Origin of the sequence: Streptomyces smaragdinus (genome assembly GCF_009604385.1) — a bacterium.
GTDB lineage: Bacteria > Actinomycetota > Actinomycetes > Streptomycetales > Streptomycetaceae > Streptomyces > Streptomyces smaragdinus.
Genome location: NZ_WEGJ01000008.1, coordinates 1 through 56,650 on the forward strand (window position 1 = coordinate 1; position 56,650 = coordinate 56,650).

At 71.3% G+C, this 56,650-nt stretch carries 54 protein-coding genes; 26 read left to right on the plus strand and 28 right to left on the minus strand.

The features are described from left to right. Together SRB5_RS13850 and SRB5_RS13855 are read right to left on the minus strand one after the other, a co-directional pair. The coding region (locus SRB5_RS13850; RefSeq protein ID WP_153452257.1) for a response regulator at window positions 1-372 on the minus strand (372 nt) is incomplete at its 3' end. Next, complete coding sequence (locus SRB5_RS13855; protein ID WP_153452258.1) at window positions 369-1,541, minus strand: sensor histidine kinase; 1,173 nt, start codon at window positions 1,539-1,541, stop codon at window positions 369-371. The genes SRB5_RS13850 and SRB5_RS13855, both read right to left, overlap by 4 nt. 167 nt (window positions 1,542-1,708) lie before the next feature. On the opposite strand from SRB5_RS13855, the gene SRB5_RS13860 reads away from it, so the two are divergent. From SRB5_RS13860 to SRB5_RS13875, 4 genes are all read left to right on the plus strand, one after another. Then, window positions 1,709-2,650 (plus strand): ABC transporter ATP-binding protein, encoded by a 942-nt coding sequence (locus tag SRB5_RS13860; protein ID WP_153452259.1) that lies wholly within the window; start codon window positions 1,709-1,711, stop codon window positions 2,648-2,650. Window positions 2,651-2,691: 41 nt separating this feature from the next. Then, a complete protein-coding gene (locus SRB5_RS13865; protein ID WP_153452260.1) occupies window positions 2,692-4,287 on the plus strand; it encodes an ABC transporter permease subunit in 1,596 nt (531 codons plus the stop codon). After that, on the plus strand, window positions 4,284-5,081 hold the full coding sequence (locus tag SRB5_RS13870) for an ABC transporter permease subunit (RefSeq protein WP_153452261.1): 798 nt from the start codon (window positions 4,284-4,286) through the stop codon (window positions 5,079-5,081). The genes SRB5_RS13865 and SRB5_RS13870 overlap by 4 nt, the downstream gene beginning before the upstream one ends. 203 nt (window positions 5,082-5,284) lie before the next feature. Continuing rightward, window positions 5,285-6,250, plus strand: coding sequence for a helix-turn-helix transcriptional regulator (locus SRB5_RS13875; RefSeq protein WP_153452262.1), 966 nt, complete (start codon window positions 5,285-5,287; stop codon window positions 6,248-6,250). 24 nt (window positions 6,251-6,274) lie between these two features. Here SRB5_RS13875 and SRB5_RS13880 read toward each other — a convergent pair whose 3' ends face one another. From SRB5_RS13880 to SRB5_RS13895, 4 genes are read right to left on the minus strand one after another with little or no spacing between them, the layout of a single operon-like run. Then, window positions 6,275-6,871, minus strand: coding sequence for a class I SAM-dependent methyltransferase (locus SRB5_RS13880; protein WP_153452263.1), 597 nt, complete (start codon window positions 6,869-6,871; stop codon window positions 6,275-6,277). Continuing rightward, window positions 6,855-7,511, minus strand: coding sequence for an HAD family hydrolase (locus SRB5_RS13885; RefSeq protein ID WP_153452264.1), 657 nt, complete (start codon window positions 7,509-7,511; stop codon window positions 6,855-6,857). The genes SRB5_RS13880 and SRB5_RS13885 overlap by 17 nt, the downstream gene beginning before the upstream one ends. A gap of 22 nt (window positions 7,512-7,533) precedes the next feature. Further along, a complete protein-coding gene (locus SRB5_RS13890; RefSeq protein ID WP_194292926.1) occupies window positions 7,534-8,037 on the minus strand; it encodes a GNAT family N-acetyltransferase in 504 nt (167 codons plus the stop codon). Between the two features lie 48 nt (window positions 8,038-8,085). Next, window positions 8,086-8,877, minus strand: a complete 792-nt coding sequence (locus SRB5_RS13895; RefSeq protein WP_323377878.1) for a GNAT family N-acetyltransferase — start codon at window positions 8,875-8,877, stop codon at window positions 8,086-8,088. 86 nt (window positions 8,878-8,963) lie between these two features. On the opposite strand from SRB5_RS13895, the gene SRB5_RS13900 reads away from it, so the two are divergent. Next, window positions 8,964-9,368, plus strand: a complete 405-nt coding sequence (locus SRB5_RS13900) for a MerR family transcriptional regulator (protein ID WP_153452267.1) — start codon at window positions 8,964-8,966, stop codon at window positions 9,366-9,368. Beyond that, a complete protein-coding gene (gene trxA / locus SRB5_RS13905; RefSeq protein ID WP_153452268.1) occupies window positions 9,365-9,691 on the plus strand; it encodes a thioredoxin in 327 nt (108 codons plus the stop codon). Before SRB5_RS13900 ends, trxA (SRB5_RS13905) begins: the two co-directional genes overlap by 4 nt. Here the strand turns inward: trxA (SRB5_RS13905) and SRB5_RS13910 are convergent. After that, the gene (locus SRB5_RS13910) at window positions 9,688-10,350 is read right to left on the minus strand and encodes a M15 family metallopeptidase (RefSeq protein WP_153452269.1); all 663 of its coding nucleotides are present in this window, start codon (window positions 10,348-10,350) and stop codon (window positions 9,688-9,690) included. The genes trxA (SRB5_RS13905) and SRB5_RS13910 overlap by 4 nt on opposite strands. Before the next feature lie 131 nt (window positions 10,351-10,481). On the opposite strand from SRB5_RS13910, the gene SRB5_RS13915 reads away from it, so the two are divergent. Then, window positions 10,482-11,369 (plus strand): restriction endonuclease, encoded by an 888-nt coding sequence (locus tag SRB5_RS13915; protein WP_153452270.1) that lies wholly within the window; start codon window positions 10,482-10,484, stop codon window positions 11,367-11,369. Window positions 11,370-11,377: 8 nt separating this feature from the next. Here SRB5_RS13915 and dnaB read toward each other — a convergent pair whose 3' ends face one another. Next, window positions 11,378-12,835: a replicative DNA helicase gene (gene dnaB / locus SRB5_RS13920; protein ID WP_153452271.1), complete on the minus strand. Its 1,458-nt coding sequence runs from the start codon at window positions 12,833-12,835 to the stop codon at window positions 11,378-11,380. Window positions 12,836-13,294: 459 nt separating this feature from the next. On the opposite strand from dnaB, the gene SRB5_RS13925 reads away from it, so the two are divergent. Continuing rightward, on the plus strand, window positions 13,295-14,653 hold the full coding sequence (locus tag SRB5_RS13925; RefSeq protein WP_153452272.1) for an MATE family efflux transporter: 1,359 nt from the start codon (window positions 13,295-13,297) through the stop codon (window positions 14,651-14,653). Here SRB5_RS13925 and SRB5_RS13930 read toward each other — a convergent pair. The 8 genes from SRB5_RS13930 to rpsF all read right to left on the minus strand — a co-directional run bounded on the left by SRB5_RS13930 (window position 14,604) and on the right by rpsF (window position 20,594). Next, window positions 14,604-15,623 (minus strand): nitroreductase family protein, encoded by a 1,020-nt coding sequence (locus SRB5_RS13930; RefSeq protein WP_153452273.1) that lies wholly within the window; start codon window positions 15,621-15,623, stop codon window positions 14,604-14,606. The two genes, SRB5_RS13925 and SRB5_RS13930, sit on opposite strands and share 50 nt — an antisense overlap. After that, window positions 15,620-16,705 carry a GNAT family N-acetyltransferase gene (locus SRB5_RS13935; protein ID WP_153452274.1) on the minus strand — a complete coding sequence of 362 codons (1,086 nt, stop codon included), beginning with the start codon at window positions 16,703-16,705 and terminating at the stop codon, window positions 15,620-15,622. The genes SRB5_RS13930 and SRB5_RS13935 overlap by 4 nt, the downstream gene beginning before the upstream one ends. After that, the gene (locus SRB5_RS13940) at window positions 16,702-17,157 is read right to left on the minus strand and encodes a DUF4188 domain-containing protein (protein ID WP_153452275.1); all 456 of its coding nucleotides are present in this window, start codon (window positions 17,155-17,157) and stop codon (window positions 16,702-16,704) included. The genes SRB5_RS13935 and SRB5_RS13940 overlap by 4 nt, the downstream gene beginning before the upstream one ends. Continuing rightward, entirely contained in the window at window positions 17,157-18,695 is a 1,539-nt protein-coding gene (locus tag SRB5_RS13945; protein WP_153452276.1) for a phenylacetate--CoA ligase family protein, read from the minus strand. The genes SRB5_RS13940 and SRB5_RS13945 overlap by 1 nt, the downstream gene beginning before the upstream one ends. A gap of 131 nt (window positions 18,696-18,826) precedes the next feature. After that, window positions 18,827-19,273, minus strand: coding sequence for a 50S ribosomal protein L9 (gene rplI / locus SRB5_RS13950; protein WP_153452277.1), 447 nt, complete (start codon window positions 19,271-19,273; stop codon window positions 18,827-18,829). A gap of 19 nt (window positions 19,274-19,292) precedes the next feature. Then, complete coding sequence (rpsR, locus tag SRB5_RS13955; protein ID WP_014143881.1) at window positions 19,293-19,529, minus strand: 30S ribosomal protein S18; 237 nt, start codon at window positions 19,527-19,529, stop codon at window positions 19,293-19,295. A gap of 48 nt (window positions 19,530-19,577) precedes the next feature. Continuing rightward, entirely contained in the window at window positions 19,578-20,168 is a 591-nt protein-coding gene (locus SRB5_RS13960; protein ID WP_153452278.1) for a single-stranded DNA-binding protein, read from the minus strand. 135 nt (window positions 20,169-20,303) lie between these two features. Then, window positions 20,304-20,594, minus strand: coding sequence for a 30S ribosomal protein S6 (rpsF, locus tag SRB5_RS13965; RefSeq protein WP_153452279.1), 291 nt, complete (start codon window positions 20,592-20,594; stop codon window positions 20,304-20,306). A 293-nt stretch (window positions 20,595-20,887) separates the two neighbouring features. On the opposite strand from rpsF, the gene SRB5_RS13970 reads away from it, so the two are divergent. The 3 genes from SRB5_RS13970 (at window position 20,888) to SRB5_RS13980 (ending at window position 23,497) form a co-directional block, all read left to right on the plus strand. Then, window positions 20,888-21,202: a hypothetical protein gene (locus SRB5_RS13970; RefSeq protein ID WP_153452280.1), complete on the plus strand. Its 315-nt coding sequence runs from the start codon at window positions 20,888-20,890 to the stop codon at window positions 21,200-21,202. 131 nt (window positions 21,203-21,333) lie between these two features. Then, window positions 21,334-22,452, plus strand: a complete 1,119-nt coding sequence (locus SRB5_RS13975) for a lipid II:glycine glycyltransferase FemX (RefSeq protein WP_153452281.1) — start codon at window positions 21,334-21,336, stop codon at window positions 22,450-22,452. A gap of 22 nt (window positions 22,453-22,474) precedes the next feature. Beyond that, window positions 22,475-23,497, plus strand: a complete 1,023-nt coding sequence (locus tag SRB5_RS13980) for an alanine racemase (protein WP_153452282.1) — start codon at window positions 22,475-22,477, stop codon at window positions 23,495-23,497. 52 nt (window positions 23,498-23,549) lie between these two features. Here SRB5_RS13980 and SRB5_RS13985 read toward each other — a convergent pair whose 3' ends face one another. Then, window positions 23,550-25,019: a glycosyltransferase family 87 protein gene (locus SRB5_RS13985; RefSeq protein WP_153452283.1), complete on the minus strand. Its 1,470-nt coding sequence runs from the start codon at window positions 25,017-25,019 to the stop codon at window positions 23,550-23,552. Window positions 25,020-25,105: 86 nt separating this feature from the next. Beyond that, window positions 25,106-27,859 carry a transglycosylase domain-containing protein gene (locus tag SRB5_RS13990; protein WP_153452284.1) on the minus strand — a complete coding sequence of 918 codons (2,754 nt, stop codon included), beginning with the start codon at window positions 27,857-27,859 and terminating at the stop codon, window positions 25,106-25,108. 363 nt (window positions 27,860-28,222) lie between these two features. On the opposite strand from SRB5_RS13990, the gene SRB5_RS13995 reads away from it, so the two are divergent. From SRB5_RS13995 to SRB5_RS14005, 3 genes are all read left to right on the plus strand, one after another. Beyond that, window positions 28,223-28,900: a PadR family transcriptional regulator gene (locus SRB5_RS13995; RefSeq protein WP_323377879.1), complete on the plus strand. Its 678-nt coding sequence runs from the start codon at window positions 28,223-28,225 to the stop codon at window positions 28,898-28,900. A gap of 52 nt (window positions 28,901-28,952) precedes the next feature. Next, complete coding sequence (locus SRB5_RS14000; RefSeq protein ID WP_153452286.1) at window positions 28,953-30,035, plus strand: inositol-3-phosphate synthase; 1,083 nt, start codon at window positions 28,953-28,955, stop codon at window positions 30,033-30,035. A 139-nt stretch (window positions 30,036-30,174) separates the two neighbouring features. Beyond that, window positions 30,175-31,470 carry an MFS transporter gene (locus tag SRB5_RS14005; RefSeq protein WP_153452287.1) on the plus strand — a complete coding sequence of 432 codons (1,296 nt, stop codon included), beginning with the start codon at window positions 30,175-30,177 and terminating at the stop codon, window positions 31,468-31,470. A 10-nt stretch (window positions 31,471-31,480) separates the two neighbouring features. Here SRB5_RS14005 and SRB5_RS14010 read toward each other — a convergent pair whose 3' ends face one another. Then, window positions 31,481-32,953, minus strand: a complete 1,473-nt coding sequence (locus SRB5_RS14010) for a CCA tRNA nucleotidyltransferase (RefSeq protein WP_323377916.1) — start codon at window positions 32,951-32,953, stop codon at window positions 31,481-31,483. Between the two features lie 214 nt (window positions 32,954-33,167). Between SRB5_RS14010 and SRB5_RS14015 the strand changes: the two genes are divergently transcribed. From SRB5_RS14015 to trxA (SRB5_RS14045), 7 genes are all read left to right on the plus strand, one after another. Continuing rightward, complete coding sequence (locus SRB5_RS14015) at window positions 33,168-35,507, plus strand: DUF6049 family protein (RefSeq protein WP_323377880.1); 2,340 nt, start codon at window positions 33,168-33,170, stop codon at window positions 35,505-35,507. A 27-nt stretch (window positions 35,508-35,534) separates the two neighbouring features. Then, a complete protein-coding gene (murJ, locus tag SRB5_RS14020; protein WP_153452390.1) occupies window positions 35,535-37,835 on the plus strand; it encodes a murein biosynthesis integral membrane protein MurJ in 2,301 nt (766 codons plus the stop codon). 130 nt (window positions 37,836-37,965) lie between these two features. Next, window positions 37,966-39,717 carry a protein kinase family protein gene (locus SRB5_RS14025; protein WP_323377881.1) on the plus strand — a complete coding sequence of 584 codons (1,752 nt, stop codon included), beginning with the start codon at window positions 37,966-37,968 and terminating at the stop codon, window positions 39,715-39,717. A 52-nt stretch (window positions 39,718-39,769) separates the two neighbouring features. Further along, entirely contained in the window at window positions 39,770-40,486 is a 717-nt protein-coding gene (gene sigM, locus SRB5_RS14030; protein ID WP_153452288.1) for an RNA polymerase sigma factor SigM, read from the plus strand. Next, on the plus strand, window positions 40,483-41,466 hold the full coding sequence (locus SRB5_RS14035) for a zf-HC2 domain-containing protein (RefSeq protein ID WP_153452289.1): 984 nt from the start codon (window positions 40,483-40,485) through the stop codon (window positions 41,464-41,466). The genes sigM and SRB5_RS14035 overlap by 4 nt, the downstream gene beginning before the upstream one ends. Before the next feature lie 174 nt (window positions 41,467-41,640). After that, window positions 41,641-42,621 carry a thioredoxin-disulfide reductase gene (trxB, locus tag SRB5_RS14040; RefSeq protein ID WP_323377882.1) on the plus strand — a complete coding sequence of 327 codons (981 nt, stop codon included), beginning with the start codon at window positions 41,641-41,643 and terminating at the stop codon, window positions 42,619-42,621. 44 nt (window positions 42,622-42,665) lie between these two features. After that, the gene (trxA, locus tag SRB5_RS14045) at window positions 42,666-43,004 is read left to right on the plus strand and encodes a thioredoxin (RefSeq protein WP_153452290.1); all 339 of its coding nucleotides are present in this window, start codon (window positions 42,666-42,668) and stop codon (window positions 43,002-43,004) included. A 77-nt stretch (window positions 43,005-43,081) separates the two neighbouring features. Here the strand turns inward: trxA (SRB5_RS14045) and SRB5_RS14050 are convergent, their stop codons facing one another. The 9 genes from SRB5_RS14050 to rpmH form a co-directional block, all read right to left on the minus strand. After that, complete coding sequence (locus tag SRB5_RS14050; protein ID WP_153452291.1) at window positions 43,082-43,699, minus strand: GNAT family N-acetyltransferase; 618 nt, start codon at window positions 43,697-43,699, stop codon at window positions 43,082-43,084. Window positions 43,700-43,855: 156 nt separating this feature from the next. After that, window positions 43,856-44,929 (minus strand): ParB/RepB/Spo0J family partition protein, encoded by a 1,074-nt coding sequence (locus tag SRB5_RS14055; RefSeq protein WP_323377883.1) that lies wholly within the window; start codon window positions 44,927-44,929, stop codon window positions 43,856-43,858. After that, window positions 44,926-45,960, minus strand: coding sequence for an AAA family ATPase (locus SRB5_RS14060; RefSeq protein WP_153452292.1), 1,035 nt, complete (start codon window positions 45,958-45,960; stop codon window positions 44,926-44,928). The genes SRB5_RS14055 and SRB5_RS14060 overlap by 4 nt, the downstream gene beginning before the upstream one ends. Before the next feature lie 217 nt (window positions 45,961-46,177). Continuing rightward, window positions 46,178-46,900: a 16S rRNA (guanine(527)-N(7))-methyltransferase RsmG gene (gene rsmG, locus SRB5_RS14065; RefSeq protein ID WP_323377884.1), complete on the minus strand. Its 723-nt coding sequence runs from the start codon at window positions 46,898-46,900 to the stop codon at window positions 46,178-46,180. 123 nt (window positions 46,901-47,023) lie between these two features. Then, entirely contained in the window at window positions 47,024-47,539 is a 516-nt protein-coding gene (locus SRB5_RS14070; protein ID WP_323377885.1) for a Jag family protein, read from the minus strand. 14 nt (window positions 47,540-47,553) lie between these two features. After that, window positions 47,554-48,846, minus strand: a complete 1,293-nt coding sequence (gene yidC / locus SRB5_RS14075) for a membrane protein insertase YidC (protein WP_323377886.1) — start codon at window positions 48,844-48,846, stop codon at window positions 47,554-47,556. 3 nt (window positions 48,847-48,849) lie between these two features. Then, the gene (gene yidD / locus SRB5_RS14080; protein ID WP_323377887.1) at window positions 48,850-49,152 is read right to left on the minus strand and encodes a membrane protein insertion efficiency factor YidD; all 303 of its coding nucleotides are present in this window, start codon (window positions 49,150-49,152) and stop codon (window positions 48,850-48,852) included. Further along, a complete protein-coding gene (gene rnpA / locus SRB5_RS14085; RefSeq protein WP_323377888.1) occupies window positions 49,149-49,532 on the minus strand; it encodes a ribonuclease P protein component in 384 nt (127 codons plus the stop codon). The genes yidD and rnpA overlap by 4 nt, the downstream gene beginning before the upstream one ends. Window positions 49,533-49,553: 21 nt before the next feature. Continuing rightward, entirely contained in the window at window positions 49,554-49,691 is a 138-nt protein-coding gene (gene rpmH / locus SRB5_RS14090) for a 50S ribosomal protein L34 (protein WP_323377889.1), read from the minus strand. A gap of 370 nt (window positions 49,692-50,061) precedes the next feature. Between rpmH and dnaA the strand changes: the two genes are divergently transcribed. The 5 genes from dnaA (at window position 50,062) to SRB5_RS14115 (ending at window position 56,515) form a co-directional block, all read left to right on the plus strand. Beyond that, entirely contained in the window at window positions 50,062-51,828 is a 1,767-nt protein-coding gene (dnaA, locus tag SRB5_RS14095) for a chromosomal replication initiator protein DnaA (protein WP_323377890.1), read from the plus strand. Window positions 51,829-52,636: 808 nt separating this feature from the next. After that, window positions 52,637-53,767: a DNA polymerase III subunit beta gene (gene dnaN / locus SRB5_RS14100; protein WP_323377891.1), complete on the plus strand. Its 1,131-nt coding sequence runs from the start codon at window positions 52,637-52,639 to the stop codon at window positions 53,765-53,767. Window positions 53,768-53,960: 193 nt separating this feature from the next. Beyond that, complete coding sequence (gnd, locus tag SRB5_RS14105; protein ID WP_153452295.1) at window positions 53,961-54,836, plus strand: phosphogluconate dehydrogenase (NAD(+)-dependent, decarboxylating); 876 nt, start codon at window positions 53,961-53,963, stop codon at window positions 54,834-54,836. Between the two features lie 33 nt (window positions 54,837-54,869). Beyond that, window positions 54,870-55,997, plus strand: coding sequence for a DNA replication/repair protein RecF (gene recF / locus SRB5_RS14110; RefSeq protein WP_153452296.1), 1,128 nt, complete (start codon window positions 54,870-54,872; stop codon window positions 55,995-55,997). Next, window positions 55,994-56,515, plus strand: a complete 522-nt coding sequence (locus SRB5_RS14115) for a DUF721 domain-containing protein (RefSeq protein WP_323377892.1) — start codon at window positions 55,994-55,996, stop codon at window positions 56,513-56,515. The genes recF and SRB5_RS14115 overlap by 4 nt, the downstream gene beginning before the upstream one ends. Window positions 56,516-56,650: the final 135 nt, after the last annotated feature.

A 56,650-nucleotide genomic window follows, 5' to 3' on the forward strand; every position in this document is an offset into this window, starting at 1 on the left:
GCTCGTGTCCAGGGCACTCCCGCTCCCGGTCAGCGAGTCGACGAAAAACCCGGCGAGACGCCCGCGGGCGGCGGTCTCGGCCAGCACCCGCTCCCAGTACCGCGAGACCGCGCCCGCCCCCTCCCCCTTCCCGCTCCCGCTCCCCTTCGCCGTCCCTTTCCCGACGAGCCGCGTGGTGGCCTCGATGCCGTCCATGCCGGGCATCCGGACGTCCATCAGCACCACGTCCGGCCGCTCCCGGGCGCAGACGCGGACGGCCTCGGCGCCGTCGGAGGCGAGGCCGACCACCGTGAAGTCCGGCTGGGTGCCCAGGAGGCCCGCGAAGCCGGTGCGGACCACCTGGTGGTCGTCGGCGATGACGATACGGGTCATGTGCCCTCCTCCTGGGGGATCGGCAGCGTGGCCTCGACGAGGAACCCGCCGCCCGGCGCGGGTCCGGTGCGCAGCTCCCCGCCGACGGTGAGCGCCCGCTCCCGCATTCCGCGCAGCCCGTGGCCGGGGGACGAGGGACTGGCCGGCGGTCCGGGGCCGTTGTCCCGGATCCGCAGCCGCAGGACGTCGTCCGCGTAGTGCAGCTCCACGTCGACCGCGGCGCCGCGAGCGTGCCGGCGGATGTTGGTGAGCGCCTCCTGGACGATGCGGTACGCCGTGAGCTCGATCCCGGGGTCGAGCGGGGCGACCTGTCCGCTGACGATCAGCCGGGCGAAGGTCCCGGAGGCGTCCCGGGCCTCGTCCAGCAGTTCGTTGAGCTGGGTGAGGCCCGGCTGGGGGCGGCGCTGGGGGGCCCTGACCCCGGAGTCCTCGCGGAGCACGCCGAGGAGCCGGCGCATCTCGGTGAGCGCGGCACGGGCCGTGTCCCCGATGTCCAGCAGCCGTTTGGCGCCGGCGTCGGGCATGCCGGGGGTGGTGAGCCGGGCCGTCTCCGCCTGCACGGCGATCATCGAGATGTGGTGGGCGACGACATCGTGCAGCTCGCGGGCGATGCGCGCGCGCTCCCCCCGCGCCGCGTGCTCCACCAGCGTGTCGGCCATGATCTGCTCGGTGGCGGTCAGCGCCGCGGCGTTCGTCCGGGCCCGCCGGTCGCTGCCCGTGGCTGCCAGACCCGCGCTGCCCACGGCTATGAGCACGGCGTATCTCCTGGCCGCCTCCGACGTGTCCGCCAGCGCGAACACCAGATAGGGCAGGATCAGCAGCAGGGCCAGCGGGCGGCCGGCGGACAGCCCCAGCCCGTACAGCACGATCAGCTGGGCCGCGAACCCGGCGACGGTCAGCACCATCGGGTCCGACTGCATCGACGTCAGACAGGCGACGGTGACGGTCGTGGCCGCCACCAGTACCTGGCCGCGGAGTAGAAGCAGCGGCAGCGTCGTCCCCAGCGCCAGCAGCACCCCGTACACGAAGTCCGTCCCGGGCCCGGCGCCGCGGGCCATGACCTCGACGACCGCGAACAGGGCGAGCGGCACCGCGAGAAGCACCGGCCTGTCCAGACCGGTGTCCACCCCTCGTGCGACCGCCGAACGGCCGCTGCTCCCCTGTGTCATGCGGCCATTGTCCCGGGATCCCGGGGCCCGGCGCGTCCCCCTGGTCAGCAGTTCTGTCGTCCCTCGCACGGGGGACGAACGAGCCTCGGGTCCCTCGTGCCAGGGGTGCCGAAGACGGCTCCGGCAGGTGACGACCCGGACTGGCCCGGCTCCCTAGTGTCTGAGACATGGAGGCAACCATCGAAGTGCGCGAGCTGCGCAAGCAGTTCGGCAGGACCGTGGCGGTGGACGGGCTGTCGTTCACCGTGGAGCCGGGGCAGGTCACCGGCTTCGTAGGGCCCAATGGGGCGGGGAAATCGACGACGATGCGCTCGATCCTGGGACTGGACACCCCCGACGGGGGCCAGGCACTGATCGGCGGGAGACGCTACGCGCAGCTGCGCACGCCGCTGCGGGAGGTGGGGGCGCTGCTGGACGCGGCCGCGGTGCATCCCAGCCGCCGCGGCCGGGACCATCTGCTGTGGCTGGCCCGCTCGCACGGCATACCGCGCCGCCGGGTCGACGAGGTGATCGGCCAGGTGGGGCTGGAGTCGGCGGCCCGCCGCCGGGCCGGGGGCTATTCGCTGGGCATGCGGCAGCGCCTGGGGATCGCCGCCGCGCTGCTGGGCGATCCACCTGTGCTGATGTTCGACGAGCCGGTCAACGGGCTGGACACCGAGGGCATCCGCTGGATCCGCGGGTTCGTGCGCACCCTGGCGCGCGAGGGCCGGGCGGTGCTGATCTCCAGCCATCTGATGAGCGAGCTGGAGGACAGCGCGGACCATCTGGTGGTGATCGGCCGCGGCCGGCTCATCGCCGACACGAGTGTGGCGGAGCTGCTGTCCGCCGCCTCCGGCGACCGCGTCGCCCTGCGGACCACAGCCCGTACGGACGCGATGGGCGTGCTGGCCCGGGAGGGCGCGCAGGTCGCGGCCGACGGCCGGGACTCTCTGACGGTGACCGGCATGCGGGCCGAGCGGATCACGGCGGTGCTGGGCACGGCCGGGGTGCCGTTCTCGGAGGTGCGCGAACACCGCGCGACGCTGGAGGAGGCGTACATGGAGCTCACCCGGGACTCCGTGGAGTTCGCGGCGACCGGGCCCGAGCCCGTGGAAACGGGGGAGCTGTGAGGACCGAGACCCCGCCCACCCCGACTCCTTACCGCTCGTCCTTGCCGCCGGGCAGGGACGGCTTCCTTCAGCTGCTGCGGGCCGAGCTGACGAAGTTCCGCTCGGTGCGGCGCTGGCTGATCGGACTCGCCGCGGCGGCGCTGGTGTCGGTCACGCTGACGATGCTCGCCTCGAACTCGGGCCCGGGAAACAACCAGGCGCCGGACGCGCTGGCCGGCCCCGGCGGGGGCGCGGTCCAGGACCGGTTCCGGTTCGTGCACCAGCCGTTGACCGGCGACGGCGAGATCGTCGCCCGCGTCGTGTCGATGGCGGACGGCTCCGGCGGCAGCGGCGAACGCGAATCGACGGTCCCCGGCGACGAGGACCACGGCATCGTCGCCTGGGCCAAGGCCGGCGTCCTGATCAAGGACGGCACGAAGCAGGGCTCGCGCTACGCGGCCCTGATGGTCACCCCCGGACACGGGGTGCGGCTGCAGCACAACTACACCGAGGACCTGGCCGGCAGCGACGCCGCCCCGAAGAACCGCTGGCTGAAGCTCGTCCGCAAGGGCACCGGCTTCACGGGCTACGAATCGGCGGACGGCAGCGACTGGACGAAGGTCGGCACGGTCACCGTGGCCGGACTGCCGCGCACCGCGGAGGTCGGCCTGTTCGTCGCCTCGTCCGACCGCTACACGGTGGAGCGCTCGTTCGGCACCCTCTCGGAGGGCGTCGGCCCCAGCAAGGCCACCGGGGTCTTCGACCATGTCACGCTCAACGGCGCCGCGTCCGACGCCTGGACGGGAGAGCCCATCGGCGAGCTCAGCCTGCCCAAGGTGCCCGACCGGCCCGACGACCGGCCCCTCGACGAGCAGGAGAACAGGGAGGAGCTCCCGCCGCGGCAGGAGATAGAGGACCTCAAAGGCAGCGACCGGGAGTCCGGCGGCGTGTTCACCGTCACCGGCTCGGGGGACATCGCCCCCGACGCGTTCGTCGGCGGGGACAATCTCACACAGGGCCTGGCCGGTTCCTGGGTGGCGCTGATGGTGTTCGCCGCGCTCGGCACCCTGTTCATCACCTCCGAGTACCGGCGTGGCATGATCCGCACCACCCTGACGGCCACCCCCCGCCGGGGCCGGGTCCTCGTCGCGAAGGCACTGGTCATCGGGGCGGTGTCGTTCGCGGTGGCCCTGCCGGCCACGGCGCTGGGCTTCGCCTGGGCCCAGCAACGTATGCAGGACCACGGCTACGTCCCGCCGGTGTATCTCGAGTACTCCCTCGCCCACGGCACCGGACTGCGGGCCGTGATCGGCACCTCGGCGATGCTCGCCCTGGTCGCCGTGCTGGCCCTGGCCGCCGGGGCGGTGCTGCGGCACAGCGCCGGCGCGATCACCGGTGTGATCCTGCTGATGCTCGCCCCGCTGATCCTCGGCGGCGCACTGCCCCTGGGGGCGACGCAGTGGCTGTTCCGGCTCACCCCGGTCGCCGCGTTCTCCGTGCAGCGCTCCGGCATGTACTACCCGCAGATGGAGCGGCCCTGCATGCCGGAGAACGCCTGCTATCCGCTGGCGCCCGCCGGCGGACTCGGGGTACTGCTGCTGTGGGCGGCCGCCCTGCTGGCGCTGGCGGTCTGGCGGCTGAGGAAGAGTGACGTATGACCGCCGCCGGACGCGCACTGCGCGCGGAGTGGACGAAGCTGCGCACGGTGCCCAGCACCTGGTGGCTGGCCGGCACCGCGATCGCCCTGATGGTGATCGTGGGCGCGGGGACGGTGTCCGGGGTGTCGACCGACCACTGCCCCACCCCGGCCGGGTGCCACGAGGACACGGTGAAGCTCAGCCTCACCGGGATCTGGCTCGGGCAGGCCGCCGCGGCGGTCCTCGGCGCGCTGGCGCTGAGCAGCGAATACGGCACGGGCACGATCCGTGCCACGCTCACCGCGATGCCCCGCCGGCCGGGGGTGCTGGCCGCCAAGGCGGTCGTGGTGGCGGCGGTCGTGGCCCTGGCGGGGGCGGCCGGGGTGGCGATATCGCTGCTGACGGCACGGCTGATGCTGCCGGGCAACGGCTTCACGAGGGCGGCCGGCTATCCCCCCGCCTCCCTCGCCGACGGCCCGACCCTGCGCGCCGCCGTCGGCACGGTGCTGGTCCTCGTCCTGGTCGCCCTGATCGGCCTCGGCCTCGCCGCGATCCTGCGCGACACCGCCGCCGCCCTCACCGCGGCCCTGGCGCTGCTCTATCTGGCGCCGCTCCTCCGGACGGTGATCCCCGACGACCGCTGGGTCCACCGGCTCGATCGCTACGCCCCCATGCCGGCAGGGCTGTCCGTCCAGGCCACGAAGAATCTCGCCCAGCTGGCGATAGGCCCCTGGCCCGGCCTGGGAGTCCTCGCCGCGTACGCGGGAGCGGCGCTGGTGGCGGGCGCGGTGGTGCTGCGGGTCCGCGACGTGTAGGGCCTGCGGAGGTCGCCGGGCACGCGGGCGGGCGGGTGGGCCCGGGGGCTGGTGGGCCCGGGGCCGCACGCGGGCGGACGGGCCTGAGGCCGCACGCCTCTGCCGCCGGGAAGGCCGGGCAGACGGGCGGGCAGGCGAGCGGACGGGCGGCGGTGCCCCGGCCCGTGGTACGGGCTGTCGGTGTCCGGCGGTAGCGTCACCGTATGCGCGCCGCCCGTCTGGTGACCCTGCTGCTGCTCCTGCAGAACCGCGGCCGGATGACCGCCGCCCAGCTCGCGGCGGAGCTCGAGGTGTCCGTCCGCACCGTGTACCGCGACGTCGAGTCGCTGAGCGCCGCCGGTGTCCCCGTCTACGGGGAGCCAGGGCACGACGGCGGGTACGCGCTGCTGGACGGCTACCGCACCCGGCTGACGGGGCTCACGGCCCCGGAGGCGGAGGCGCTGTTCCTGGCCGGGCTGCCCGGGCCCGCCGCGGAGCTGGGCCTGGGGTCGGTGCTGGCGGCGGCCGAGCTGAAGCTGGAGGCGGCGCTGCCCGCGGAGCTGCGGGCGCAGGCGGGGCGGATCCGGGAGCGGTTCCACTTCGACGCCCCGGGCTGGTATCGCGACGCCGACGAGGTGCCGTATCTGCCGGCGCTCGCCGCGGCGGTGTGGCAGCGGCGCGCGGTGCGGGTGCGCTACCGGCGCTGGTACAGGCCGGAGGAGGTCGAGCGCCGCCTCGAGCCGTACGGCATCGTGCTGAAGGCGGGCCGGTGGTACGCGGTGGCCTGCGCGGGGACGGGCATCCGCGTCTACCGCATCGGGCAGATCCAGGCCCTGGAGCCGCTGGACGAGGAGTTCACGCCGCCGCCCGGTTTCGATCTGGCCGCCCACTGGGCGTCGCACACCGCCGAGTTGCAGGCCCGGCTGTGGCAGGGCGAGGCCGAGATCCGCATCTCCCCCGCCGGCCGCGCCCGCCTGCCGGACCTCACGGTGCAGGCGGTGCAGGACGCGGTGGACGCCGGCCACGACGAGGACGACGGCTGGCGGCGCGCCGTCATCCCCATCGAGAGCCTCGTCCACGCCGAGACGGAGCTGCTCAAGCTGGGCGCGGAGGTCGAGGTCCTGGCACCCCCGCAGCTGCGGGAGCGTATGGCGGCCACGGCCCGCGCCCTGGCCGAGCGCTACGCGTAGCGCCGCCCCGGGCGGAGCACCGCCTCAAGACGGCCTCGCGAGCAGCACCCGGGTCCAGCTGACGCCGGGACGGCCGCTGTAGTCGGCGTGCCCGGTGCTGTTCTCCACGGCGTCCAGGCCATGGACGGCGCCCAGCTCGACCGTCTCGTCCCCCGACACGTCGAACATCCGCCGCCCCTCGGGAACGGGCCCGTGGCGCAGCGTCAGGAACACCCGCCCGCCCGGCGCCAGCAGCCCGGCCAGCCGCCTCATCCCGGCCGCCCGCTCCCCGGCGTCCAGATGCATCCACACGGCGCTGAGCAGCACGAAGTCGAACTCCCCGCCGACCCCCGGCAGCTCCGGCAGCCCGGCCGGCAGCCAGACCACCCCGCTGTCGCCGTGCAGCCGCCGCGCGTGCGCCAGCATCTCGGCGGTGGGCTCGGTGGCGGTCACCGTATGCCCGAGCCCCGCCAGCCACGCGGCGTCCCGGCCCGTACCCGCGCCGATCTCCAGCACCCGGCACGGCTCCGCCGGAAACAGATGCAGCTCGGCGGCATGCAGGTCGGCCGCACCGCGGCCCTCGTAACGGCGGGCGAGGTCGTCCGCCTCCGCGCCGTACCCCGCGTTACTGGCCAAGTGCATCGATAACCCCCGGAAGTTCACGCATCGAACGGAAGACGACCGTACCCTCCCCGGCCAGCCACTCGCCCGGCGTCACCCCGCCCGCGAAGCCCAGACTCCGCATCCCCGCCGCCCGAGCCGCCCGCACCCCGTACTGGCTGTCCTCCACCACCACGCACACCTCCGGCGCGAAGCCCATGGAGCGCGCCGCGTGCAGGAACAGGTCCGGGGCCGGCTTGCCCCGCGCCACCTCGGTCGCGGAGAATATCCGCCCCTCGAAGCGGTCCCAGAGCCCGGTCCGGCCCAGCGTGTGCCTCATCTTGCCGTGGCTCCCGCTGGACGCCACACACGTCGGCAGCGTGATCGCGTCCAGGGCGTCCTCGATGCCCTCGACGGCGGTCAGCTCGGTGTCGATCGCGACCCGGTGCAGCTCACGGTTGCGCTCGTGCCAGCGGTCGGCGGCCTCCCCGCCCAGCCGCTCGGTGATCATCGCGTGGATGGACGACTCCGACTTCCCCACGAACCGGTCGATCACCTCGTCCGCGGTGAGCGTCCAGCCGAGCTCGTCACCGATCTCGATCTGGATCCGCACGGCCAGACGCTCGGTGTCGACCAGCACCCCGTCACAGTCGAAAATCACGAGCTCAATGGGCTTGTTCATGACCATGAGGCTAACCGGACCCTCACCCGGCCACCGAAGCGGCCCGAAACCCCAGCGCCGCGTACAGCCGCTCCGCCGCCGGAGTCTCCGCCGTCAGACGGAAGTCCCGCTGCCCCCGCCCCCGCGCCTCCCCGATCACCACCCGCGTCACCTCGTACGCCAGCCCCGCCCGCCGCACCCGAGACAGCGTGCCCACCGTATGCACTTCACCGTCCACCCCGCAGTGCGCCCCCGCCAGCGCCTCACCCCCGGCACCGAACGCCCCCGCGACAATGCGCCGCCCATAGCGGATCGACTCCGCCGTCTCCGCCACCGTCCCGTCCGCCGTCAGCTCACCGGCGAGCGAGGCGACCGTCCCCGCGTCCCCGTACGCGATCCGCACCGCCGCCAGCACCGACGCCAGCCCCCGATCACCGGCCCCGACGATCCGCACCGACACCCCCCGCGGCAACGCCCGGGGCTCCGCCGGCGGGGTGCGGGCGTCGAGGAACATCTGCGGCAGGTCTGCTTCGTACCCGAATGTCACCGAAGCATCCAAGCGCATCCCCCGCCCACACCCGACACCCGCCCCCGCTCACCCCTCCGCGATCAGCGCCGTGGCCTGCCGTACGAAGCCCAGCCGCCGGTAGATCCGCGCCACGGACTCGTCCTCCGCCGACAGAAACACCGTCGACACCCCCCGCCCCCGAGCCGCCACAGCCAGCGCCCGCGTCACCGCGTAAGCCAGCCCCCGCCGCCGCGCCCCGGGCAGCGTCCCGACCCCCGCGATCTCCGCGACCCCACCCACAGGCATACAGCTCCCCGCACACAGCACCCGCCCCGCAGGGTCCACCGCCGCCGCGACGACCTTCCGCCCCGCCCCGATCGCCCCGGTGTTCACGGCCACCGTCCCGTCCCCCGCGAGCCGCACCGCGATCTCCTCCGCCGTCCCCTCGGCCCCGAACGCCACATGCGTCACCGCCAGCGCAAGCCCCAGCGCCGGATCATCCGCCGCCAGCAGCCGCACCTCCACATCCGGCACCGCGACCTCGGCCGCCGGCTCCCCCGCCAGCACCAGCAGCGGATGCTCGGACACCGCCAGCCCCGCCCCCTCCACCGCCGCCCGCAGCCACGGCGTCACCTCCGCCACCCACTCGAACGCCTCCGGCACCCCCAGCTCCCGCTGCCGCGCCCGCACCTTCACCACGTCCGACACGTCCCCCGCCGCCCCCGACCCCGGCCGCGCGTAATACGGGAACCCGGCCCCCTCCCGCACGAACAGCCGCAGCGCACCGAACTCCTCCACCCGGGCAGCCGCCCGCGGCACCGCGTCGTAATACGCCTCTATCGCCTCAACCAGCACCGTCGCACCCTCCTCGGAGATCACCGCCGCATCCAACCACCCCACCGGACGCCCGCACACCGGATAAACCCCTGGCCTTGACCCCGACGTCAAGCCGTACCGTCGACGGCATGCGGATCGGAGAACTGGCGGACCGGGCGGGCACCACCACCCGCGCACTGAGGTACTACGAGGCGCGCGGCCTGCTGCCCGCACGCCGCACCGCGCAGGGCCACCGCGCGTACGACGAGGACGACCTGCGCCTGCTGCGGGAGATCCGCCAGCTGCAGGACTACGGATTCGAACTGGAGGAGACCCGCCCCTTCGTCGAATGCCTGCGCTCCGGCCACGACGAAAGCGACGACTGCCCCGCCTCCCTGGACGTCTACCGCCGCAAACTCGCCGAACTCGACACCCTGATCGGCCGCCTCACCACCGTCCGCGCCGAAATCGCCGACCGCCTCACCCAGGCCTCCGGCCTCCCCCCGACCGACACCGGCCCCCGCTGCGAACTGACCCCCCAGGAGGAAAGATGAGCCACGTCCCCGCCGTCACCGACGACACCTTCACCACCGAGGTCCTGGCCTCCCCGCTCCCCGTCCTCGTCGACTTCACCGCCGCCTGGTGCCCGCCCTGCCGCATGATCGCCCCCGTCCTCGAATCCCTCGCCGAGGAGGAGACGGACCGGCTGCGCATCGTCACCCTCGACGTCGACACCAACCCCCGCACCCAGGCCGCCTACCACGTCCTGTCGATGCCGACCCTCATCCTCTTCCGCGACGGCGAACCCCTCACCCAGCTCGTCGGCGCCCGCAGCAAACTCCGCCTCCGCAAGGAACTCGAGGACGCCCTCCGCTAACACCCCTCGAGCTCCACCGGCCCGTAACAGGCCGCCGCCGCACCCGTCCCCAGCGCCCAGTAGCGGTCGCCGTACGACCAGTGCCACCACTCCGTCGGATAGTTCACCAGCCCCGCCCCCACCAGCGCCGCACCCAGCACCGCCCGGTTCGCGGCCGCCTCCGCGGAGATGTTCGCCGCCGCCGTGTAGCACGCGCCCGCGCTCTCCTCCGGATTCGCGTTCATCCGCGTCCCCAGATCCAGCTCCCGCCCGTCCCCGTCCGCCAGCGTCAGATCGACCGCCGCCCCCGCACTGTGCGGGGCGATCTCCGGCGGCGACACATACCGGCTCGCGGCCGTACGCACCTCCTCCGCCGACCACTCGGGCCGCGCCTCACGCAACTCCCGCGCGTACCCCTCGAAATACCGCCGCTGCAGCGCCGGCGGCCGATACCCCTCGACGAACAGCAGCCGCAGCCCGTCCGGCAGCGTCCCCTGCGCCTCGACCAGCCGCTCCAGCACCCCCCGCCGCAGCCACAGCTGAGCACCCCCGGAATCCACCTCCTTGCGCCCGTCGAGCAGCAACCGCCCGTCGACCCGCAGATCCACCAGCGGCTCACCGCACTCCTCCACGGGAACGGCGGCCACCCGCGGATCGGACATCAGCACCACATCGCTCATGCCAAGATCCTCCCCCAGCGCCTCCACCCGGACCGCACCGGGACGACCGCCGCAGTATCGATCGTGCCTTCATACGATCTACGTCGTTACTCCCTGTAAGGGCAACCGCCCGCACCGGGAAGGACACCGACATGGACCACGAATCACTCCTCGCCTCCCGCGCCCTGCGCACGGAGGTGGCCGGCCGGACCGAGGCACTGGACAAGGTCAAGGCCCTCGTCCTGCTCCCCGACGGACTGCATGTCACGACCAAGATGGTGGCCGACTACTTCGGCATCGGGCTCAAGACGCTCGAATCCCTCGTCCTCGACCACCGCGACGAACTCGAATCGAACGGCTACCAGGTTTTGGCAGGTGCATCACTGACCTCCTTCAAGAAGGTCTGTGCCGTCTCCCCCCGTGTGAACAGCATCGCCCTCTTCACCCGCCGCACCGTCCTCAACGTCGCCATGCTCCTCCGCGACAGCGTCGTCGCACGTCACGTACGCACCCACCTCCTCGACCGAGCGGAGTCCACCCCCGGCCGCCCTGTGGACAACTTCATCCACAGCCTGGCCGAATGGATCGACACCCGCATCGAGGACGCCCTCACCCACACCGGCCGCACCGACCGCGAACGGGAGGCCGCCGGCACCCTCGCCGCGCTCGACGCCATGACCCCCGCCGAGTTCGAGCAACACATCGCCCGGCTCTGCCGCCGCGACGGCTGCGAGCAGATCACGGTCACAAGCGGTCACGGCGACCGGGGCGCCGACATCATCGGCTACACCCCCTCCGGCCGCCGCCTCGTCGTCCGGTGCGAGGGCCGCACCGCCGCCACCACCATCGGCAGCGGCGACGTCCAGAAGTTCATCGGCACGGCCGGGCTCGACCACCGGGCGGACGCGGCCCTCTACGTCGCCACCTGCCCCTTCACCCGCGAGGCCCTGCTGCTCTCAGCCCGCCACGAGGTGACGGCCGTCCACCGCGGCCTGCTGGAGGCCTGGAACAACGGCACCAGACTCCGCGCCCTCGGCTGACGGACCCGTCAGGTCTGCGCCATGTCCTGGAACCGCGAGTAATGCCCCTGGAACGCCACCGTGATCGTCGCCGTCGGACCGTTACGGTGCTTGGCCACGATCAGATCCGCCTCACCGGCGCGCGGCGACTCCTTCTCGTACGCGTCCTCACGGTGCAGCAGGATCACCATGTCGGCATCCTGCTCGATGGAGCCCGACTCACGAAGATCCGACACCATCGGCTTCTTGTCCGTCCGCTGCTCCGGACCACGGTTCAGCTGCGACAGCGCGATCACCGGCACCTCGAGCTCCTTCGCCAGCAGCTTGAGATTACGGGACATCTCCGACACCTCCTGCTGACGCGACTCGGGTCGGCGCGCCCCGCCCGACTGCATCAGCTGCAGATAGTCGATGACCACCAACTGCAGATCACTGCGCTGCTTCAGCCGCCGGCACTTCGCCCGGATCTCCATCATCGACAGGTTCGGCGAATCGTCGATGTACAGCGGCGCCCCCGTCACATCCGGCATCCGCCGCGCCAGCCGCGTCCAGTCCTCGTCCGTCATCGTCCCGGACCGCATGTGGTGCAACGCCACCCGCGCCTCCGCCGACAGCAGCCGCATGGCGATCTCGTTGCGCCCCATCTCCAGCGAGAAGATGACACTCGGCAGATTGTTCTTGATCGAACAAGCGCGCGCAAAATCGAGCGCTAGTGTGCTTTTCCCCATGGCAGGCCGCGCCGCGATCACGATCATCTGCCCCGGATGCAGCCCGTTCGTCAGCGAGTCCAGATCCGTGAACCCCGTCGGCACACCCGACATCTGCCCGCTGCGCGAGCCGATCGCCTCGATCTCGTCGAGGGCGCCCTCCATGATGTCGCCCAGCGGCAGATAGTCCTCCGACGTCCGCTGCTCCGTCACGGCGTAGATCTCCGCCTGCGCGGAGTTCACGATCTCGTCGACGTCGCCGTCCGCCGCGTATCCCATCTGGGTGATCCGCGTGCCCGCCTCGACCAGCCGGCGCAGCACCGCCCGCTCGTGCACGATCTCCGCGTAGTACTCCGCGTTCGCCGCGGTGGGGACCGTCTGGACCAGGCCGTGCAGATACGGGGCGCCGCCCACCCGGCCGATCTCGCCGCGCTTGACCAGCTCGGCCGCCACCGTGATGGGGTCGGCCGGCTCGCCCTTCGCGTACAGGTCGAGGATCGCCCGGTAGATCGTCTCGTGCGCCGGGCGGTAGAAGTCGGGGCCCTTGAGGACCTCCACCACATCGGCGATGGCGTCCTTCGACAGCATCATGCCGCCGAGCACCGACTGCTCCGCGTCCAGATCCTGCGGCGGCACCCGCTCGAACCCGGACGGGCCGCCGCCGGCGAAGGCGTCGTCCTCGGGGCCGCGGTCGTGCTGCTCCCCGTTGCGGGGCCGGCGCGAGAAGGGCAGCCGGTCACCGGAAGGCCCGGCGGGCCGCTCGCCCACGTAATCCGTCATCTCCGCCCCTCCTCACAAGTCCTTCGGGACCCCGCACCCGGCACACCGCACCGGGTACAACTCCCATTACTACGGCACGGGTCTGACAATCCCGGGCCCCTGCGCCGGAAGGGACCGGAGTGCCGGACGACGACGACCGGGCGCTCCACGATAGGCGCTCCGCGACCCCACCCCAATTCGGTTATCCACAGGGTGCTGTGGACGAAAGAGGGCTTCCTGTGGAAAGAGGGCCGGAAGCTGGGGACGGCTCGGTGGACAGTACTGTGAACAAGCTGACTCCCCTCACTCAACCACCCACCTGACCTGCATCTTCTCCATCCACCGCCGGTGGAGGAGAAAAAGTTGCCCGTCTGGCGGAAAGTCACGCCGACCCCCCGCCCGGCACGCCCCGGCGCCCGCCCACGTGTAATACCCCACAGAGACTAGGATCCATTACCTGTGGAAGATTAGATTGGCTGTATGCATCACGCACCCGCGTCCTCCCCGCGCAGCCGCCCGGACCGCCGCACCCGCCGCCGCCACGACCGCGAGATCGTCGCGCTCGCCCTGCCCGCCTTCGGGTCGCTGGTCGCGGAGCCGCTGTTCGTGCTCGCCGACAGCGCCATCGTCGGCCATCTGGGGACGCCGGAGCTCGCCGGCCTCGGGGTGGCCGCCTCGCTGCTGATGACCGCCGTCAGCGTCTTCGTCTTCCTCGCGTACGCGACGACCGCCGCCGTGGCCCGCCGGGTCGGCGCCGGGGACCTCCCGGCCGCGATCCGCCAGGGCGTCGACGGCATCTGGCTGGCCGCCGGCATCGGGGCGGTACTGGTCGCGGCGACCGCTTTGGCCGCGCCGGCGCTGGTGGACGCCTTCGGGGCGTCGGCGAGCGCGGCGCCGCACGCGGTGACGTATCTGCGGATCAGCGCGCTGGGCATCCCGGCGATGCTGGTGGTGTTCGCCGCGACGGGCGTCCTGCGCGGTCTGCAGGACACCCGCACCCCGCTGTACGTGGCGGTGGCCGGTTTCGCGGTGAACGCCGGGCTGAACGTGGCGCTGGTGTACGGGGCCGGCCTGGGCATCGCCGGGTCGGCGTGGGGCACGGTGATCGCGCAGTGGGGGATGGCGCTGGTCTATCTGGCGGTGGTGGTGCGCGGGGCGCGGCGGCACGGGGCGCCGCTGCGGCCGGATCTCGCGGGGATACGGGCGTCGGGGCGGGCGGGGGTGCCGCTGCTGATCCGGACGCTGGCGCTGCGGGCGGTGCTGCTGATCGCGACGGCGGTGGCGACGCGGCTGGGCGACGAGGAGATCGCGGCGCATCAGGTGGTGCTGGGGATCTGGTCGCTGCTGGCGTTCGCGCTGGACGCGATCGCGATCGCGGGTCAGGCGATCATCGGGCGGTATCTGGGGGCCGGTGACACCGAGCGCGCGCGGCAGGCGTGCCGGCGGATGGTGCAGTGGGGGGTGGCCGCCGGTGTCGTGCTGGGAGCGGGGGTGGTGGTGGCGCGGCCGCTGATCCTGCCGTTGTTCACGTCGGACGCCGCGGTGCAGGACCGGCTGCTGCCGGCGCTGGTGGTGGTGGCGCTGACGGAGCCGGTCGCGGGGGTGGTGTTCGTGCTGGACGGGGTGCTGATGGGCGCGGGGGACGGGCCGTATCTGGCGTGGGCGATGGTGGCGACGCTGGCGGTGTACGCGCCGGTGGCGTTCGCCGTGCCGGTGCTGGGGGGCGGGCTGACGGCGCTGTGGTGGGCAATGGGGCTGATGCTGGCGCTGCGGGCGGTGACGGTGGGGCTCAGGGCGCGGTCGGGGCGGTGGCTGGTGACGGGTGCCGTACGGGCCTGAGGGCGGGCCGGTCGACGGGGATGCGGGCGGAGCGGTGGACGGGGCCGGCGGGGCGGCCGGCGCGCAGGACGGCGAGGGGGCGGGCGCCGACGCGGCGGGTGAGGGCGGCGGCGGTGTGCGGGCAGTCGATGAGCTGGCTGAGGGGGTGGACGGCGAGGCCCAGGTCGGTGAGGGCGTACCACATCCGCACCAGGTCCCGCCCGGCGTCGATCATGTCCTCGGGGGTGCCGGGCCGGCCGGTGAGGACGAGGACGCTGCCGTCGTGGTCGGGGATGTCCCCCTGGCCGCGGGCGAGGAGTGCGGGCAGGCCCAGGCGGCGCAGCGGCCCGTACGCGGCGAGGGCGGTGCGCAGGCCGAGGGCCTGGGGGCGGGTGAGGCCGAGGGCGGCGGCGGTGAGGCCGTCGGGGGCGGGGCGGCGGCCCAGGCGCAGCCAGCGGGTGAGTTCGCGGACGACGGCGGGGGTGCGCCAGAGCCAGGTGTCGGCGCGGGTGGTGTGGCGGCGCAGTTCGCGGGCGGCGAGTTCCATGAGCCCGGTGTGGGTGAGGCCGTCGGCGAGGCGGTCGAGGGTGCGGGTGCTGAGGCGGCCGGGGGCGTAGGCGCCGCGGTGGGTGGTGCGGGCTTCGACGGTGCGGGTGGTGTACGGGGTTTCGTACGGCCGGTCGGCGGGAAGCAGTCGCGCCGCGATGTGGCGCCCAGCGTCGACGCGTACCTCCGCCCGCAGCGGGATCCCGGCGTCGGCGGCGACGACGAGGGCGGTCTCCACGAACGCGCCGAGGGAGAGGTACAGGTCCCGCCGTGTGGGGTCCCCGGCGGGCAGCTCCCGCGCGGGGTCCCAGCCGACGACCGCCCCGCCGCCGGAGCCGGGGCGCAGGGTCCACGGCTGCGTGTTGTGCGCGCTGGGGGCGCGGCGGATGTGGTCCTCGAGGGCGAGGAGTTCGCGGGTCCGGTCCTCGGTGGCGGCGGGGGTCATCGCAGGTTCCGCTCGTAGAAGGTGTGTCCGTGCAGGGGGCGTCCGCCGATGCGCCGGTACGAGGCGGCGCTGGCGGGGTTGTCGTGTTCGACGTAGGTGGAGCGCAGGGTGTGGTAGCCGGCGGTGCGCAGGTTGCGGGTGAGTTCGCGCGACAGGAGGGTGAGATAGCCCTTGCCCTGCTCGCCGGGGACGGTGCCTTTCACGATGAGGACGGCCTCGCGGCGGTAGCGGCGGCGGGTGGCGAGGAGGCGCAGCTGCTGGGGGAGGGCCATGCGGCCGCCGTGGCGCATGAGGAAGTACGAGATGTCGGGCAGCGCGAGGACGAACGCGACCGGCCGGGAGTCCCGGGCGAGGAAGAGCAGCAGCCGTTCGTCGAGGAGGTGGGCGAGGCCGTCGGTCTGGGCGGCGAGCTTCTCGGCGGAGATCTCGGTGTAGTAGCCGAGCTGTTCGAAGGAGGCGTTGAGCATGGCGCGCAGCAGCGGCAGCTGGGCGTCGAGGCGGCGCCGGCTGCCGTGGTGGATGCGCAGGCCCTCGGCGGCGATGCGGGTGTCGTCGAAGCGGTAGGCGGTGTCGGGGTCGACGGTGCGGATGCTGTCGCAGATCCAGGTGTCGGCGGGGAAGGCGGGGCAAAAGCCGTGCTGCCGGTAGGCGGCGGGGTAGTGGCCGGGGTTCCAGGCGGAGTCGGTGAAGCCGCGGTGTTCGAAGCCGGAGGTGATGACGCCGCCGGTCTCGTTGGGGAGGAGGGCGACGGGGCCGAAGAGGCGGTCGGTGTCGTGGCCGGTACGGGCGGCCAGGGCGAACAGCTCGCCGGCGACGTCGGCGTCGGTGAACTCGGTGAGTCCGAACAGCTGCTGGCGTACCCCCCGTTTGGCGTCGAACGCGGCGTCGCGGTGCAGGCAGATCCGTCCGGCGGGGCGCCCGGCCGCGTCGTACGCGAGGTGGAGCTCGGTGGCGCCGGTCTCGTACCACGTCGTGATCTGCTCGCGCAGCAGCGGGACGTAGCGGTCGCGGGGGTGCAGGCGCAGGGGCAGGTCCGTGAAGTCGCGCAGGGCGCGGCGGTCGGTGACGGGTGCGGTGGTCATCGGCCGGTCCGGTGGCGTACGGGCTTGGGGGCGCGTTCGGTGCTGAGGGGGGCGAAGGTGTCGATGTGGCCGAGGCTGCCGTCCTCGGCGCGCCAGGCGCCGTTGGTGTAGCCGTGGGGGCTCGCGGTGTAGATGCGGACGAATCCGGCGCGGGCCCGGCGGGTGCCGTCGTCGGTGAGCCAGCACATGAGGTCGTGGTGGGCGCGGCCGCGGGCGAACTTGTTGAGGGCGTCGGCGTCGGTGAAGAAGGCCATGGTGCCGATCTGCAGGGGGGTGCGCCAGTAGAGCTTGTGCCAGACGTAGCCGCGGTGGCGTTTCATCTCGCGCAGCAGCCGGCGCCAGCGGGGGGCGAGGGTGATGAGGGTCCACAGGCCGGTGTAGTGGGTGAGTCCGACGAACAGCGCGCCGGCCTGGCCGGGGGCGGGGGTGCGGGTGAAGTCGGTGCTGCGCATCAGGCGGCCCTCGTCTCGTCCATCAGGTAGATGTTCTTGATCGCGGTGTGGCCGGTGAACGGCCCGGTCCGGTACGGATGGACGCGTACGGTCAGCTCGGCGGCGGAGTCGTCCTCGGTGAGGGACTGCGCGAAGTCGCGGCTGGCGGACGCGAGATGGGTGAGGACGCCGGTGCGGCAGACCTCGGCGAGGGCGGCGGTGTCGACGTCGGCGCCGTCGCGGAGCTGGACGTGGACGACGGGGCGGGCGTCGAGGCCGTCGGCGAGGGCGAGGCGGAAGCTCTCGATGTGCTCGGCGTGGGGGTTGCCGGTGTAGAGGCCGTACTCGACGTCCTGCGGGTAGATGTTGGCGCCCATGTACGAGACGGTCGAGTCGGCGCGGCCGTACAGGAACAGCAGGGGCAGCCGCATGCGTTCGCGGCGGGCGGCGCGTTCGGCGGCGACGAGGAGGCCGGGGCGGGTGGCGGCGAGGTCGGTGAGGGTTTCCCAGATGTCGGGGAACGCGGTCAGCCTGGCCTCGTCGCCGATGTTGTAGCGGAGTTTGGGGGCCATGACGGCGGTGGAGTTGATGGTGCAGAGCAGTTCGCCGCGGTCGGTGGTCTCCAGGTAGGTCTCCAGGGGGTTGTACTGGAAGACCATGGGCAGGCGGCTCTCGCCGGGTCCGAGGAGGGCGGCCCGGGCCTCGGGGTCGTCGCGCATGAGGCGGCGCAGCCAGACGGTGAAGGTGGTCTCGCCGCCCATGCCGATGGTGAGGTCGGAGGCGCCGTAGCCGGAGCGGACCTTGCCGAACACGTCCCCCACATAGTCCCGCAGGGCCTCGGTCATGCCTTCGCCGCCGACCATGCCGGCCAGGCGGTATCCCGTGAACCACTCCTCGCCGGCGAGGCGGTCGCGCAGGTGCTTGAGGAAGGGCGGGTAGGCCGTGACGAGGTAGTCGTAGCGCGGGCCGAAGTGGCGCAGCGTGTCGACGATCTTCTCGAGGTCGGGGCCGGTGTTCTTGACGGTGGCGATGCGCGCCATGGCGATGCCGGTGTTGGTGCCGGTGGCCCAGGCGCCCATGCTGTAGGCGTTGACGACGAAGAGGCGCCTGGAGGGGAAGACGAGGGTGGCGTAGCCGGCGACGTTGCGGTGGACGGTGTCCAGTTCGCGCTTGGAGCGGATCCAGTTGTACGGGGTGCCGCTGGAGCCGGAGGATTCGTCGACGACGCTGCCGGCGATCTCGATCTCGCCCTTCCAGCAGCGTTCGTGCTCCTGGTACGCCTTGACGTACCCCTCCTTGTCGGTCGCCGGGTAGGACTCGAGCCGGAACCACCGGAAGCGCCAGCCGTTCTTCGCCAGGTGGGTGCGGTACGCGGGGACGTCGAGGGCGGCGAACTGGCAGGTCATCCAGGCGTGGAGCTTCGCGAAGCGGCTCATCCAGGGGTGGTAGTTGCGGGCCATCAGGCGCCATACGGCCGGGTGGGCCCGGTACGCCCGGTAGAGGGCGGTCAGCGCGAAGCTGACCGTGCGTAGGGTCCACTGCCGCAGGAAGCTGCTCATGGGGTCAGCCTGGCCCGGCACCGGGTTCCTGAGCATGCGCTCAGCTACTCATCCGTCGCCTAGGTACGGGGCGCCCGAGAGCGCGAAGAGGGCCACCCCGCAGGGGGTGGCCCTCTTACGAACGCGAGGCGTTACGCGGACTGGACCTCGAGGTTGACCTTGGCGGACACCTCGGGGTGCAGTCGCACGGACACCGCGTGCGACCCCAGCGTCTTGATCGGGGTGGCGACCTCGATCCGGCGCTTGTCGACGTCCGGCCCGCCGGCGGCCTTGATCGCCGAAGCGATGTCCGCCGCGGTGACCGCACCGAACAGACGCCCGGCGTCGCCGGCGCGCCCCTTCAGCCGCACCTTGACGCCCTCGAGCTCCGCCTTGACCACGTTGGCCTGCTCGACCGACGCGATCTCGCGCAGCTTGCGGCCGCGGCGGATCTGCTCGACGTCCTTCTCGCCGCCCCGGGTCCAGCGGATCGCGAGACCACGCGGGACCAGGTAGTTGCGGGCGTAACCGTCCTTGACCTCGACGACGTCGCCGGGGCCACCGAGGCCGCTGACCTCGTGAGTGAGGATGATCTTCATGCTGTCGTCACCCTCCCAATCAGCGAGCGGTCGAGGTGTAAGGCAGCAGCGCCATCTCACGGCTGTTCTTCACGGCCGTGGCGACATCGCGCTGGTGCTGGGTGCAGTTGCCGGTCACCCGACGGGCACGGATCTTGCCGCGGTCGGAAATGAACTTCCGCAGCAGGTTCGTGTCCTTGTAGTCGACGTACGTGACCTTGTCCTTGCAGAAAGCGCAGACCTTCTTCTTAGGCTTGCGCGGAGGCGGCTTAGCCATTGTCGTTCTCCATCTGGATCAAGAAGTTTTCTGTGGTGTGAGCCCCGCTCAGAAGGGGGGCTCGTCCGAGTAGCCGCCACCGCCGGAGTTCCCGCCCCAGCTGCCGCCGCCCTGCTGGCCGCCGGACTGCTGCCCGCCAGACGCCCAGGGGTCGCTGCCGCCGCCCTGCTGGCCGCCACCGGGGTTGCCGCCCCAGTTGCCGCCCTGCTGGCCGCCGGACTGCTGCCCGCCGCCCTGCTGGGGACCGCCGAAGCCGCCGCCCTGTCCGCCGCGGCCCTGTGTCTTGGTGACCTTGGCCGAGGCGTAGCGCAGCGACGGGCCGATCTCGTCGACCTCGAGCTCGACGACGGTGCGCTTCTCACCGTTGTTCGTCTCGTACGAACGCTGCCGCAGCCGCCCCTGCGCCACGACCCGCATACCGCGGGTCAGCGACTCGGCCACGTTCTCCGCGGCCTGGCGCCAGATCGACGCGCGGAGGAACAGCGCGTCGCCGTCCTTCCACTCGTTGGTCTGGCGGTCGAAGGTGCGGGGGGTCGACGCGATCGTGAAGTTCGCGACGGCCGCACCGGAGGGGGTGAAGCGCAGCTCGGGGTCATCGGTCAGGTTCCCGACGACTGTGATGACGGTCTCGCCTGCCATGTGTGAAGACCTCTCGCGTGTGCTTGACGGCTGCTGGGCCGGTAGGGGCGGGTCGGGAGGCCCCACAGGGACCGCCCCGACGGATGTAGCGATGAACTTGTGTCGCAGCTACTCGTGCCCGTCGGCCCGACTACCTCAGTGGGTGTCGGGACGCAGGACCTTGGTCCGGAGGACCGACTCGTTCAGGTTCATCTGACGGTCGAGCTCCTTGACGACCGCAGGCTCGGCCTGCAGGTCGATGACCGAGTAGATGCCCTCGGGCTTCTTCTTGATCTCGTAGGAGAGACGACGACGGCCCCAGGTGTCGACCTTCTCCACCTTGCCCTTGCCCTCACGGACAACGGACAGGAAGGACTCGATCAGCGGGGAGACTGCTCGCTCCTCGAGATCGGGGTCGAGGATGACCATCACCTCGTAGTGACGCATGTAGTACCCACCTCCTCTGGACTCAGCGGCCACGGTCTTTCCGTGGCAGGAGGGTTTCTCTCTGCGTCGCAACGGTATCGCCCGGCACCGACAATCCCCGAGAGTTATCCACAGGGAAGGTCCGGCCAGGGCACACACCGGTGCAGCGGTCCAGACTACCTGCCGGGGGCCTTCCGGTTGAAATCCGGGCATCATTCGCTGCAATCTGTACACAACGGATGTGAGCCGGGTCACCGCCCGCCACCGCGGCGGGCAGGGCCCGACACCCGTAGGGAACCGTACGGAGGTGCCCCATGACACAGGCAGCACCGCGGCAGCGGAACATCGGTCTCTTCGCCGGCGACGGCAAGCCCCACACCACGGTCGACGTGCTGGTCGGCGTGACCCTGGTGCTGGGTGTGCTGGCGCTGGTCACGGCGTTCTTCCACTCCCTGCACCTGCTCTCCTCGTGGGCGGGCCTGGCGGGCATCGTCACCGGCGGATGGGGCCAGATGATCTCCGTGACGACCCGGGAGCGGGTGTTCCTGGTCCTGGGCCTGGGCGCGGCCGGTCTGGGCTTCCTCCTGGGGATGGCGCACGGCGGGCTCTGGGGCGGTGTGATCGGCTGAGCCGGCCGGTGACCGGCTGACCGTACGCAGGGCAAACGCGCCCGGGGCGGGTCTCGGCCCGCCCCGGTGGGGCGCCACGGACCGCAGTAGGCTTCCGTCTCAAGCCTCGCAGTCCATCTAGGAGCGCCCCCATGAGCCTGACCCTGCGGACCATCAGCCGCGAGCAGCATCTGGCGTACATCCAGAGCCTGCCGTCGGCCAGTCACTGCCAGGTCCCGGCATGGGCGGACGTGAAGGCCGAGTGGCGCTCGGAGAGCCTCGGCTGGTTCGACGCCGAGGGGTACCAGGTGGGCGCGGGGCTGGTGCTGTACCGGCAGCTGCCGAAGGTCAAGCGCTATCTGGCGTATCTGCCGGAGGGCCCGGTCCTGAACTGGTTCGACCCGAATCTGGAGAGCTGGCTGCGGCCGATGCTCGCGCATCTGAAGCAGCAGGGCGCCTTCACGGTGAAGATGGGCCCGCCGGTGGTGATCCGCCGCTGGCACGCGGAGTCCATCAAGAAGGGCATCGCCGCCCCCGACGTCAAGCGGCTGCGCGACATAGAGGCCGACGTCATCGAGCCCCGCGCGTTCGAGGTGGCGGAGCGGCTGCGCCGGATGGGCTGGCAGCAGGACCAGGAGGCCGGCGCGGGCTTCGGCGACTTCCAGCCGCGGTACGTCTTCCAGGTGCCGCTGGCCGGACGCAGCGAGGCGGACCTGCTCAAGGGCTTCAACCAGCTCTGGCGGCGCAACGTCAAGAAGGCCGAGAAGGCGGGCGTGCAGATCGTCCGCGGCGATCTCTCGGACTTCGGCGAGTGGCAGCGGCTGTACGAGATCACGGCGGTACGCGACCACTTCCGCCCCCGTCCCCAGGCGTACTTCGAGCGCCAGTGGAAGGCCCTGAACGCCGAGGACCCGAACCGGATGCGGCTGTACTTCGCCCGGCACAACGGGGTGAACCTGGCCGCGACGACGATGCTGCGCGTCGGCGGCCACGTCTGGTACTCGTACGGCGCCTCCGACAACGTGGGCCGCGAGGTGCGCCCGTCCAACGCCATCCAGTGGGCGATGATGCGCGACGCGCTCGCCGAGGGCGCCTCGGTGTACGACCTGCGCGGTATCGGCGACGCCCTGCACGAGGAGGACCACCTCTTCGGCCTGATCCAGTTCAAGGTGGGAACGGGCGGCGAGGCCGTCGAATACCTGGGCGAGTGGGACTTCCCCCTCAATAAGCTTCTCCACAAGGCACTCGACATCTACATGTCCCGCCGCTGACGAAAGGTCCAGGGCCTCCCCGATGGCGCTCACGCTCTACGTCGACACCGCGCGCTGGCGCAACCACCAGCACTCCGTGCTCCAGCAGTTCCCCGGCCTGGTGCCGGTCTGCAAGGGCAACGGCTACGGCTTCGGGCACGAGCGCCTCGCCGACGAGGCCACGCGCTTCGGCGCGGACATCCTCGCGGTGGGCACCGTCTACGAGGCGGCCCGTACGAAGGACTACTTCGGCCGGGACCTGATGGTCCTCACCCCGTACCAGACGACCGAGGAGCCGGTGCCGCTGCCGACCCGGGTGATCCGCACCGTCGCCTCCATCGACGGGATCGCGCGGCTGGTCGGGGCCCGGGTGGTGGTCGAGGTGATGTCGTCGATGCGGCGGCACGGGGTCACGGTGGAGGACCTGCCGAAGCTGCACGCGATGCTGGACGACGTCCGGTTCGAGGGCTTCGCCATACATCTGCCGCTGGACTCGGTGAACGCGGTGGAGGAGGTCATCACCTGGATGGACCGGCTGCGTTCCGCGCGGCTGCCGCTGCACACGGTGTTCGTCAGCCATGTGTCGGCGGACGAGCTGGCGCGGCTGCAGCAGCAGTTCCCGCAGACCCGCTTCCGCGCCCGGATCGGCACCCGGCTGTGGCTCGGCGACCACGAGGCGACGGAGTACCGGGGTACGGTGCTGGACGTCACCCGGGTCTCCAAGGGCGACCGCTTCGGCTACCGCCAGCAGAAGGCGGTCGGCGACGGCCATCTGGTCGTCGTCGCGGGCGGTACGTCGAACGGCGTGGGCCTGGAGTCCCCCAAGGCGATGCACGGCGTGATGCCGCGCGCCAAGGGCGTCGCCCGCGCGGGCCTGGCCACGGTCAACCGCAACCTCTCCCCGTACCTCTGGCAGGGCAAGCAGCGCTGGTTCGCGGAGCCCCCGCACATGCAGGTCTGTATCCTCTTCCTCCCCGACGACGTCTCCCCGCCGTCGGTGGGCGAGGAGCTCCCCGCCCAGCTCCGCCACACGACGACGGCCCCGGACCGCATCGTCGACCGCTGAGACGCGTACGCGAAGGGCCCGGAGCCGGTCGCTCCGGGCCCTTCCCCATGTCTCAGGGTCGTACGCCCCAGGACACCGCCTGCCCCTCGAACCGCGCCGCGTGCTTCGCGTGCTCCGGCTGCTCGCCGAAGACCAGCACGTCCGGGGCCCGGTCCAGGACGCCGCCCGAAGGATCGTCGTCCCCCGCCAGACGCACCGGGTCGTGCTCCGGGAAGAGGATGTCCCGTACCACCGTCCCGCACAGATACAGCGTGCCCAGCAGATGGGCCACGACCGTCCAGTGGTACTTCTCCTGCGGCAGTCCCCCGGGGTTGTCGCCGCCCGTGGTGTTCGCCAGATAGAGCCAGATGCCGGCGAAGTACACGACCTCGCACGCCTGCCAGATCAGGAAGTCCCGCCAGCGGGGGCGGGCCAGCGCGGCCAGCGGGATCAGCCACAGCACGTACTGCGGCGAGTACACCTTGTTGAACAGCACGAACGCCGCGACCACCAGGAACGCCAGCTGCGCGAACCGCGGCCGGCGCGGCGCCCACATCGCGAGCGCCCCGACGGCCATCAGCGCCGCGAGGACCAGGCCGACGGAGATGGTGTTGACGGCGGCGGTGTCCGGGGGGTTGGGCCAGCGCTGGGAGATGATCAGCCAGAACGAGCCGTAGTCGGCGTCCCGTTCCCTGCTGTACGAGTAGAACTTCACCCAGCCGTCCCAGGCGAAGTACGCCACCGGCAGGTTCACCGCCACCCACGCCCCCACCGCCCCGCCGAGCACCGCGCCGAACTCACGCAGCCGCCCGGCCCGTACACACAGCACGAACAGCGCGAACAGCAGGAGCACCGGATACAGCTTGGCCGCCGTGGCCAGCCCCAGCAGCACCCCCGCCGCCAGCGGACGGCTGCGCGACCACATCATCATCGCCGCCGCCGTCAGCGCGACGGCGAACAGGTCCCAGTTGATGGTCGCGGTGAGCGCCAGCGCCGGCGCGAGCGCGACCAGCAGCGCGTCCCAGGGGCGGCGCCGGCCGGTCCGCGCGACGCACACCACCAGCACGACGGTGCAGATCAGCAGCATCCCGGCGTTGACCAGCCAGTACACCTGCTCGCGGTGGACGAGGTCGGAGCCGTGGGGGGTGAGCCAGGAGGCGACCTCCATGAAGAGCCCGGTGAGCACCGGGTACTCCAGATACTCCATGCCGCCGGAGACGTTCGGCGGGAGCTCGTCGAAGTACGGCACCAGATCATCGGCGAAGCCCCGCCCCTGGAACAGATGCGGGATGTCCGAGTAGCACAGATGCGTGTACTGGGCGTTGTCCCCGGAGAACCACCCGTCGGCGTAGCACGGGAACTTCTGCGCCATGCCCAGCGCGAACATCCCGATCGCGACGAGCGCCACGACCCGCACCGGCGTCCACCACCACCCGCCGCCATGCGCCCGTCTGCCCGCCGGCCCGCCGAGGAGGGCGCTGGCCCGCGCGGCCACCTCGTCCTGAGCGGTGGGCCGCACCACGTCGTCTCGCACGCTCGTCATGCGGACATCCTGCCGTACGCGCACACGGCACCGGCCCCCGCGGACGAGGTACGTCCGCGGGGGCCGGTGCACAGGGGTCGCCCGGGCTAGCCGAGCAGGCCTCTGGGGCCGCCGCCTCCGTTGCTGTTGCCGGTGGGTGAGGGCGACGGCGACGGACTGGTCCCGCCGGTGGTGCCGCCGTCGGTGGTCCCGAAGATGGTGTTGCCGTCCGTGGTGGTCCCGTCGGTGGTGGTGCCGCCGTCGGTGGTGCCGCCGTTGAGCGTGGTACCGCCGTCGGTCGTCGTCTGGCCCCAGCAGTTGGGGTCCTTCGTCGGGTCACACGTCTGGCCGCCGGCACCGCCGGGCTTCTCCGGCTTGCCCGTCGTCGGGTCGTCGGGCTCCTCGGTGTGCTTGGGCTTGGGCTCGGGCTTCTTCGCGCCGCCGCCGTAGATCTTGTTCGTGATCGGCGTCGCGGGGGTGAAGTCGACGGTTTCCTTGCCGTTCAGCGCGGCCTTCATGTAGTCCGTCCACACCTCGGTGGGGATCGCACCACCGTGGATGGATTCCACGCCGGCCGTGCCGTTCATGGACAGCAGGGACGGGAAGTCCTTGGTCCGCTCGTCCTTGTTGACCTTCTCCTTGGTGTCCGGGTCCAGCGACTTGGGGTCGGGCCGGTACATGGAGATCGAGGTGGTCAGCTGCGGGGTGTAGCCGACGAACCAGGCGGAGGCGTTGGAGTCGGTGGTACCGGTCTTGCCGGCCGCCGGCCGCCCCAGCGCCGCGGCCGCGTGGCCGGTGCCGTTCTGGTCGGAGACGACCTTCTCCAGCACCTGCGTCACGTTGTTCGCGACGTTCTCGTCGAAGGCCTGCGACTTCTTGTGCTCGCCGAACTCCTCCGTGTTGATCTCCTGGCCGTCCTTCTTGACCTTCACCACGGAGAACGGCTCGATGTGCGTGCCCTCGGCCGCGAACGTCGCGTACGCGCTGGCCATCCGGATCGCGCTGGGGGTCGCGGTACCCAGGGCGAAGGAGGCGATCCTCGTGTTGCCCAGGGTGTCCTTGAGGATGCCCATGCTCTCGGCCGTCTGCGCCACGTTCGACAGGCCGACGTCGATGCCGAGCTGGACGAAGGGCGAGTTGATCGAGCGGAGCATCGAGAACTCCAGGGTGCGCGGACCCCAGTTCGTCTCCCCCTCGTTCTTCTGCCGGAACGGCTCGCCGTCCTTGTCCGGGACGGGCTCGCCGTCCTGGTCGACGATCACCTGGTTGTCGTTGGCGTTGTAGACGCTCTGCGCGGAGATGCCCTCGCCGTCCGTCGCGTACGTGCCCTTGTCCATCGCGGTGGCGAGGACGATCGGCTTCCACGTCGAACCGACGGGGACGCCGAGCGCGTCGGCGTTGTTGAAGAAGTGGCCCTTGTCGAAGCCGGGACCGCCGTAGATGGCGACGATCTTCCCGGTCTCCGGCTCCACGGAGGCACCGCCGAACTGGACGAACTTGTCCTTGCGGCGCTTCTCGTCTATGTGCTTCTTGCGCGCCTTGTCCACGGAGGCCTGCAGCGCCATGACCTTCTTCTTGTCGAAGGTCGTGTAGATCTGGTAGCCGCCGAGCTCCATCTCCTGCTTGGTCAGGCCGGTCGTCTTGCGCACGTACTTGTCGGCCGTGTCGATGAGATAGCCGGTCTGGCCGGTCAGGTCACCGCCCGGGCTCCACTTCTCGACCTTCGGGTACTTGCGGTACTTGGCCCGTTCGGCGGGGGTGAGGGAGACCTTCCCCTGGATCTTGACCTCGGTCTGCCGGTCGAGGATCCACGCCCAGCGCTCCTTGGCGCGGGCCAGGTTCTCCTTCGGGGTGGCGCCCGGACCCTCACCGCCGTGCGGGTCGTAGAAGTTGGGGCCCTTCAGGACCGCGGCGAGGACGGCCGTCTCGCTCGCGTTCAGCTTGCTGGCGTCCTTCTTGAAGTACGCCTGCGCCGCCGCCTGGATGCCGTAGGCGCCGCGGCCGTAGTAGGCGGTGTTGAGGTAACCCTCGAGGATGGTGTCCTTCTGCTCGCTGGCGCCCACCTTGATGGAGACGAACAGCTCCTTGACCTTCCGGGAGAGGGTCTGGGACTGGTCGTTCAGCATCGCGTTCTTCACGTACTGCTGGGTGATGGTGGAACCACTCTGGGTGTCACCGCCCTTGGCCATGTTGAACAGCGCGCGGGCGATGCCCTTGGGGTCGATGCCCGAGTCCTCGTAGAACGACGCGTTCTCCGCGGAGATGATCGCCGTCTGCATGGTCCGGGGGATCTCGGCCAGCGGGATGATCTGGCGGTTCGTCTGTCCGCCGGTCGCCGCCATCTGGCTGCCGTCGGACCAGTAGTAGACGTTGTTCTGCTGCTGGGCGGCCAGCGCCACGTTGGGCTTGCTCACGAGCGCCAGGCCTATGGCCGTGAGCGCCACCAGCAGGCCGAAGCCCAGCACGCACATGCCGAGGACCTGCTTCCACGACGGTACGAAGGCCTTCAGGCCGTCGCGGTCGTGGCGGGGGTAGTCGATGAACCGCTTCTTGGCCGGTTCGCTGCGGCGCCGGCGCGGACGCCCGTAGTCGTCGTCCCCGCCGTAACCGCCGCCGCCGCGGCGGCCACCGCCTCCGTGTCCTCCGGAGCGGCTGCCCGCGTACTCGTCCGGGGGAGCGGCGCGGCGTCGCCCGCCGCCTCCGCCCGCGGCCCGGCGGGCCCCGGTCCGTCCGCCGTACCCGCCGGCGGCGTCATAGCCTCCGCCCTGACGCGGGGCGGGGCCGCCCGAAGGGGCGCGCCGGCGGCCTCCTCCGCCTCCAGCGCGTCCGCCGTTCGGCGGCTTGCGACGGTGCTCGCTCATGGAAGGACTACTCCTAGGACAGGTCGGTGCGTCGCCTGCTGGCGGTTGCGGTCAGCCGGTCCCCCCGAAGTGCGGACGGGCCATTAGGCAACCAGCCGCACTGTACCGAGGACGAGGACGTCCCCATCAGGCTCTTGGTTCCCAGTGGCTTGCATTGCCGTACAGAGTACGCACGCGTCCAAGCCACAAGACCGGATCTTTCCTGGCAGAACGGTCGAATCCACCGCGGTGACATCGGCGATGTGACGCCGTTCACAGCACCCCCTCTTGCTGGCTTCGGGCGGCCGTTCTATCGTCTGGATGTATCGAGTCGATACATCAGAGCGCCATAGCGCACAGAGCGGGAGAGGAGGACCACCGACGGTGAGCAGACGCTCCGGCATCCTCGAGTTCGCCGTCCTCGGCCTCCTCCGCGAATCCCCCATGCACGGGTACGAGCTGCGCAAGCGGCTCAACACCTCCCTGGGGGTCTTCCGCGCGTTCAGCTACGGCAGCCTCTATCCGTGCCTGAAGACGCTGGTCGGCCAGGGATGGTTGACCGAGGAACCGGGCAACGCGGCGGACGACGCGCTCGCCGCCGCCCTCGCCGGCCGCCGGGCGAAGATCGTCTACCGGCTGACGGCCGAGGGCAAGGAGCACTTCGAGGAGCTGCTCGCCCAGACCGGCCCCGACAGCTGGGAGGACGAGCACTTCACCATGCGCTTCGCCTTCTTCGGCCAGACGTCCCGTGATGTACGGGTGCGGGTGCTGGAGGGGCGGCGCAGCCGGCTCGAGGAACGCCTGGAGAAGATGCGGACGTCCCTCGCCCGCACCCGTGAGCGGCTCGACGACTACACGCTCGAGCTCCAGCGTCACGGCATGGAGTCGGTGGAACGAGAGGTCCGCTGGCTCAACGAGCTGATCGAGAGCGAGCGCGCGGGACGGGACCAGCGACGGTCCGACCCCGCGGGCGACTCCGACCGGCAGTCGACCGATACGGGCGGCCCGCCCCGGGACCGGGGTGGTACCCGACCGGATCCGTCCGACGACACATCCAGCTGAGGACCGCAGTCCGCGGGTCCTGAATTTCCGAAACACAGGGAGCAACCGTCTAATGGGTTCGGTTCGCGTAGCCATCGTCGGCGTGGGTAACTGCGCCGCTTCACTGGTGCAGGGCGTCGAGTTCTACAAGGACGCCGACCCGACCGCCAGTGTCCCCGGTCTGATGCATGTCCAGTTCGGCGAGTACCACGTCAAGGACATCGAGTTCGTCGCCGCGTTCGACGTCGACGCCAAGAAGGTCGGCCTGGACCTCTCCGACGCCATCGGCGCCAGCGAGAACAACACCATCAAGATCTGCGACGTGCCGAACAAGGGCGTGACCGTGCAGCGCGGCCACACCCTGGACGGTCTGGGCAAGTACTACCGGATGACCATCGAGGAGTCCCCCGAGGAGCCGGTGGACATCGTCAAGGTCCTCAAGGACACCAAGGCCGACGTGCTGATCTGCTACCTGCCGGTCGGTTCCGAGGACGCCGCGAAGTACTACGCGCAGTGCGCCATCGACGCCAAGGTCGCCTTCGTCAACGCCCTGCCGGTCTTCATCGCCGGTACGAAGGAGTGGGCGGACAAGTTCACCGAGGCCGGTGTGCCGATCGTCGGTGACGACATCAAGTCCCAGGTGGGCGCCACCATCACGCACCGCGTGATGGCCAAGCTCTTCGAGGACCGCGGTGTCCGCCTCGAGCGCACGATGCAGCTCAACGTCGGCGGCAACATGGACTTCAAGAACATGCTCGAGCGCGACCGCCTCGAGTCGAAGAAGATCTCCAAGACGCAGGCCGTCACCTCGCAGATCCCCGACCGGGACCTCGGCGAGAAGAACGTCCACATCGGCCCGTCGGACTACGTGGCCTGGCTGGACGACCGCAAGTGGGCGTACGTCCGCCTCGAGGGCCGTGCCTTCGGCGAGGTCCCGCTGAACCTGGAGTACAAGCTCGAGGTGTGGGACTCCCCGAACTCCGCCGGCATCATCATCGACGCCCTGCGCGCCGCGAAGATCGCCAAGGACCGGGGCATCGGCGGTCCGATCCTCTCCGCGTCCTCGTACTTCATGAAGTCCCCGCCGGTCCAGTACTTCGACGACCAGGCCCGGGAGAACGTCGAGAAGTTCATCCGCGGCGAGGTGGAGCGCTAGTCGCTTCGGGGGAGTCGGGGCCACGCCCTGGACCCCCACCCCAGCTCGACCGCCGATGGGCCCCGCAGTCACGCCGACCCGGGGCCCTTCGGCGTTCCTGCGCCCCGTGCGCCGTGCCCCGTCTGAGACCCTGAGCCGCATGTCCCTGGTCCACGACCTGCGCACCCTCCTCGGGCTCGGCGCGTTCCGCAAGCTCCTCGCCGTCCGGCTGCTGTCCCAGCTGGCCGACGGGGTCTTCCAGGTCGCCCTCGCCACCTACGTCGTCTTCTCCCCCGAGAAGCAGACCTCCGCGGCGTCCATCGCCTCCGCCATGGCCGTGCTGCTGCTCCCGTACTCCCTCGTCGGCCCCTTCGCCGGCGTGCTCCTCGACCGCTGGAGCCGGCGCCAGGTCCTCTTCTACGGCAACCTCGTGCGCGCGGTGTTCGCCGCCGCCACCGCCGTGCTCGTCGCCGCGGCCGTGCCCGACGCGCTGTTCCTGCTCTGCGCCCTGTGCGTGACCGCCGTCAACCGCTTCATCCTGTCCGGGCTCTCCGCCGCCCTGCCCCGGGTCGTGGACACCGGCGAGCAGCTGGTCATGGGCAACTCCCTGTCGCCCACCGCCGGCACCCTCGCCGCCACCTCCGGGGCCGCCGTCGGGTTCGTCGTGTCCCTGGCCGGGCCCGAGGGCCACGCCGCCGACGCGATCACCGTGTTCGTCGCGGGGCTCCTCTATCTCTGCGCCGGGCTGGCCTCGCTGCGGTTCGGCCGGGACCGGCTCGGCCCCGACCCGGAGGCGATCCCGCCGCGGCTGCGCACCGCCGTCGCGGGCACCGCGCGGGGGCTGGTGGCGGGACTGCGGCATCTCGCACAGCGGCCGGTCGCCGCGCGGGCACTGGGGTCGATGGCGGTGATGCGGTTCTGCTACGGCGCGCTGACGGTGACGGTGCTGATGCTCTGCCGGTACGCCTGGACCGACGACAACACGGAGGCGATGGCACTGCTGGGGGTCGCGGTCGGGGTCTCGGGGGCCGGGTTCTTCGCCGCGGCGGTGATCACCCCGTGGGCGGTGGCCCGGCTGGGACCGCTGGGGTGGATCACGATGTGCGCGGGCGCCGCGGCGGTGCTGGTCACGGTGCTGGGGCTGCCCTTCGCGCGGGGGACGGTCCTGGCGGCGGCGTTCGTGCTGGGGCTGGCGACGCAGGGGGCGAAGATCTCGACGGACACCGTGGTGCAGACGGCGGTGGCGGACGATCACCGGGGGCGGGTGTTCTCCCTCTACGACATGCTGTTCAACATCGCGTTCGTCGGCGCCGCCGCGGTGTCCGCCCTGATGCTCCCGCCGGACGGCCGCTCCGCGACGCTGATCCTGACGGTCGCCGCGCTCTACGCCGCCGTCGCCTGGGTCATGTTCCACACGGCACGCCCCGCGCCGGTGCGTGTTTCACGTGAAACATGACCGCCCGGCGTTACGACTGGTCCTGCGCCGCCCACCACTCACGCAGCGCCGCGACGGCCGCCTCGTGCTCCATCGGCCCGTTCTCCAGCCGCAGCTCCAGCAGCTGCTTGTACGCCCGGCCCACCGCCGGCCCCGGCCCGATCCCCAGGATCTTCATGATCTCGTTGCCGTCGAGGTCGGGCCGGATCGCGTCCAGCTCCTCCTGCTCCTGGAGCGCGGCGATGCGCTCCTCCAGCCCGTCGTACGCCCGCTGCAGCGCGTTCGCCTTGCGCTTGTTGCGGGTCGTGCAGTCGGAGCGCGTCAGCTTGTGCAGCCGGTCCAGCAGCGGCCCCGCGTCGCGTACGTAGCGCCGCACCGCGGAGTCCGTCCACTCGCCCGTGCCGTACCCGTGGAACCGCAGATGCAGCTCCACCAGCTTCGTCACGTCCTTCATCAGGTCGTTCGGGTACTTGAGCTTGCTCATCCGCGCCTTGGTCATCTTGGCGCCGACGACCTCGTGGTGGTGGAAGGAGACCCGGCCGTCGTCCTCGAAGCGCCGGGTGCGCGGCTTGCCGATGTCGTGCAGCAGCGCGGCCAGGCGCAGCGTCAGGTCGGGCCCCTCGGTCTCCAGGGCGATGGCCTGCTCCAGCACGGTCAGCGAATGCTCGTACACGTCCTTGTGCCGGTGGTGCTCGTCACGCTCCAGCCGCAGCTTCGGCAGCTCCGGCAGGACGTGCTCGGCGAGCCCGGTGTCGACGAGGAGCTTCAGGCCCTCGCGCGGGTGGGCGCCCAGCAGCAGCTTGTTCAGCTCGTCGCGCACCCGCTCCGCGGACACGATCTCGATCCGCGCGGCCATGTCCTTCATGGCCTTCTGCACCTCGGGCGCGACGGTGAACCCGAGCTGCGCGGCGAAGCGGGCGGCGCGCATCATCCGCAGCGGGTCGTCGTCGAAGGACTGCTCCGGGGTGCCGGGCGTGCGCAGCACCCGCGCGGCGAGGTCCTCCAGCCCGTGGTGCGGGTCGACGAACTCCTTCGCCGGCAGCGCCACCGCCATCGCGTTGACGGTGAAGTCGCGGCGGACCAGGTCCTCCCCGATGCTGTCGCCGTAGGCCACCTCGGGCTTGCGCGAGGTGCGGTCGTACGCCTCGGAGCGGTACGTCGTGACCTCGATCAGGAAGTCCTGCCCGCCGTCCGCCTTCATGCAGCCGACCGTGCCGAACGCGATCCCGACCTCCCACACCGCGTCCGCCCACGGCCGCACGATGCGCAGCACGTCCTCGGGACGGGCGTCGGTGGTGAAGTCCAGGTCGTTGCCGAGCCGGCCCAGCAGGGCGTCGCGCACGGAACCGCCGACGAGGGCCAGCGAGAAGCCGGCGGCCTCGAAGCGGCGGGCCAGTTCGTCGGCGACGGGGGAGACCCGCAGGAGCTCGCTCACGGCGCGGCGCTGGGCCGCGCTGAGCTGCTGATGCTGGTGCGGGTCGCGGCTGGCGCCCTCGGGGGTCACATGGTCGTTCGGCACAACAGAACAGGGTACGGGCTCCGCCGCACCCCGGGCGCCCACAGCCTCTTCGGCCGTACGGCGCCACCGCCGTCCCGGCCGCCCGCGGGACGGAACGGACGGGGTCTTGATCCGCGCGCCCGCCGTCCGTGGTATCTCGTTACCATCAGGGGTCCGGGGCCGGTTCGCGGCCCGCAGTGACGAGGACGGGCGAGCACGCGTGGCCGAGGCGGCAGACAACCACGGGACCCCCCGCAGCCCCGCCCGCCGGGGCCGGCGGCTGCCGCGCGGGCGGCGGCAGGGGCTGGCGCTGCTGGCGCTGCTGCCCGTACTGGCGGGCGTGCTGCAGCTGCCCGGCGCCGCACCGGCGCAGGCGGCGCCCTCCGGCTCGAAGACCGTCGAGGTCTCCGTCAACAGCGTGAGCCCCGCCGTCCCCGCCGCCGACGACACCGTCACCATCACCGGACAGCTGACCAACAAGGGCAAGCAGAAGGTCTCCGACGCCCGCGTCGCCCTGCGGATGACGGGCCGGCCGCTGGACAGCCGCGCCGAGATCACCAGCGGCGCGCACCGCACCGGGTTCAACTGGGCCCAGGACGGCAACGAGCTCGTCGGCGACGCCGGCCAGAAGGACATCAAGGGCGGCCTCGCCCCCGGCGTCGCCGTCCCCTTCACCGTCAGCGTGCCCGCCGAGGACCTCGCCACCGACGGCTCCGGCGTCTACCAGGTGTCCGTCGCCGTCTCCGGTACGACCCCGGCCACCCCGTGGGACACCGTGCTCGGCATCGAGCACACCTTCCTCCCCTGGCAGACCTCGGAGCGGGACACCAGGACGGGCCTGACGTATCTGTGGCCGCTGATCTCCACACCGCAGCTCACCGCGCGCACCGACCCCGACGAGGTGCAGACCCCGTACTTCATCAGCGACGCCCTGGAGCGCGAGCTGCGCCCCGGCGGCCGGCTCCAGGTGCTCCTCGACGAGGGCAAGGACCTGCCGGTGACCTGGGTCATCGACCCCGACCTGCTGGCCAGTGTGCACGCGATGACGAGCAAGCACTGGGTCCTCACCGAGGGCGGGAAGAAGCGCGTCGCCGCCTCCGAGGAGACGCAGCAGATCGCGCGGGCGTGGCTGGACGAGCTGCAGTCCGCCGTCCAGGGCCGCGAGGTGGTGGCCCTGCCCTACGGCGACACCGACCTCGCCTCGGTCGCCCACCGCGCCGAGGGCTCCTCCACCGTCGCCAAGCAGCTGTCCGAGGCCGTCGAGCTGTCCCAGATGACCGTGGAGAGCGTGCTCGAGGTCCCCGCCCGCACGGACGTCGCCTGGCCCGTACAGGGCGCGCTCGACCCGTCGATCGTGAACGTCGCCGACCGCGCCGGGGCCGACAAGATCATCGCGCGCAGCGACAGCTTCAAGGAAAGCTCCGGCCTCACGTACACGCCGACCGCGGTCCGCTCCATCGGCCAGGACCGCACCGCGATCGTCACCGACGCCGCCCTGTCCCGCGGCTTCGAGGGTGACATGGTCTCCGCCGAGTCCTCGGCGCTGGCCGTGCAGGAGTTCCTGGCCCAGACCCTGATGATCACGCTGCAGGCGCCGAACCGGCAGCGCAGCGTCGTCGTCGCCCCCCAGCGCACGCCCAGCGCCGCGCAGGCGCAGACGATGGCCACCGCCCTGCGCGGGCTGTCCAACCAGTACTGGGTCACCTCCCAGGACCTCGCGGGCGCCCTCGAGGCGAAGCCCGACCCGCGCGCGAGGCGCACGGTCCCGTCGGCCGGCAGCTACCCGCGCAAGCTGCGCGCCCAGGAGCTGCGCCCCGAGACGTTCGTCGGCATCCGCGACACCCAGCAGGACCTGGAGAACTTCCGGGTCATCCTCACCGAGCCGGTCCGGGTGATCGCGCCCATCGGCAACGCCATAAAGCGTGAGCTGTCCAACCAGTGGCGCGGTGACCCGGATGGCGCAAGGGCGTACCGCGACGACGTACGCCACGAGCTCTCCCAGCTCACCGGCTCGGTCACCCTGATCGACAAGAGCGATCTGACGCTGTCGGGACGCACCGGGGTCATCCCGGTCACCGTCCAGAACAACCTGGTGCAGGACGTGAAGGGACTCAAGGTCCGACTGACGTCCAGCAACGAGCGGCGGCTGAAGATCAGCGAGGACCAGGTGGTGTCCGTCCCCGGCGGCCACAGCACGTCGGTGAAGTTCGAGACCACCGCCAACGCCAGCGACAACTTCACGATCACCGCGCAGCTCTACACCGCGGACGACCGGGCCTTCGGGGAAGAGAAGCGGTTCAAGGTCGAGGTAACGTCGATCACCTCGACGGTGCTGCTCGTGATCGGCGTCGGGATCCTGCTGATCGTCCTCGCCGGCGTACGGATGTACACGCAGCGCAAGCGGGCGGCCGCCGCGGCGGAGACCGATGACGGTGATGACGGCGACAACAGCGGCGACGACGGCGACGCCGGTGTGAACGACCCGGAGGCGGGCAGCAGCGATGACACCGGACCGGCTGACGAGGCTCGTACGGAGACAGGTGAGAAGGTGGACCGGTAGGCCTGCCGAGACGATGTTGGGGTGGCGATGAACGCGCCGTACGACGGTGACCGGACACAGGGCACGGGTGGCGATCCCGCGGACCAGCCCGCCCCGGACCAGGCTCCCGTGAGCGCCCGGCCGGCCCCCGGCCTGCCCTGGTCGTCCCCGCAGCCCGAGCCGTACCCCCAGGACCCCTACGTGCAGGGCGCCTACGCCAGCGACCCGTACCGCGAGCCCGACCCGCTCACGGACGTCTCCTACGACCGCGCCGCGCACCCCCCGCCGCCCCCCGGCAGCGTGCCCCCCGCGCAGCCGCTGTACCAGGCGCCCCCGGCCCCGCAGCACGGCCCGGACCCGCAGCTGTACGCCGCCCCGCCCGCCCCGGAGCCGGACGGCCCCGGCCGCCATCTGCCGTACGGCGACGCCGCCGGGGACACCCGCTACCTCGGCGTCGACGACCTGCTGACGGAGTCCGCGCAGCCGCAGGCCCAGCCGGACGCGTTCGCGCACCTCTACCGTGACCAGGACGCCACCCCGCAGCAGGCGCCGCAGGGCCCGCCGCAGAACGCCCTGCAGTACCAGCCGCAGTACGAGCCGGGGTACCGGCCGCAGCCGCAGCACCCCCAGCAGCCGTACGCCCAGCAGCAGCCCCAGCACCCCCAGCCCGCGCCGCCCCCGGAGCAGCCCGCCGTGCCCCCGCAGCGCAGCGGCGGCCGGGTGAGCAGCCTGGCCAAGTCCAGCGCCGTGATGGCCGCGGGCACCCTCGTCTCCCGGATCACCGGGTTCATCCGCCAGCTGCTGCTCGTCGCCGCCCTCGGCACCACCGTCCTCGGTGACGCCTACAGCGTCGCCTTCACCCTGCCGACGATGATCTACATCCTGACCATCGGCGGCGGGCTGAACTCGGTCTTCGTCCCGCAGCTGGTCCGCGCGATGAAGGACGACGAGGACGGCGGCGAGGCCTACGCCAACCGGCTGCTGACGCTCGTCTCCGTCATCCTCGGCGGCCTCGTGCTGGTGGCCGTGCTGGCCGCCCCGCTGCTGGTCCGGATGATGTCGGTGAGCATCGCCGACAACCCCACGCACAACTCGGTCGCGGTCGCCTTCGCCCGCTACTGTCTGCCCACCATCTTCTTCATGGGCATCCACGTCGTCATGGGCCAGATCCTCAACGCCCGCGGCCGCTTCGGCGCCATGATGTGGACCCCGGTCCTGAACAACCTCGTCGTCATCGCCACCTTCGGCCTGTTCCTGTGGGTGTACGGCACCCAGAACACCTCCGGCATGACGACCGCCACCATCACCGACGAGGGCCTCCGCCTCCTGGGCATCGGCACGCTGCTGGGCCTGGTGGTGCAGGCGCTGGCCATGGTCCCGTATCTGCGGGCGGCGGACTTCCGGCTGCGGCCGCGGTTCGACTGGAAGGGCCAGGGTCTGGGCAAGGCCGCCGCGCTCGCCAAGTGGACCGTGCTGTTCGTCCTCGCCAACCAGGCGGGCCTGCTCGTCGTCACCCAGCTCGCCACCTGGGCCGGCGACAACGCCGCGGAGGCCGGGCACGACGGCTCCGGCATCCTCGCGTACAACAGCGCCCTGCTGATCTGGCAGATGCCGCAGGCCATCATCACCGTCTCGGTGATGGCCGCGCTGCTCCCCCGGATCTCCCGCGCCGCCGCCGACGGCGAGCCCCTCGCGGTCCGCGACGACATCTCGCACGGCCTGCGCACCTCCGCCGTCGCCATGGTCCCGGTCGCGTTCGGCTTCGTCGCCCTGGGCATCCCGATGAGCCTGCTGCTGTTCGGCAGCGGCGGCACCGACGGCGCCCGCTCCATCGGCCTGGTGCTGATGGCCTTCGGCCTGGGCCTCGTCCCGTACTCGGTGCAGTACGTGGTGCTGCGCGGCTTCTACGCGTACGAGGACACCCGGACGCCCTTCTACAACACCCTCATCGTGGCCGCCGCCAACGCGGCGCTCTCCGGCCTCAGCTTCCTCCTGCTCCCGGACCGCTACGCCGTCGTCGGCATGGCCGCCGCGTACGGCATCGCCTACGCGATCGGAGTAGGCGTCGCCTGGCGCCGGCTGAAGACCCGCACGGGTGATCTGGACGGCCCGCGGGTGGTGCGCACGTACACCAGGCTGGCACTGGCGAGCGTCCCCGCCGCGGTCGTCTCCGGCCTCATCGCGCTGGGGCTGCTGAAGGCCCTCGGCGAGGGATTCTTCGGGGCGCTCGTCGCGCTGGCCCTCGGCGGGGTGGCGCTGCTGGGCATCTTCTACGTCACCGCGCGCAGGCTGCGCATCGAGGAGCTGAACTCGCTCGTGGGGATGGTCCGTGGCCGGCTCGGACGCTGAGCCCGCGGCGGTGCGGACACAACCTTCCGCGTCCGGCACGTGTCGTGGTTAGCAGGCGGTGCGGGCACAATTGGCAGGAGTCTGAATAGTGGGGCCGGTGCGGACAACGACTGGGGAGGCAGGAACGACGGTGTCGGAACGGAGCACGGCGGCCGTCTCCTCGGCGGACGACCCCAACGACGCGGAAGGCACGACGCGGGACGAGCGGGCGCCCGGCACGCCGGCCGCCGCGGAGGCTGGGACGACCGCGGCCGGTACGGATACGAAGACCGCGGACGACACCCCGGCGGACACGACCCCGCCGGACGAGACCCCCACCGACGAGACGGCCACCGACGAGGCGCCCGCCGAAGACGCCCCGAAGGCCGTCCCCGCACCGCCCGAGCTGCACAGCGGGCACAAGCTGGCCGGGCGCTACCGGCTGGAGGAGTGCCTCACCAAACTCGACGGCTTCAGCAGCTGGCGCGCCGTCGACGAGAAGCTGCGCCGCGCGGTCGGCATCCACGTCCTGCCGGCCGGGCATGACCGCGCCACCCCGGTGCTGGCCGCCGCCCGCTCCTCCGCCCTGCTGGGTGACCCTCGCTTCGTCCAGGTCCTCGACGCGATCGCCGAGGACGAGCTCTCCTACGTCGTCCACGAGTGGCTGCCCGACGCCGTCGAGCTGAGCACGCTCCTCGCGGGCGGCCAGCCCCTCGAGGCGCACGAGGCCTACCAGCTCGTCCAGCAGGTCTCCCAGGCGATGACCGCCGCCCACCGCGAGGGCCTGGCGCACCTGTGCCTGTCCCCGTCCGCCGTGCTGCGCACCTCCAGCGGCCAGTACCGCATCCGCGGCCTCGCCGTACAGGCGGCGCTGCGCGGCATCAGCGCCGAGCGCCCGCAGCGCACGGACACCGAGGCCGTCGGCGCCCTGCTGTACGCGTCCCTCACGGCCCGCTGGCCGTACGAGGAGGACGCGTACGGCCTGCAGGGCCTGCCCAAGGGCAGCAAGGGCAGCAGCCTCCCCGCCCCCGACCAGGTGCGCGCCGGAGTGCACCGCGGGCTCTCCGAGCTCGCCATGCGGGCGCTGGTGAACGACGGCGCCACCCCCACCCGCCTCGAGCCGCCGTGCACCACCCCCGAGGAGCTCTCCGCCGCGGTGGCGAAGCTTCCCCGCATCCGCCCGCCGGAGCCGGCGTACACCGCGCCCGAGGCCTTCCGCGCCGCCCCGTACCGGCCGGCCCACCCCGGTGCCCCGGCGCCGACCGTCGCCACGCCGACGCTGCCGGGCCGTACCGGCAAGGCGCTGAAGTGGAGCGTGTCCGCGCTGCTGATCGCCGCGCTGGCCCTGGGCAGCTGGCAGCTGGCCGACACCCTGATGAACCGCGGCTCCCAGTCCGACGACAACGCCGGGGACCAGCAGCGGTCGTCCGTCCGGCACCCGCCCGCGCCCGCCGGGGGCAAGCCGGTCACGATCAGCGCGGTACGGGACTTCGACCCGCTCGGCAACGGCGAGGAGACGCCGAGCTCCGTGCCCAAGGCGTACGACGGTAACGCCGCCACGTTCTGGAACAGCCAGTGGTACACGAACAGCCGGTTCGGCAATCTGAAGTCCGGCATCGGCCTCATCCTCGACCTCGGCAAGGCCCGGCAGGTCGGCGGCGTGAAAGTCACCCTCGTCGGTGACACCGCCGTCGCGGCCATGGCCGCTCCCCGTGCCACCACCGCGATGCCCGGCGACCTGTCGGGCTTCGCGCAGTTCGACACCGGCAAAGGCAACGATCTGACGCTGAAGCCGAAGAAGCCGGTGATCACAAGGTACGTTCTGGTGTGGCTCACGGAGCTGCCCATGGGAACGGACGGGCAGTTCCGTGGCAAGATCTCGGAGATCTCCGTCACGAGCTGAACGAGGACGCCGGCTCGGGAGTCACAGCGACCACCTGGGGAGGGGGCGGGCCTTGGAGCAGCCGGGCAACGACGTCACCGACGACCGGGAGCTGATCGCCCGCCACGTCGCGGGCGACCCGGACGCCTTCGCGGAAATCGTCAGACGCCACCGCGACCGTCTCTGGGCGGTGGCCCTGCGCACCCTGGGGGACAGGGAGGAGGCGGCCGACGCCCTCCAGGACGCCCTCGTCTCCGCCTTCCGCGCCGCCCACACCTTCCGCGGCCAGTCCGCCGTCACGACCTGGCTGCACCGCATCACGGTGAACGCCTGCCTGGACCGCGTCCGCAAGGCCGCCACCCGGCGCACCTCCCCCGTCGCGGACACCGAGCGCTTCGAGCAGCTGCTGGAGCCCGCGGAATCCGCCGCCGCCCCCGCCGAGCGCCTCGATCTGCACCGCGAGCTGTTCGCCGCCCTCGCCACGCTCCCCTCAGAGCAGCGGGCGGCGCTGATCCTGGTCGACATGCAGGGCTACCCGGTCGCCGAGGCCGCCGCGATCCTGGGCGCCCCCGTGGGTACGGTGAAGAGCCGCTGCGCCCGCGGCCGGGCCCGGCTGCTGCCCCTCGTCACGCATCTCCGTCCGCCGAACCCGTCCGATCCCCCGAATCCGCCGGGCCCACCAGGCCCGCGCAGGAACCCGGACGGCGCCCCGTCCGTCCCACAGACGGCGGGCAGCGCGGACACCACCCATGAGGCAGGCACCAGGAAGGGCGGAGGTGACATCGCATGACGCCGGAGAAGCAGACCTCCGTCACCGGCTGGCACCCTGACGTCGAGGCGATCGCCGACTACGCCGAGGGCCTCCTCGAGCCGCAGCCTGCCGCCACCGTCGAGGCACATCTGGAGCACTGCGGACTCTGCACCGACATCCGGCTGTCGCTGGACGAGATCGGCTCGATGCTGGGCGAGCTCGGCGAGCTCCCGCCCGCACCCGACATCACCATCCCCGACGACATCGCCGCCCGGATCGACGCGGCGCTGGCCGCCGAGCCGATGCCGGTTTCACGTGAAACCACGCCCGGTGTTTCACGTGAAACCGCGACAGCCGCGACTCCCGGATCCGCCGTTTCACGTGAAACCACGCCCGGCGCACCCTCCCGCCCGTTCGGTCACGCGCCCGGCTCCACCGGCCCCGGCCGTCCACGCCGGCGCCGGCTGGGCCGCGTACTCGTCGGCGCGTCCCTGGGCATCGCCCTCCTCGGCTCGCTCGTGTTCCTGGCCCAGCTCTCCCTCTCCCCCTCGGACGGCTCGAAGGACGCCGCGGTGAGCCAGGACTCGGCCGCCGGCGAGAAAACCGGACCCCAGTCCCAGTCGGGGACGGAACTCAATCAGGAGACCCTCGGGGGCCGCGTCCACGAGCTGCTGAGCACGGGCGGCGCCCATGGCTACTCCAGCGCACCGGACACGATGAAGAAGGGGGACACGGAGCCGCTCTCCCCGGATTCACCACGGGCACAGGAAACGCAGGGAGCCCCGGCCGCGGGCACCCCCGTGCGCGTACCGTCGTGCGTCCGGCAGGCCGTGGACGCCACGGGCGACCCGATCGCCGTCGAGCGGGAGACCGTCCGGGGCGACGAGGCCCTGCTGCTGGTCTTCACCGACCCCGACGATCCCGCGTACGTCGACGCCTACGTCGTCGATCTGCGGTGCGACACGGACAGCGACCGCAGGGCGGAGCTGCTGCTGCGGGACCGCTACCCCCGCCCGTAAGCCCTCTGCCGGCCCCCGCGAGCCACGGCACGAGCCCTTCCCGGGGGCGGGCAGCCGTGCCATCGGGTATCGGGAATGCCGGGCCCGTAGGATCCGTTAGGTGGTGTGACAGGCCCCCTCCCGGGGGGCCGGCGCCACTAGGTACGCAGTCGGCATGAGACAAGGAAGTATCCCGTGAGCGACGTCCGTAACGTGATCATCATCGGCTCTGGGCCCGCGGGCTACACGGCCGCGCTGTACACGGCCCGCGCTTCCCTGAAGCCGCTGGTCTTCGAGGGCGCCGTGACAGCCGGTGGTGCGCTGATGAACACCACCGAGGTGGAGAACTTCCCCGGTTACCGCGACGGCATCATGGGCCCCGACCTGATGGACAACATGCGGGCCCAGGCGGAGCGCTTCGGCGCCGAGCTGGTCCCGGACGACATCATCTCCGTGGACCTCACCGGTGACATCAAGACCGTCACCGACACGGCCGGGACCGTGCACCGCGCGAAGGCCGTGATCGTCGCGACGGGCTCCCAGCACCGCAAGCTCGGGCTGCCCCGCGAGGACGAGCTGTCCGGCCGCGGCATCTCCTGGTGTGCCACCTGTGACGGCTTCTTCTTCAAGGAGCACGACATCGTGGTCGTCGGCGGCGGTGACACGGCGATCGAGGAGGCGACCTTCCTCTCCCGCTTCGCCAAGTCCGTGACGATCGTGCACCGCCGGGACGCGCTGCGTGCCTCCAAGGCGATGCAGGAGCGCGCCTTCGCCGACCCGAAGATCTCGTTCGTCTGGGACAGCGAGGTCACCGAGATCCACGGCGACGTCAAGCTCTCCGGTGTCACCCTGCGGAACGTGAAGACGGGGGAGACCTCCCGGCTGCCCGTCACCGGACTGTTCATCGCGATCGGCCACGACCCGCGGACGGAGCTCTTCAAGGACCAGCTGAAGCTGGACGGCGAGGGCTATCTGACCGTGGACGCGCCGAACACCCGGACCAACCTCACCGGCGTCTTCGGTGCCGGCGACGTCGTGGACCACACCTACCGTCAGGCGATCACGGCGGCCGGCACGGGCTGCTCCGCCGCCCTGGACGCCGAGCGCTTCCTCGCCGCCCTCGCGGACAGCGAGAAGACCGCAGAGCCGGAGAAGACGGCCGCCACCGCCGTCTGACCCAGACCACCCACCCCCCGCACAACGAGGCAAAGGAGACCACCATGGCCGGTGCCACGGTGACCGCGACCGACGCGGATTTCGAGGAGAAGGTCCTCAAGAGCGACAAGCCTGTCCTGGTCGACTTCTGGGCCGAGTGGTGCGGCCCGTGCCGCATGATCGCCCCGTCGCTCGAGGCGATCGCCGCGGAGAACGGCGAGAAGCTCACCGTCGTGAAGCTCAACATCGACGAGAACCCGGCGACGGCCGCCAAGTACGGCATCATGTCGATCCCGACGATGAACGTGTACCAGGGCGGTGACGTGGTGAAGACCATCGTCGGCGCCAAGCCGAAGGCGGCGCTGGAGCGCGACCTCGCGGAGTTCATCGCCACCAAGGCGTGACGCCCGGCTCCCGTTTCACGTGAAACACCGATGCCCGCCCCTCCTCTCCGGGGCGGGCATCGTCGTATCCGGGGCAGTTACAGGGGCCGCAGCACCGGGTCCTTCTGGACCGCCCCCAGGAGCTTGTCGAGCGCCATCTCCATGTCCTCCCGCCAGGACAGCGTGGACCGCAGCTCCAGCCGGAGCCGGGGATAGCGGGGATGCTGGCGGACCGTCTTGAAGCCGACCGCCAGAAGATGCTCCGCCGGCAGTACACAGGCCGGCTCGGTCCACCGGGCGTCACCGAACGCCTCGATCGCCTTCACCCCCCGGCGCAGCAGATCCTTGGCGACCGTCTGGACCATCACCCGCCCCAGCCCCTGCCCCTGGAACCGGGGACCGAGCCGGGCCGTCATCAGCTGGACCGCGTCGGAGGAGACGGGACTGGTCGGGAACGCCGTCGAGCGGGGAACGTAGGCCGGAGGCGCGTACATCACGAAGCCCGCCGGTACGTCGTCGACGTAGACGACGCGACCGCAGGAGCCCCACTCCAGCAGTACGCCGGAGATCCACGACTCCTTCTCCGACTCCGCCCGCCCCGCCTTCACCGCAGCGTCCCCACGGACCGGATCGAGTTCCCAGAAGACACACGACCGGCACGGCCCCGGAAGGTCCGGGAGGTTGTCGAGTGTGAGCGGTACGAGCTTTCGCCCCATGGAGCCCTCTCGTTCCCGGCGAACGCGACGGGTTCTGCCGGCCGGTCGTCGCATGGCCGCCCCTCTCCCATACGTAAGGGCATCGTACCCGGACAGCACAGAGCGGGCCGTGAGAATCACGGCCCGCCCGCTTCCGCCCCCCGGCAGATCAGTACCTCACTCGTCGTCCTCGTCGTCGTCGGCCGCGGCGAGACTGCGCTCCAGGACCTTCCCCTCGCCGGGGGCGAGGGTGCCGAGGATGCGCTCCAGATCCTCTATCGACGCGAACTCGACGACGATCTTGCCCTTGCGCTGGCCCAGATCGACCTTCACCCGGGTCTCGAACCGGTCCGAGAGCCGCGACGCGAGATCGGTGAGCGCCGGCGCCATCCGGCTGCCGGCCCGCGGCGCCTTCGCCCGCGCGGCGGACTTGGGCAGCGTGTCCATGATCTTGACGATCTCCTCGACGCCCCGCACCGACAGCCCCTCGGCCACGATGCGGCGGGCGAGGCGGTCCTGCTCCTCCGGGTCGTCCAGCGACACGAGCGCACGGGCGTGGCCGGCGGAGAGGATGCCCGCGGCCACCCGGTCCTGCACCTTCGGCGGCAGCGTCAGCAGCCGCAGGGTGTTCGACACCTGGGGGCGGGACCGGCCGATCCGGTCGGCGAGTTCGTTGTGGGTGCAGCCGAACTCCCGCAGCAGCTGGTCGTAGGCGTTCGCCTCCTCCAGCGGATTCAGCTGGGCCCGGTGGAGGTTCTCCAGCAGAGCGTCCAGCAGCATCTTGTCGTCGTCGGTGTCCCGGACGATCGCGGGGATCCGCGCCAGCCCGGCCTCCCGGCAGGCCCGCCACCGGCGCTCGCCCATGATGAGCTCGTAGCGCTCGGGACCGACCTGACGCACCACGACCGGCTGCAGCAGGCCGACCTCCTGGATGGAGGTGACCAGCTCGGCCAGGGCCTCCTCGTCGAACACGTCACGCGGCTGATGCGGGTTCGGCGTGATGGAGTCCAGGGGCAGCTCGGCGAAGTGCGCACCGGCCACCTCGTCGAGCCGCACCGGCTCGGAATACTCGTGATCGACGGTCTCCGGCCCCTCGAAGGAACTCGGGATGTCCCGCTCCGACACTATGACCGGAACCGCACCGGGCGAGGTGGTCGCGCCGCCCACCAGCGGGCCGTTGTCCGGCGCCGCCGGAGCCGCCGGGATCAGTGCCCCGAGCCCGCGGCCCAGCCCTCTGCGTTGTCCACTCACTGAGCCCCTCCGTCACTGCTGTTGCTGTCGGCCATGTCCGTCCCGGCCCCGCGAAGCGCGATCTCCCGGGCCGCCTCCAGATAGGAGAGCGAGCCGCTGGAACCCGGATCGTACGTCAGAACCGTCTGCCCGTAGCTCGGCGCCTCGGAGATCCGCACCGACCGCGGAATGCTGGTGCGCAGCACCTCCTCGGCGAAGTGGCTGCGGACCTCGTCGGCCACCTGCGAGGCGAGCCGGGTCCGGCCGTCGTACATGGTGAGGAGGATCGTCGAGACCTTGATCCGCGGGTTGAGATGACCGCGGACCAGATCGACGTTGCGCAGCAGCTGGCCCAGCCCCTCCAGCGCGTAGTACTCGCACTGGATCGGGATCAGGACCTCGGCGCCCGCCACCATCGCGTTCACGGTGAGCAGGCCGAGTGAGGGCGGGCAGTCCACGAAGATGTAGTCCAGGGGCTGCTCGTACGCGTCGATGGCGCGGCGCAGCCGGCTCTCCCGGGCCACCAGCGACACCAGCTCGATCTCCGCACCGGCCAGATCGATGGTCGCCGGGGCACAGAAGAGGCCCTCGACGTCCGTGACGGGCTGCACCACGTCCGACAGGGGCTTGCCGTCCACGAGGACGTCGTAGATCGACGGCACGTCCGAGTGGTGGTCGATCCCGAGCGCGGTGGAGGCGTTGCCCTGGGGATCGAGGTCGACGACCATCACCCGGGCCCCGTGCAGGGCCAGCGACGCGGCCAGATTGACCGTGGTGGTGGTCTTCCCCACACCGCCCTTCTGGTTGGCGACGACGATCACCCGGGTCTGCTCGGGGCGCGGCAGGCCCTGGCCCGCCCGGCCCAGCGCCTCGACGGCAAGCTGAGCGGCACGGCCGATGGGAGTGTCGTCCATGGGGGGAGGTGTTTCACGTGAAACATCCTCAGAACGGGGACCGGGGACCGGGTCGGCCATCGGTCCCGCGACGTTGGCATCGGACCGCAAGGATTCACTCTCCTCGACTTCAGACTCGCAATAAACAGAGCCTGCCATGCCGAGGGGTTTGCGTACCAGCGAGCCCCGTTCTCCTGTGGATGAATCTCGGTCACTTGAGGCCCTGCGACCCTCCGCAGCCTCACGGGTCCGGTTCAGGATGCCTGGAAGCAATGAGCGACGTTTCACGTGAAACACGATGGCCGGGTGTCGGATCAGGGCGGGATCCGACACTCCGCAGCACAGGAATTGCGTCCTTAATGGAGCAAGGCAGGAGTCAGCGCCGGCGCCCTCGGGTCTTCGACGACTTACGCGCCGCCCGGGCCCGCTTCGCCGCGAACCGCACCCCGCCCGGGCTCTCGCCCACCACCGCCCGCACCACCGTGGACAGCGGATCCACGACCCCGGCGCCCACCTGCAGCACCGACGTCTCCACCACGCCCAGCTTGCTCAGCGCCGACCTCGACGCCTGCAGCTCCTCCTGCGCCGTATCGCCCTTCAGCGCCAGCATCTCCCCGTACGGCCGCAGCAGCGGCACTCCCCACCCCGCCAGCCGCTCCAGCGGCGCCACGGCCCGCGCCGTCACCACATGCACCGGCTGCAACGTCCCCAGGACCTCCTCGGCCCGGCCCCGCACCACCGTCACATGGTCCAGCCCCAGCAGCTCCACGACCTCCTGGAGGAAGTTCGTCCGGCGCAGCAGCGGCTCCAGCAGCGTGATCCGCAGATCGGGCCGGACCAGCGCCAGCGGAATCCCCGGCAGCCCCGCCCCAGACCCCACGTCGCACACCGTGACGCCCTCCGGCACCACCTCGGACAGCACCGCGCAGTTCAGCAGATGCCGCTCCCAGAGCCGGGGCACCTCACGCGGACCGATCAGCCCCCGCCGTACCCCGGCGTCGGCCAGCAGCTCCGCGTACCGCACCGCGTCCGGCAGCCGCTCGCCGAACACCTTCTCCGCCGCCTTGGGCGCGGCGGGAAGCTCCGCTGACTCCGTCACGGCACTGTCCTCTCCTGGGTCGAACTGGATGGCGCTTTCAGACTGACAAGAACCGGCCCCGTCTGCGAGGCAGACGGGGCCGGACCACACACACGGGCAAGCAGGCCCGCCACCGCACCTTCGTCAGGCCGGCAGCACGACCACACAGCGCTCGGGCTCCTCGCCCTCCGACTCACTGCGCAGCCCCGCGGCCTTCACCGCGTCATGGACCACCTTGCGCTCGAAGGGGGTCATCGGGTGCAGCTTGACGGGCTCGCCGCTCTCCTTGACCTCCTCGACCGCCTTGTTGCCGATCTCCACCAACTGCCCGCGCTTACGGGCCCGGTGACCGGCGATGTCCAGCATCAGCCGGCTGCGGTCACCCGTCTCCCGGTGCACGGCCAGCCGGGTCAGCTCCTGGAGCGCCTCCAGCACCTCACCGTCGCGGCCGACCAGCTTCTGCAGCTCCCGGCTCTCGCCCTCGCTGATGATCGACACGGAGGCACGGTCGCCCTCCACATCCATATCGATGTCGCCGTCGAGATCCGCGATGTCCAGCAGACCCTCGAGATAGTCGGCGGCGATCTCGCCCTCCTGCTCGAGGCGGGACAGCGCGTCCGTCTCCTCGGCGGCCACAGCCGCCTCAGCGGTTTCCGTCACGTCGTGACTCCTTCTTACTTCTTCGACGACGGGTGCTTGGGGCGCTGACCGCCACCCTTGCGCTTCCCGGAGCCGGCGGAACGGGGGTTGCCGGTGGCCCGCGAACGGCCTCCCTGGCCGCCCTGGCCACTCGCCGGCTGGGGCTTCTTCTGCATGGACGGCTTGGCGTCCTCGGGCTCCGGCGACGAGTCGCCGGCCGCGTCCGCGGCGTCCGTGGTCTCCGCGTCCTGCTTGGCCGCGGCCTGGCGCTGCGCCTTGGTCTGCCGCTTCGGCTGCTGACGGCGGGTCGTGCCGCCCTCGACGATCGTGGCCTCGGGCTTGACCTCGCCCTTCTCCACGGTGCCGTCCTCCAGCGCCACCAGACCGGCCAGGTTCAGCCCGTTCACGAACTTGCGCTCGGCGTCGTTGCGGTCCCGGCTGTTCTTGGCCGCGATGCCCCGGACGATGGCCTTCTCGCGCCGTGTGCTGGTCTTCTCGTGCCGCAGCACCGTGGTCTGCAGCTTGCCCAGCATCTTCGCCTGCGCCTTGCTGCCCGGGGTGGGGTTGCGCTCGATGACGTACATCTGCTGGCCCATGGTCCACACGTTGGTGGTCAGCCAGTACACCAGGACACCGACCGGGAAGTTGATGCCGAAGACGGCGAACATGATCGGGAACACATACATCAGCAGCTTCTGCTGCTGCATGAATGGCGTCTTGACCGTCAGGTCCACGTTCTTCGTCATCAGCTGGCGCTGCGTGAAGAACTGCGAGGCCGACATCAGCACGATCATGACCGCGGTGACGATCCGCACGTCCGTCAGCGAGGAGCCCAGCTCCTCCACCTTGGCGGCGCTGTCCATGAACTTCGCCGCGATCGGGGCGCCGAAGATGTGCGCAGCCCGCATCTGCTCGACCTGGGTCTGCGTCAGGACGCCGACCTCGTGGTTGCTGGCGACCTTGCTCAGCACCCGGAACAGCGCGATGAAGAACGGCGACTGCGCGAGGATCGGAAGACAGCTCGACAGCGGGTTCGTACCCGTGTCCTTGTAGAGCTTCATCATCTCTTCGGACTGGCGCTGCTTGTCGTTCTTGTAGCGCTCCTGGATCGCCTTCATCTTCGGCTGCAGGATCTGCATGTTCCGCGTCGCCTTGATCTGCTTCACGAAGAGCGGGATCAGGGCGATCCGGATGACCACCACGAGCGCCACGATCGACAGGCCCCAGGCCCACCCGCTGTCCTCGGGAAACACGAGGCTGAACAGATGGTGGAACTGGACAATGATCCAGGACACTCCGATATACAAGGGGTTGAGGACCGTGTCCACGAATCAGGCTCCTTGGGCGTTGGGCTCAGACGTCGTCTCGCCCCCACGGCTGCTGATCCGAAGACGCAGACGCTGGTGCCAGACCGGATGCTTGCGGGGCGGGACATGATCGACTCCGCCGAGCGACCACGGATTGCAGCGCAGAATGCGCCAAGCAGTCAGGGCCGTGCCTTTCAGCGCACCGTGCACGCGGATCGACTCGTACCCGTAGTGCGAACACGACGGGTAGTACTTGCAGACCGGGCCCAGCAGCGGGCTGATGGTCCACTGGTACAACTTGATCAACCACAGCAGCGGATACTTCACAGCGGCGCCTTCTTCCGGGGGGAGGAGTCGCTCAGTCGCCGCAGCGCCGCATCCAGATCACCGCTCAGCCGGTCGAAACCGGCCTGCGCGGCGCCCGGCAGCGCGCGTACGACCACCAGGCTACCGGGGGGCAGCCCCGCGACCCGGTCCCGCATGAGGTGACGAAGACGACGCTTGACCAGATTCCGCTCCACGGCGGACCCGACGGCCTTGCTCACGACGAAACCCGCACGCGCCGCGGGAGCGTTCTCCCCGGGAGCATGCGGGCCGTTGCCGCTGTTCAGATGGACGACGAGAGTCGGGCGCCCGGCCCGACGACCCCGTCGTACCGCGGTCGCGAAGTCCTCGCGCCGCCTCAGCCGATGCTGGTAAGGCAGCACGATGAGACCACTGGAATCAGGTCAGGCGGACAGGCGGGCGCGACCCTTGCTGCGGCGGTTCGCCAGAACGGCGCGGCCGGCACGGGTACGCATCCGCAGCCGGAAGCCGTGGGTCTTGGCACGCTTGCGGTTGTTCGGCTGGAAAGTGCGCTTGCTCACTCGGGGGCTCCACAAAGCTTCGGATCTCGCCGCGTGACGAGACAGAGGGGCTGACCGTCAACGGCTGTCACCGTGCGCCCACGAGTAGCTCGCAATACGCCGGTCCAGTGATCCCACCGCGGCGCCGGCCCTTCGGAGGCAGGCGGCAGCAGCCGTCGACAACTCGACCTCGATACGGTACGTGCGACAGCACCATCCGGTCAAACCGGAGACGCGTCCCCACCCCCGCCGGGCCACCGCCACCCACTTTCGTACACACCCCTGTGGACAACAACTTGAACGGGGGCCCAGATGGTAGCTACCGTGGCATTTTCCCCGCCCGCGTTCGGGCGCCGCCCTGACCGAGCGAGTGAGTGAGTGAGAGTGCCCTGTGGCTGACCTACCTGCAGATCTCGCCGCAGTGTGGCCACGCGTCCTCGACGAGCTCCTCACCGGCGGCCAGGATGTCAAGCCGCAGGACCAGCGCTGGCTGCGCGACTGCCAGCCCCTCGTCCTGGTGGCCGGTACGGCCGTGATCGCCGTCCCCAACGAATACGCCAAGGGTGTCGTGGAGGGCAGACTCGCCCCCGCGATCAGCGACGCGCTCAGCCGCGCCTGCGGCCAGCCCATCGGCCTGGCGATCACCGTCAGCCCCACGGAGCCCGACCCCAGGCCCACTCCCGCCGCACCCCCCGCCGGCCACCCGGGCCCGGCCGGCCCCACCGGCCCCACGGCCCACTCCGTACCCCCGCAGGCACAGCCGCACCAGCAGCTCCCGCCGCCCCAGCCCCAGGACCGCCGCGGACCGCACGGCGTCCCCGAGCCCGCGTACGACGCGTACGAGCTCCCCGCCGCCCGCCCCGTGTACCCGGAGTACAGCCGCCCCCGGCACGAGCCGCCCGGCGCCTGGCCCCGCACGCCGATGCCCCCGGGCTACGGCCGCGACTACGACGCGCAGCCGGCCGGCCACGACCCGTACGCCACCCCCCAGCTCCACCCCCCGGTCCAGGCCCCCGGCCGCGCCCAGCTGCCGGCCCCCATGCCGAGCCCCGAGCTGCCGGCGCCCAGCGGCGCCCCCGGCCCGCTCGCGGCCCAGCCCGCCCCGGCCACCGGCCCCGGCGAGCCCACGGCCCGGCTGAACCCGAAGTACCTCTTCGACACCTTCGTCATCGGCGCCTCCAACCGCTTCGCGCACGCCGCCGCGGTGGCCGTCGCCGAGGCGCCGGCCAAGGCGTACAACCCGCTCTTCATCTACGGCGAGTCCGGCCTCGGCAAGACGCACCTGCTGCACGCCATCGGCCACTACGCCCGCAGCCTCTACCCAGGGACCCGGGTGCGCTACGTGAGCTCCGAGGAGTTCACGAACGAGTTCATCAACTCCATCCGCGACGGCAAGGCGGACACCTTCCGCAGGCGCTACCGCGACATGGACATCCTGCTCGTCGACGACGTCCAGTTCCTGGCGTCCAAGGAGTCGACGCAGGAGGAGTTCTTCCACACGTTCAACACCCTGCACAACGCGAACAAGCAGATCGTCCTGTCCAGTGACCGGCCGCCCAAGCAGCTCGTCACGCTCGAGGACAGGCTGCGCAACCGCTTCGAGTGGGGTCTGATCACGGACGTCCAGCCGCCGGAGCTCGAGACGCGGATCGCGATCCTGCGCAAGAAGGCCGTGCAGGAGCAGCTGAACGCGCCGCCCGAGGTGCTGGAGTTCATCGCCTCGCGGATCTCGCGCAACATCCGTGAGCTGGAGGGCGCGCTCATCCGCGTCACGGCGTTCGCCTCCCTCAACCGCCAGCCCGTCGACCTGGGGCTGACGGAGATCGTGCTGAAGGATCTGATCCCCGGCGGCGAGGACGCGGCTCCGGAGATCACCGCGCAGGCGATCATGGCGGCCACCGCCGACTACTTCGGCCTGACCGTGGAGGACCTGTGCGGCTCCTCCCGCAGCCGGGTGCTGGTGACGGCGCGGCAGATCGCCATGTATCTGTGCCGAGAGCTCACGGACCTCTCGCTGCCGAAGATCGGCGCCCAGTTCGGCGGCCGCGACCATACGACCGTGATGCACGCGGACCGGAAGATCCGGGCGCTGATGGCGGAGCGGCGGTCCATCTACAACCAGGTCACCGAGCTCACGAACCGCATCAAGAACAGCTGAGGCGCGGCCCGCCCGGCCCCTCCGACACCCGAGGCCCGCAGGAGTTCGAACTCCTGCGGGCCTCTTCGTTGTTCGAATGCCGGGGCCGGAAGCCCACTTCTCCACAGATCGGCGGCAGATGCCGCGTCCACACCCTGGGGAAGCCGTATGTTGTCCACCCCGCGGCTCTCAAGGTGTGGACAGGCGGGGGATAACTCGATGAAGATCCAGTTCAGTGGGGTGTGGAATTGTGGTCAACGGCTGTCCACAGACTGGGGACGAAGATCCGGCGCCGGATCGCCCGTCCCGTCTTGTCCACCGCCCACCCGCCCCCACCCACAGCCGAACCGTTTCTGTACACAGCCCGTCCACAGAGTTCTCCACTGTTCGGCAACCCAACGCGCCCCTTCACCGGTACGTGTGAAAGGCGTCACACCAAGGGGGTGGGTTGGCCTGTGGGAAGACGGGGTAAATCTGGGGACGGATCTGTGGGGAAGAGGGCCCCGGCTGGGGATGAGCTGTGCATGAATCCGGCCCGTCCACAGAAACCCCCGGTTGTCCACCGGTGACCTCCACAGGTGCTGTGGGTAAAAAACCGCCTCTGAGCTGCGCAAACGAGGTTTTCCACGGTTTCCACAACACCTACTACTACTTCTACAGTTGTCTAGCTCGAGGCCTGGTTCGAAGTCGGTGCTGTGCACAACTCGGCGGGACGGCACCGAGCGGGCCGGAGGGACGTTGACGCCCGACCCCGCCCGCGCTGTCGGTCCCGTACGTCAGACTGGTCCCCTGCAGACAGAAGTGCCGGCAACAGCAGGAGGCGGTCTCGGTGAAGATCCGGGTGGAGCGCGACGTACTCGCGGAGGCGGTGGCCTGGGCGGCGCGCAGCCTGCCGGCCCGCCCCCCGGTGCCGGTCCTGGCGGGCCTGCTGCTGAAGGCCGAGGACGGGCTGCTGAGCCTCTCCGGCTTCGACTACGAGGTGTCGGCCCGGGTCTCGGTCGAGGCGGACGTGGAGGAGGACGGGACGGTCCTCGTCTCCGGGCGGCTGCTCGCCGACATCTCCCGCGCGCTTCCCAACAGGCCGGTGGAGATCTCCACCGACGGGGTGCGGGCGACGGTCGTGTGCGGCAGCTCGCGATTCACACTCCACACCCTTCCTGTGGAGGAGTACCCGGCGCTCCCCGAGATGCCGACGGCGACCGGCACCGTTCCCGGTGAGGTCTTCGCCTCCGCCGTGGCCCAGGTGGCCATTGCCGCGGGGCGGGACGACACGCTGCCGGTGCTGACCGGTGTGCGGATCGAGATCGAGGGCGACACGGTGACGCTGGCGTCCACGGACCGGTACCGCTTCGCGGTCCGCGAGTTCCTGTGGAAGCCGGAGACGGCCGACACGTCCGCGGTGGCGCTGGTCCCGGCGAAGACGCTGCTGGACACGGCCAAGTCGCTGACCAGCGGAGACACGGTGTCGCTGGCGCTGTCCGGCTCGGGCAAGGGCGAGGGGCTGATCGGCTTCGAGGGTGCCGGGCGGCGGACGACGACGCGGCTGCTCGAGGGCGATCTGCCGAAGTACCGGACGCTGTTCCCGACGGAGTTCAACTCGGTCGCGGTGATCGAGACGGCGCCGTTCGTGGAGGCCGTGAAGCGTGTGGCGCTGGTGGCCGAGCGGAACACCCCGGTGCGGCTGTCGTTCGAGCAGGGTGTGCTGACGCTGGAGGCGGGTTCCAGCGACGACGCACAGGCTGTGGAGCGGGTGGACGCGACGCTGGAGGGCGACGACATCTCGATCGCCTTCAACCCGACGTTCCTGCTGGACGGCCTGAGCGCGATCGACTCCCCGGTGGCGCAGCTGAGCTTCACGACGTCGACGAAGCCGGCGCTGCTGAGCGGCCGCCCGGCGGTCGACGCGGAGGCGGACGACGCGTACAAGTACCTGATCATGCCGGTGCGGCTGAGCGGCTGAGCGATTTTCTGGGGTCGGCCCGGGCAACGGCTGGGGGTGTGGGGGTTATCCCCCACAAGAACGCAGCATGCCGGTGCGGCTGAGCGGCTCACGCCGGTCTGACCGCGCTGCCCGCGAGGCCGCGCCTGAGCGGCTTCGATTTGCCCGGCGTAGGCTCGGGAGCGAATTACGTCGTGGTTACGGAGGGTCAGTGATGGAGCTCGGTCTCGTCGGTCTCGGCAAGATGGGCGGCAATATGCGCGAGCGCATCCGCCGCGCAGGCCACACCGTCGTCGGTTACGACCGCAATCCGGATCTCGCGGATGTGGGCAGCCTGAAGGAGCTGGTGGACGGCCTGCAGGCGCCGCGTGTGGTGTGGGTGATGGTCCCCGCGGGTGCGGCGACTCAGTCCACCGTCGATGAGCTGGCCGAGCTGCTGGAGCCCGGTGACGTGGTCGTGGACGGCGGCAACTCGCGCTGGACGGACGACGAGAAGCACGCCGGAGAGCTCGCGGCGAAGGGCATCGGCTTCGTCGACTGCGGCGTCTCCGGCGGTGTGTGGGGCCTGGAGAACGGCTACGCGCTGATGTACGGCGGCGACGCCGAGCACGTGGCGAAGGTGATGCCGGTGTTCGAGGCGCTGAAGCCCGAGGGCGAGTTCGGCAACGTCCACGCGGGCAAGGTGGGCGCGGGGCATTTCGCGAAGATGGTCCACAATGGGATCGAGTACGCGATGATGCAGGCCTTCGCCGAGGGCTGGGAGCTGCTCGAGGCCGTGGACTCCGTGACGGACGTACGTGAGGTCTTCCGCAGCTGGCAGGAGGGGACGGTCATCCGTTCCTGGCTGCTGGACCTGGCGGTGCGGGCGCTGGACGACGACGAGCACCTGGCTGAGCTGCGCGGATTCGCGCAGGACTCGGGCGAGGGCCGCTGGACGGTGGAGGCGGCGATCGACAACGCGGTGCCGCTGCCGGCGATCACCGCGTCGCTGTTCGCGCGGTTCGCCTCGCGCCAGGACGACTCGCCCCAGATGAAGATGATCGCGGCCCTGCGGAATCAGTTCGGCGGGCACGCGGTCGAGAACAAGTAACCATCCACAGGCTGGGGGAGGTCGGCCGTCCTTATGCACGTGACGCATCTTTCGCTGGCCGACTTCCGTTCGTACGCCCGGGCCGAGGTCTCCCTCGGTCCGGGCGTGACGTCTTTCGTGGGCCCGAACGGCCAGGGGAAGACGAATCTGGTCGAGGCGGTCGGCTATCTGTCGACGCTGGGCAGCCACCGGGTGTCGAGTGACGCGCCCCTGGTGCGGATGGGCGCGCAGCGCGCCGTGATCCGGGCGGCGGTGGAGCATCAGGGCCGCCAGCAGCTGGTGGAGCTGGAGCTGAACCCGGGGCGGGCGAACCGGGCGCGGATCAACCGGTCGTCGCAGGTGCGGCCGCGGGACGTGCTGGGGATCGTCCGGACGGTGCTGTTCGCGCCGGAGGATCTGGCCCTGGTGAAGGGGGATCCGGGGGAGCGGCGGCGGTTCCTGGACGACCTCGTCACCGCGCGGCATCCGCGGATGGCGGGGGTGCGCAGCGACTACGAGCGGGTGCTCAAGCAGCGGAACACCCTGCTGAAGACGGCGGCGATGGCGCGCCGGCACGGCGGGCGGCAGCTGGATCTGTCGACGCTGGACGTGTGGGACCAGCATCTGGCGCGGGTGGCGGCGGAGGTGCTGGCGCAGCGGCTGGAGCTGATCGCGGCGGTGCAGCCGCTGGCGGACAAGGCGTACGAGCAGGTGGCGCCGGGCGGCGGCCCGCTGGGGTTTGAGTACCGGGCGTCGGTCGAGGGGCTGGCGGGGGCGTCGTCGCGGGACGAGCTGTACGAGCTGCTGATGGCGTCGATGGCCGGGGTGCGCAAGCAGGAGATCGAGCGCGGGGTGACCCTGGTGGGGCCGCACCGGGACGATCTGGTGCTGAAGCTGGGTGAGCTGCCGGCGAAGGGTTACGCGAGCCACGGGGAGTCCTGGTCGTTCGCGCTGGCGCTGCGGCTGGCGTCGTACGAGCTGCTGGGGTCGGAGGGCGCGGAGCCGGTGCTGGTGCTGGACGACGTGTTCGCGGAGCTGGATTCGCGGCGGCGGGAGCGGCTGGCGGAGCTGGTGGCGCCGGCGGAGCAGGTGCTGATCACGGCGGCGGTGGCGGAGGATGTGCCGGGGGTGTTGTCGGGGGCGCGGTTCGCGGTGTCGGACGGCGAGGTGCGGGCGGCGTGAGCGGGGCCGAAAAGAAGGAGCCCTCGGGCATCGATCTGGCGCGCGTGGCGCTGCGGGCGGCGAAGGAGCAGGCCAAGGCGCGGGGCGCGGCCCAGCAGCAGCGGCGTCAGGCCCGGCGGGGCGGCGGGCTGCGGTCGGGCGCGGGGGCGGACGGGCGGGATCCGCTGCCGCTGGGGGCGGCGATCGGGCGGCTGATCGCGGAGCGGGGCTGGGAGGCGCCGGCCGCGGTGGGCGGGGTGATGGGGCGCTGGCCGGATGTGGTCGGTGCCGAGGTGGCGCAGCACTGTTCGCCGTCGTCGTACGACGAGGGGGAGCGGGTGCTGGTCGTGCGGTGCGATTCGACGGCGTGGGCGACGCAGTTGCGCCTGCTGGCGCCGCAGTTGCTGCGCCGGCTGAACGACGATCTGGGTGCGGGGACGGTGTCGTTCATCAAGGTGCAGGGGCCGGCCGGGCCGCCGCAGCGGTACGGGCGGCTGCGGGCGCCGGGCAGCCGCGGGCCGGGTGACACCTACGGGTGAGGGGCCCGCTGGTGGGGTGCGGGACGGTCGGCGAACCGTGGATCCGGCGTGATCTCGCTCACACTATCGTTTCCTTGACACGGCGAAGCCCGCAACGGCTGTCAGGGGCTCTTGGAGGCCCCGTTCGTGTGTGGG

Coding starts and splice junctions, on each gene's coding strand:
- SRB5_RS13855 (WP_153452258.1), bottom strand. CDS start 1,541: ATGACACAGGGGAGCAGCGGCCGTTCGGCGGTCGCACGAGGGGTGGAC.
- SRB5_RS13860 (WP_153452259.1), top strand. CDS start 1,709: ATGGAGGCAACCATCGAAGTGCGCGAGCTGCGCAAGCAGTTCGGCAGG.
- SRB5_RS13870 (WP_153452261.1), top strand. CDS start 4,284: ATGACCGCCGCCGGACGCGCACTGCGCGCGGAGTGGACGAAGCTGCGC.
- SRB5_RS13875 (WP_153452262.1), top strand. CDS start 5,285: ATGCGCGCCGCCCGTCTGGTGACCCTGCTGCTGCTCCTGCAGAACCGC.
- SRB5_RS13880 (WP_153452263.1), bottom strand. CDS start 6,871: ATGCACTTGGCCAGTAACGCGGGGTACGGCGCGGAGGCGGACGACCTC.
- SRB5_RS13885 (WP_153452264.1), bottom strand. CDS start 7,511: ATGAACAAGCCCATTGAGCTCGTGATTTTCGACTGTGACGGGGTGCTG.
- SRB5_RS13900 (WP_153452267.1), top strand. CDS start 8,964: ATGCGGATCGGAGAACTGGCGGACCGGGCGGGCACCACCACCCGCGCA.
- trxA (WP_153452268.1), top strand. CDS start 9,365: ATGAGCCACGTCCCCGCCGTCACCGACGACACCTTCACCACCGAGGTC.
- SRB5_RS13910 (WP_153452269.1), bottom strand. CDS start 10,350: ATGAGCGATGTGGTGCTGATGTCCGATCCGCGGGTGGCCGCCGTTCCC.
- SRB5_RS13915 (WP_153452270.1), top strand. CDS start 10,482: ATGGACCACGAATCACTCCTCGCCTCCCGCGCCCTGCGCACGGAGGTG.
- dnaB (WP_153452271.1), bottom strand. CDS start 12,835: ATGACGGATTACGTGGGCGAGCGGCCCGCCGGGCCTTCCGGTGACCGG.
- SRB5_RS13925 (WP_153452272.1), top strand. CDS start 13,295: ATGCATCACGCACCCGCGTCCTCCCCGCGCAGCCGCCCGGACCGCCGC.
- SRB5_RS13930 (WP_153452273.1), bottom strand. CDS start 15,623: ATGACCCCCGCCGCCACCGAGGACCGGACCCGCGAACTCCTCGCCCTC.
- SRB5_RS13935 (WP_153452274.1), bottom strand. CDS start 16,705: ATGACCACCGCACCCGTCACCGACCGCCGCGCCCTGCGCGACTTCACG.
- SRB5_RS13940 (WP_153452275.1), bottom strand. CDS start 17,157: ATGCGCAGCACCGACTTCACCCGCACCCCCGCCCCCGGCCAGGCCGGC.
- SRB5_RS13945 (WP_153452276.1), bottom strand. CDS start 18,695: ATGAGCAGCTTCCTGCGGCAGTGGACCCTACGCACGGTCAGCTTCGCG.
- rplI (WP_153452277.1), bottom strand. CDS start 19,273: ATGAAGATCATCCTCACTCACGAGGTCAGCGGCCTCGGTGGCCCCGGC.
- rpsR (WP_014143881.1), bottom strand. CDS start 19,529: ATGGCTAAGCCGCCTCCGCGCAAGCCTAAGAAGAAGGTCTGCGCTTTC.
- SRB5_RS13960 (WP_153452278.1), bottom strand. CDS start 20,168: ATGGCAGGCGAGACCGTCATCACAGTCGTCGGGAACCTGACCGATGAC.
- rpsF (WP_153452279.1), bottom strand. CDS start 20,594: ATGCGTCACTACGAGGTGATGGTCATCCTCGACCCCGATCTCGAGGAG.
- SRB5_RS13970 (WP_153452280.1), top strand. CDS start 20,888: ATGACACAGGCAGCACCGCGGCAGCGGAACATCGGTCTCTTCGCCGGC.
- SRB5_RS13975 (WP_153452281.1), top strand. CDS start 21,334: ATGAGCCTGACCCTGCGGACCATCAGCCGCGAGCAGCATCTGGCGTAC.
- SRB5_RS13980 (WP_153452282.1), top strand. CDS start 22,475: ATGGCGCTCACGCTCTACGTCGACACCGCGCGCTGGCGCAACCACCAG.
- SRB5_RS13985 (WP_153452283.1), bottom strand. CDS start 25,019: ATGACGAGCGTGCGAGACGACGTGGTGCGGCCCACCGCTCAGGACGAG.
- SRB5_RS13990 (WP_153452284.1), bottom strand. CDS start 27,859: ATGAGCGAGCACCGTCGCAAGCCGCCGAACGGCGGACGCGCTGGAGGC.
- SRB5_RS14000 (WP_153452286.1), top strand. CDS start 28,953: ATGGGTTCGGTTCGCGTAGCCATCGTCGGCGTGGGTAACTGCGCCGCT.
- SRB5_RS14005 (WP_153452287.1), top strand. CDS start 30,175: ATGTCCCTGGTCCACGACCTGCGCACCCTCCTCGGGCTCGGCGCGTTC.
- murJ (WP_153452390.1), top strand. CDS start 35,535: ATGAACGCGCCGTACGACGGTGACCGGACACAGGGCACGGGTGGCGAT.
- SRB5_RS14035 (WP_153452289.1), top strand. CDS start 40,483: ATGACGCCGGAGAAGCAGACCTCCGTCACCGGCTGGCACCCTGACGTC.
- trxA (WP_153452290.1), top strand. CDS start 42,666: ATGGCCGGTGCCACGGTGACCGCGACCGACGCGGATTTCGAGGAGAAG.
- SRB5_RS14050 (WP_153452291.1), bottom strand. CDS start 43,699: ATGGGGCGAAAGCTCGTACCGCTCACACTCGACAACCTCCCGGACCTT.
- SRB5_RS14060 (WP_153452292.1), bottom strand. CDS start 45,960: ATGGCAGGCTCTGTTTATTGCGAGTCTGAAGTCGAGGAGAGTGAATCC.
- gnd (WP_153452295.1), top strand. CDS start 53,961: ATGGAGCTCGGTCTCGTCGGTCTCGGCAAGATGGGCGGCAATATGCGC.
- recF (WP_153452296.1), top strand. CDS start 54,870: ATGCACGTGACGCATCTTTCGCTGGCCGACTTCCGTTCGTACGCCCGG.